Below are 44,481 nucleotides of genomic sequence, written 5' to 3'. Positions count from 1 at the left end.
CACGACATTGTTCTGGTTCATCTGCCCCAGTTCCGTGCCATCGACTTCCATGATGATCCATTCGATCGATACCCGATCAAGCGGGGTGGTGTTTTCTTCGGTAACCGGGCTAACATCAATCGTGGCGGACAGGATGACACTGTTGTCATCGATCTCGCGGTTATCGACCGTGATGCCGCGTGCCTGCAACAAGGCACCCGCTGATCTGGCAAGGGCGGTGTTGCCATCCCCCGGCGCACCGGCAAAATCAATCAGCGCCACCTTCATCACCGGGGCCGCCCGCAAGGCCGACCGATCGCCGGTAATCATAAAGGCGATATCGTCTGCGGGCTCGGCCACCAACCCTTCATAGGTTTTTGCCAACGGATCATCCGCCTTGCCTTCAAGCTCGCGGACTTTCTCAACCAGTTCCTTGGGAATGGCGAGGTTGTTTTCCTCAGGCCCGGTGGGTTGATCGGCAAACCATTGATCAGCGGCCAGCTCCCCGGCTGAATGGGTGGTATCAATCGCAAGCCCGTCCGGGCGCATCAGAACCCACGTAATATCAAGCGCGGCACCGTTATCGGTCAGACTGGCCTGCACATTGGGGCGCAGGATGTAATCCCCACCGGTATCGGTTTCGCTATAGGCCGGAATATCACGCATGCGCAGCGCCCGTGCCATGGCGCGCGCCAGATGGGCCGATGCCCCTTCGGGCAAATCTTCGGTCGTCTCGACCCGGACTGTCCCGGTATCGCGCAGTTCCAGCAAGCCCGGATCACCGGCGCGACCAGCGCCCTCAAACGGGCGCGGCAAATCGCCACAAGCCGCAAGCAACCCGCTCACGGCAAAAAGCAAAACAACAGAACGCAGGAAAGACTTCATCGGGGCAAATTTCGTCGTCACATCATCACACAACCAACCATGGTCGCGATGATCATAAAGAAGAACAGCATGATCAAATGCGGCATGATGTTACGCCTCTGTCAACATGATCGCCGAAAGCTGCCGCCCGTAATCAGGCTCCTTGCGCAGCGTCGTTCGACGATAACTGTAAAAAAGCTCTTCGTCGGCCAGCGTATCGCGCGCCACCAACTCGACCGATGCAATCCCGGTCGCAATCGTCCGGCGGCGGACATATTCCGGCAAATCAAACATGAAATGCCCATCGCGCACCGACGCATCAAACAGATCTTCTGCACCTTCCGGTCCGGCAAGAATGGTGTCGCGGAATGTCCCGTCGACCTCATAGGATTTGCGCGCAATGCAGGGACCAACAGCAGCGTGAATGTTGTCGCGCGTGGCGCCAAGCATTTCCATCGCATCGACCGTGCTTTGCGAAATACCGCCATGCGATCCGCGCCAGCCGGAATGGCAGGCCCCGATCACCCCGGCCATCGGGTCATGAAACAGAACCGGTGTACAATCGGCGGTCAAAATGCCCAGCATGATGTTCGGACGGTCTGTCACCATCGCATCAGCCTTGGGCGCCTTATCACGCGAAAGCGGCTTATCGAGCACTGCCACATCAGTGCCGTGCACCTGATAAACCGTGCTCAGGCGATCAGCCTTGGTCTCAAACGCGGATGCGGCGCGTGCGCGGTTCTCGGCGACGCGCTCCTTGTCATCATCCGATCCGAAACCGACATTCAGCCCGTCATGAATGCCGTCACTGACCCCGCCCTTGCGGCTGAGGAACCCATGGCGCAATCCATCCTTGTCCGACAGGTTCCCGGCTTCAAACCAGGTCAGCCCGTTGGCGCTGCGTTCAATCCCGTTGGTTACCGGGGTGATCGGATCTGTCATGCTGGCCTGCTCCGTTCCCAAAACCGTTCCGGTCGCGATCAATTCAGGGCCTGTTGATCATCAGGATGCCGTCGTGGCGGGATCGTATTTTCCCACCTGCAAGAAGTGGATGGCGCAGCGTGGCAGGTCCCACGAAAGCCAGCCGCGACGCCGCAGGTGGGAAAATACGCCCCGTCCCAGAGGGATTGCTGCCTAAGGGCGCGAAACCGTGTCCTGCGTCCTTGAATATGCCTAGCATGTCCTGCGTCCTCACTCCTAATTTCGCGCCCTTAGGCGGCAACCACGGCGATATCCTGATGATCAACAGGCCCTAACCCGCCACGCCACTGACGCAAGGCGGCGGGGTCGTATCACGACCATAGCCGATCAGAACTTTAAAAAGCGTTCCCATCTGATCTGCATCGACCAACCGCGACAGCGCCTGATCAATTGCGGTTTGCTGATCATCATCGGCATTGGTTTTCAAAAGCTCAGCCCGTTGATCAATGCCAAGCATGCGCAAAAACGTCCCTTGCGTCAGAACCGCACCGGTGCGCGCCCCGGCTTCGTTCATCGCCCGTCCAATGGCGGCAAAATCGACATGCGCGGTCAGATCGGCATTGCCCGGATCGCTCAGAACCGGGTGATAGTCATGGCCCTTCACAGCCTGGAACGTATCGCCAAATGCACTACCGGGATGACCATAATCAATAAACAGTGCCCCGCCGCCCGTTTCGTTCAGGCGCCTTGCGATCTGATCGGCAATGGCAATGGCGGGTGCGCAACTTTCAAAAATATCACCTTTTTTCGCCGCCCCCCGCATGGTCGCCGGGATCAGCGCATCGGTAATCGGTGTTTCCGCCCCACGAACAAACCCAAGCTCGCCGGTTTTGGCATCGACGCCCACCAGCCGTTCGGCCCAGCCTTTTTCGCCGCGTTCAAACTGGCGGATCGGCAGGGCGTCAAAGAACTCATTGCCAATGACGATTGCCGGAACATTGGCGCGCGTCGGAATGTCATCAAATGCTTCATGCCAGGTTGCGGGAATGCCATAGGCCATGATGGCCGTTTGCTGATGGGTGCGCAAAACCGGACTGGTTTCAACAAACCGCACAGTCAGCGCATCGCCAAAGCCCGGCACATTGCGCACAGCCCGCAGCGCATCAGACATCAATGTCCCGCGCCCCGGTCCCAATTCGATCAGATCGATTTTCGGCGGGCATCCCATCTGTTGCCAGGTCACTGCGGCCCAAAGCCCGATCAGTTCGCCAAACATCTGGCTGACTTCCGGTGCCGTGATGAAATCACCCGCACGCCCAAACGGGTCCTGCTTGCGGTAATAACCATGCTCTGGATGGGCCAGTGCCTCGGTCATGAAATCGGCAATGGTGATCGGGCCGGATACATTGATCCTGCGCTTGATATGGGCCAAAAGCGGGCTGTCGGTCTCGGAACTCATATTTACTTTACGCGTTTTCGGCTTCTTTGGGATGGACCCGTGTTTCAATCGGCTTGGATTTCAGCGCATAGACAATGCAACCAACGCCCACCAGCACCATCGGGATCGACAGGATCTGACCCATGGTGATGCCACCCGCAAGATAACCCAGCTGGGCATCGGGCTGGCGGAAGAGTTCGACAATGATGCGTGAAATGCCATAGCCCGCAACGAACGTGCCGCCAAGAATGCCCGGACGGTGGCGGACAAACGCATTGCGCGACAGGATGAACAGCACAACAAACAGGATCAGACCTTCAAGCAGCGCTTCATAAAGCTGGCTTGGATGACGTGGTTCCGGCCCGCCATTGGGGAACACCATGCCCCACGCGACGTCTGTGGTGCGGCCATACAGCTCACCATTGATGAAATTGGCAATCCGGCCAAAGAACAAACCGATCGGGGTTGCGACCGCGGCGGCATCGAGAACGGCAAGGATGGAAATCCCGCGCTTTCTGGCAAACAGAATGATCGCCAGGATCACGCCCATGAACCCGCCATGGAACGCCATGCCGCCCTGCCAGACCTTCAGGATATTGGCCGGGTTATCGAGGTAATAATCCAGATTGTAAAACAGGATATAGCCCAACCGCCCGCCAAGGATCACACCCAGTGTCGCCCAGAACAGCAAGTCATCAACATCGCGTTTGCTCATGATGTTGGGCGTTTTGGTGCAGTAATAGACCACATATTTCCAGCCCAGAAGCAGACCGGCAATATAGGCCAGCGCATACCAGCGAATGGCAATCGGGCCGATGGAAATCGCAATCGGGTCTATCGCCGGAAAGGCAAGGCTCAGCATCTGGAAAACTCCGGATCAGCAAATGGGTGTTGAAGTCATCAGTCAGGACGTGGGCCGTGCTGAAGTCGCAAAGGAGTTGGGCAGCATCATGGCAAGCCGCCCGATCCTGTGCGGATCGCACTCAGCGGAACGCATCCTCGCTTGCAAGATAATCCTGCACATAGGACCGCACCCCTTCTTCAAGCGATGTCATTTCCTTGCCGTACCCCGCCTTGCGCAGCTTGGTCATATTGGCTTCGGTGAAATACTGGTACTTGTCGCGGATCGCTTCCGGGGTCGGCACGAATTTGATATCGGGCTCCTTGCCCATGGCGGCAAACACCGCCAATGCCAGATCCTTGAAGCTGCGCGCCTTACCGGTCCCGATATTGAACAGGTCACTGACATCGGGATTGTCATAAAGCCACATGATGATATCGACGACATCGCCAACCCAGACAAAATCGCGCAGCTGACCGCCATCTTCGTAATCGGGATGGTGTGACTTGAACAGTGTCGCGGTCTCACCTGCTGAAAGCTTGTCAAACAGCTGGGAGACCACCGACCGCATACCGCCCTTGTGATATTCGTTCGGGCCATAGACGTTAAAGAACTTCAGTCCGGCGAACTGTTTGGGACGGAACCCGTTCTGATCCAGGATGCGGCGGAACCGGCGGTCGGTCGCATGCTTTGACCAGCCATAGGCATTGAGCGGTGCCAGCTTTGCCAGATCAGCCTCATCAAAGCTGTCATCAAAGCCCTGCGTACCATCACCGTATGTCGCGGCCGAGGATGCATAAATCAGGCGGGCCGAATGGTGCGAACACCAGTCCCACAGCCAGGTCGTCAGTTTCAGGTTGTTGGTGACGATCTTGTCGGCATCGGTTTCTGTGGTCGCGGAAATCGCGCCCATATGGAAAATCGCCTCGACATCGCCGGCATGCTTTTCAAGGAAAGCTGGCAGTTCATCAGGATGGACAATATCTCGCAGGTTCCGTTTGGCGATGTTTTTCCATTTGATGCCATCCCGCAAACGATCGACGACAACGATGTCGGTCTCGCCACGCTCTTCAAGGGCGGCAACAATATTGGAACCGATAAACCCGGCACCACCGGTGACGATAAGCATTGCTTTCTCCTGCCGAGGCCGTCCAGCCCGCATTCAGCAAAGACGACAGATCATGTTTGACGACACTTTATAAGACCGCCCCTGATCTGGAGCAAGAAAAGCCATGCAAAATAACGCTATCGTCACGTCCGCTTCATGACGTGCGGCTTGCCCTGACGCGATGATGCGCCATATTATGCCCAACAACAGATTCAAAAAGCCGGAGACCACCATGCAGATCAACAACCGCATTCTCGATGACCTGACCCGTGTTACCAATTCCGCATTGGGCACCATGACCGGTGTCAAAGGCGAAGTCGATGCCATGGTCCGCCAGCAGTTTGAAAAGATCCTGCTCAACATGGATCTGGTCACCCGCGAAGAATATGACGTCGTCCATGATGTCGCGATCCGTGCGGCCGAACGCATCGATGCGCTCGAAGCCAAGATCGCCGATCTCGAAAAGCGCCTTGATGCAACCGAGCCTGCCAAAAAGCCGGCTGCCAAACGCAGCACTGCCAAGGCCGCCCCGAAAACTGCGGCCAAAACGGCGACAAAAAAAGACGCCTGATCGGGCAAATCATCCCCACATATGAAATAAGGCCGTGGGTGGAAAACGCACCTCGGCCCTTATTTGCCGTCACAAGCTGGCGCGCCAAACGGTCAATTTGAATTGGCCCCGGGCCGTGATCAGAATATTCATTGCAGTCCTGCGCGCAGCAGCGGTTGAAACAAAGCGTTCACCGGCATATAGTGCGCGCCCTTTCGCATATGCTTGAACAGGCTGGGTATAGATGAACGACCAAATGGAAGATATCGGCGACATCGGCGACGAAAATCCGTTGCTGCTGGTCGAGGATATTGCCCGCACCAACCAGTGGCATCTCGAACGCCGCAGCTCGGACGAGATCGTGGTCGAAATCCCCGCACACTGGTGCACCTATCTGGTCTATTTCACCTGGCGTGACGATGCCGAGGCGCTGCATATCGCCTGTTGCTTTGATCTGTTCGTGCCCGAACCGCTGCGCCCACGTATTTATGAGCTGGTTGCCAAATGCAATGAACAGCTCTGGATCGGGCATTTCGGCCTGTGGCTTGAAGAAAACATGCCGCTGTTTCGCCATACCCTGCTGTTTGGTGGTGACGTGCCACCGATGGTCGAACAGTTCGAAGAGCTGATTGAAATCGCGCTTTCGGAATGCGAGCGCTTCTTCCCGGCATTTAACTTCGTGCTGGGTCAGGGCAAATCCCCGGACGAAGCCCTGGTGCACGCCATGCTCGAACCTGCCGGGCAGGCCTGATCCCAAACCCGGTCTATTTGCGTTACAAGGACGGCATATCGCCGTCCTTTGTCGTTTCCGGCGTCATTTCTGGCGTTTTTTTTCGCCGCGGGGCGCGCTTTTGTAAAAACAAAACAATCGCCGCAAACCGGCTTTTGCGCGCGGCCTTCACAACAGAAAATCCCGAAGCACCCGCATATCCCAGCCAAAGCATCCAGATCACAGGGGGCGCGCGCCAAACCGCTGTTTGAGACACACGCCTCTTGCCCTTCGCCCTGACTTGACCCACCTTGAGAAGATCGCTACGGCATTGCTTCACATGTGTTGATCGCCCCACGATTAACCAAACGATCAACCAAACCCGATGGATAAAGCGGAGCTGAATTTATGAATACGCGTCTTTTGCTGGTTGGCTGTGGCAAAATGGGCAGCGCCATGCTCGAAGGTTGGCTGGCCCGCGGGCTGGTGGCTTCCAACGTCTATATTGTTGAACAGACCGAGGCCGCCGAAAAGCTTGAAGCAAGCTATGGCATCAATGGCGTCACCGATGTTGCCGATGTGCCGTCCGACTTCGTCCCGCAGGTCGTGCTGTTTGCCGTCAAGCCACAGGTCCTGCCCGATGTGATTGACGCCTACAAACCGATGGTCCGTGCCGAAACCGTATTCCTGTCGGTTGCCGCGGGCAAAACCATCGATTTCTTCACCAGCCATCTTGGCGACACCGCACGCGTCGTGCGTTCGATGCCCAATACGCCAGCAGCCGTATCGCGCGGCATGACGGTGATGTGCCCGACCGAAAATGTCAGCATCGCCCAGCGCGAAATGTGCCAGACCCTGCTTGAGGCTGTCGGCATGGTATCCTGGGTTGAAGATGAAGGCCTGATGGATGCCGTCACCGGGCTTTCGGGCAGTGGGCCTGCCTATATCTTCCATCTGGTCGAGGCCATGGCACAGGCAGGCGAAGCCGCTGGCCTTCCTGCCGATCAGGCGATGACATTGGCCCGCCAGACCGTGGTGGGAGCCGGCTTCCTGCTTGATGCCAGCGAAGAAACCGCCGCCACCCTGCGCAAGAATGTCACAAGCCCCGGCGGCACCACCGCCGCCGCCCTTGATGTTCTGATGGATCAAAAAACCGGCCTGCCCGAACTGATGACCCGTGCGGTCGGTGCTGCACGTGACCGGTCCAAAGAACTCGCGGGCTAAGCACCCACCAACATCAAAACCAAGGAGGACGTCATGCCATCCAAAAAGGATATCCCCAATCTTCTGATTGATGCGGCCCTGAAGCTCGCCGCAGAACGCGATTGGCATGACGTCACCCTGATCGATATCGCAAGCGAAGCCGATATCTCGGTTGCCGAGTGCTACGATCATTGCAGCAGCAAGGGCGATATCCTGCGCCGCTTTGTCAAGCGGGTTGACCGCGAAGTCCTTGCAGATCTCGATTCCGACGATTTCAATGAACCCGGCCATGACCGCCTGATTGCGGTGATCATGGCACGGTTTGACATCCTCTCGGACTATCGCCCTGCTCTGCGTTCGATCATTACATCGGGCGGTGACCTTGGCCCGACTGACGGCCTGCGCGCGATCAAAACCCATTTCGGTGCCATGCGCTGGATGCTTGAGGCCGCCGGATTTCAGACCGCAGGCCTGCATGGCAGCATGCGTGTGGCCGGGCTGACGGCGGTTTATGCCAAGACCTTCAAACAGTGGCTTGATGATGACAGCACCGATTTCGGCCCGACCATGGCCTATCTCGATCGGGAACTGTCCAAGGCCGCCGGATGGGACCGCAGGGTTGAAAAGGGTCTTGGTAAGGCATCATCGATTTGTGATAAAATCGGCAAACGCGCCCGGGGTTTTTCGTTCAAAAAATCTGCAAGCCCGACTGAGGCTGGCGATCAAAACACCCCGACCGATGAGGGTGCCCATAAGGGGGCACCATCAGGGGGCACATCAGGCGCCAACAGCTAATTCCCTGATTTGAAACCCGAAAATCAGATGCACACCCAAGGTTATATTTCAGACACAAAACATTAACCCAAAAGTTATTGTGCAGTGCAAAAAATTCCTTGACGACAGGCAATCATTCCGGCATATTGCAGTTGAATTTGTGCGGCGCACAATAGCGCCTCATTCCATATCTGTTGCAAATTAATGGAGTGCAAACCATGACCGCCGCAAAAAAGGCAACCAATCCGTTCTTTGACCTCGACTTCACCAAATACACTGCGGACTTCAAAATTCCGGGTGTTGATGTGAACGAAATGATGGCGTTCCAGCGTAAAAACGTGGAAGCCCTCACCAAAGCTAACAAGGTGGCCTTCGACGGTTTCCAGGCTGTCGCTCAGCGCCAGAGTGAAATCTTCAAAACGCTGCTGGATAAAGTTCAGACCCAGGGCAAAGATTTCACTGCTACTTCTGCTGACGACCCGATGGCTTCGGCTGCAAAACAGACCGAAGCAGCAAAAGCTGCTTACGAAGAAGCTCTTGCAAACGCCAAGGAACTGTCTGGTCTGGTAACCAAGTCCCAGGAAGAGGCTCTGACCCTTCTGCAGACTCGCTTTACCGAATCCCTTGACGAATTCAAAGCTGCTATCGAAAAGACCGCAGCTTCGAAGTAACAGCTTTGGCTGTTAAATTCCCGTAATCTACTTGATGGCAGGGCCTTATGGTCCTGCCATTTTTCTTTTGCCCGCCTGTATCATCCCCCTGTCCCATCCCCGCCCTTTTTGCTCAAACTCCGAAATTCACCCGGCATTGCTGGTTTGGGCTTATCACCGTGATCTGATCTTACTAAGCTGCGCTCATAAACAAGGAGACAGTCATGAGTGACGAAATCAGTTTTGATGATTTTCTGAAAGTCGATATCCGTGTCGGGACCGTCATTGACGCCCAGGAATTTCCCGAAGCCCGCCGCCCTGCGCTCAAGCTCTGGGTGGATTTCGGCGACGAGATCGGCACCAAGAAAACATCCGCCCAGATCACCAAGCATTACACGCCTGAAAAACTGATCGGCCGTCAGGTGGCCGGCGTGGTCAATTTCCCCAAAAAACAGGTCGGCCCCTTCATGTCGGAATTCCTCTGCCTTGGTTTCCCCGATGCAGATGACGACAAGGGCATTGTCCTGATCCGCCCGGATCAGGATGTCCCGAACGGATCACGCCTGTTCTGATTGCGACCTGACCAAAAAGGAAAAGGCGGATATCGTCGTTGCGACATCCGCCCCATCCCCGCTCGTGTCACGCTCCCGGCAGGGTTAGCGTGCCAAAACAACCGACGCTTCGCGCGCCTGACCAACGACCATCGCCACCTCTTCGGAGACATTGACCATCTCTGAAAATGATCCGTGCGATGCTTCCAGCGCGGCCTGAACGCCATGCATCTCGCTTCTGACCTGACTGGTGACGTCGCCCTGTTCACCAATGGCCAGCGACACCACGGCAACGCGGCTCAGCATCGCCTTGAGGTCGGAACGAAGCGCGGTTGAAATACGTGCCGTCTCGCTGATGCATTTTTCCAAAACATTGATCTGCTCGATGATGGCGGGATCGTCGCGTGCGCAGTCGCGCAATACATCAACCGCGTCTTCCAGCGACACAATCGCGCCATCGCCCTCAATTGCATGGTCATAGGCACGATCGGCTACTGTACGAAGTTCGCTCAGGCGCTGTGCGGTCTCATCAACACTGCTGACAAGCCGGCCGGCAACCATCGCACTCACTTCCAGATGCGCCTGCGCCTGACGGAATGACTGGGATACATCACCATAGCTATGATCAAACTTGCCAAGGATCTGATCTGCCTCATCAAAGCCGGTCTCAAGGGTTGATTTCAGATCAACCAGCGAGGCAACTTGATCGGTAATATCAGTGGCAAATTTGACAATCTTGCACACACTGCCCTCGGCCCCGTAAATCGGGCTATAGCTGGCCTCAAACCAGACCTCGCGACCATTCTTGCCAATACGCTTGAACTGGCGCGCAGTGGTTTTACCCTTGGCAAGCGACCGCCAGAATGCCCGGTAGTCGATGCTTTGCGCATAGTCGGGCTCAACAAACATGCTGTGATGTTTGCCGACTACCTCTGAGCGGTTATAGCCCATCGCGACAAGGAAATTGTAATTGGCGGACAGGATGTTGCCCGCAACATCGAACTCGACCACGGCATGGCTGTGCTCAATCGCATCAACCTTCCCCTGCAGATCGGCGAAACTGTCATGACGCTCCGTGACATCGACACCAATCCGAATAATCCGGACCACAGTCCCCTTGGCATCCCGGATCGGTCCAACCGTCTCTTCAACCCATTTGCGTTCGCCCGATTTGGTCACCCAGGGCAGGACAACCCGTTTGTTTTTCCCGGCACGCAGATCCGCCCAGCACAGGCCATATTCCGGTGCCTCGGCGATATCGTTTGAGATGAACGTCGCGTGATACTGCCCAAGAACTTCGTCTTCGTCATAGCCGGTCAGTGCGAGGAAGTTGTCATTGACCCGGATGATCTTTCCATCAAGATCGAATTCTGCGACTGCAAAGGACGCATCAACAACATCAAACATGTCCGAAAACATGTCGGCAGTTTCAACACGAATGGCCATCATTGAATTCATGGGTAACTCCGGAACTTCGGGATCAGACGACAGAAGACAGGGCTTGTTTGTTTCGCCGAGTATCTTCACTCCGCCGCCAACCGGACATCCCCATTTGGGGAGTATTATACACATTGGTATAGTTTTTATATACACATTTTGTATAAAAAGGGGCGCGACAATCGAATGCCGCGCCCCTTTTTTACTGTCCGCATGACTACGGACTTATTTCTCGACGAACGCCTTTTCGATCACAAAGTGACCCGGTTCGTTCATATTGCCTTCCTTGCCGCCCCAGTCGAGGAGCATCTGGCGGGTATCGGCAATCATCTCCGGGTTGCCGCACAGCATGAAACGATCATTTTCAAGCGTCGGTTTTTCCAGACCAAGATCTTCGTAAAGCTTGCCCGATTTCATCAGCTCGGTAATACGGCCCTGATGCTTGAACTCTTCGCGGGTGACGGTCGGGTAATACAGCAGCTTGTTCTGCACTTCCTCGCCAAAGAATTCGTTATGGGGCAGTTCGCTGTGAATGAATTCCTGATAGGCCAGTTCACGCACTTCACGGCAACCATGAACAAGGATCACCTTGTCATAACGCTCATAGGTCTCGTAATCGCGGATCACGCTCATGAATGGCGCAAGGCCGGTACCGGTCGACAGCAGCCACAGGTTCTTGCCCGGCAGAAGGTTGTCATGGATCAGGGTCCCGGTCGGCTTGCGCCCGACCAGGATCTTGTCACCCACCTTGATATGCTGCAAACGCGAGGTCAGCGGACCGTTCGGCACCTTGATCGAGAAGAATTCAAGTTCTTCGTCATAGTTTGCACTGACCATCGAATAGGCGCGCAGAAGCGGCTTGCCTTCAACTTCGAGACCGATCATCGCAAACTGACCATTGATGAATCGGAAGCCCGGATCACGGGTGGTTTTGAACGTGAAGAGGGTGTCGGTCCAATGATGGACATAAGTGACGGTTTCTTCGTTTAAATTGCTGGCCATAACGCTACATCAATCCGTTTCGTCTGTCTGTGTGTGGAACCGTGGCGGGAAACACGGAGTATATATCCCGGCACGCATTCCATGCCAAGTTGTCGCGATTTAACATCAATCAAGCGTATATCGCAAGGAAACAATCAAAATTTATTGTCATTTGGTGTGAATTACATAATTTTATGCATATTTAGTGTAAAATAAGCCCAAAGGCAGGAAACCGGGCAGCAGCGGCATCACAGCACCATCCAGCGCCCCGCCTGCCGGTTTGATAAGCCCACAGACCGGTTGGTGCAATGATACATCGCAATGAATATGTGCGGATTGCAGCCCCGGGTACCGGCACCTTAGACATCCTTATTCCCGCACGGATTTCACCTTGCCGCTCAGATTCGCCCCCCATAAGATGGCCGACCAATCATAAAACAAGAACCATCAGGAAGCGCCATGTCGTCCCCCAAATCCCTGACCACCGATTTCGTCCCCGTTCCCCTACCCGATTACCAGGAATATGACCTCGCCCAGATGCGCGCGCAGGCGCAAGGCTTCTATGACGACATCAAAACCCGCCATACCGTCCGCGATTTTTCGGACCGCCCCGTCCCGCGCGATATTATCGAAACCTGCATTCGCGCGGCGGGCACCGCCCCCAATGGCGCCAATCACCAACCCTGGCATTTCTCAGTGATTGGTGACCCGGCGATGAAACGCAAAATCCGCCTCGCGGCAGAGGAAGAAGAACGCGCCTTCTATGAAGGTCGCGCGGGCGAGGAATGGCTGGATGCCCTCAAACCGCTTGGCACCGATGACAGCAAACCGTTTCTCGAAACAGCACCTTGGCTGATCTGTATTTTCGGCGAACGCAAAAGCCGATCTGCCGACGGCAAGCTGCGCAAGAACTACTACGTACCGGAATCGGTTTCCATCGCCACGGGCTTCCTGATCGCTGCCCTGCATCATGCAGGCCTCGCCACCCTGACGCACACGCCTAACCCCATGAGCTTCCTCACCGACATTTGCGGCCGCCCCGATCACAACAAGCCCTATATCCTGCTGGTCACCGGCTACCCGGCCTCGGATGCCACCATCCCGGCCCACGCGACCGAGAAAAAGGACCTGTCAGAAATCGCGACATTTTTCTAGAGCACCTATTCGCGCACAACTTGCAGGCAGGTTATCGACGCCAGAAGCGTAGTCTATAAATACACCGCGCAAAAACTTGCCACTCCACAACTAGAAGCATTTGCAATACAATATACTGTCCTTCTGCTGGGCTCATCCCCGAAAGAGACTGAATCATGAATTTTTCGGCACAAAGAAGCGCCATGTCTTTGCACGGCCATGCAAACACATTCAGCAACATGCTGCAAGACAACCAGCGCATGCAGGCCTATCGCGCCGCACTTGAAAAACTTGTCACCCCCGAGACCATTGTCGCCGATGTCGGAACCGGAATGGGAGTACTCGCGCTTTTTGCCGCGCGTGCCGGAGCAAAGAAAGTCTATGCCGTTGAACGTGTTCCCGAAGCAGCAGAGTTGGCGCGACAAAACATTGCTGCCAATGGGTACAGAGATACAATCGAAGTTGTGCTCGGTGATGCCGAAACTATTCGCCTGCCGGAAAAAGTGGATATTCTCGTAACGGAGACAATGGGAACAACCGGTGTTGACGAGCAGATCCAGAATTTGGCAGGAGCTTTTGCACGCAACAATCTGAAGCTTGATGGCATCACCATCCCGCATACTGTGCGTGCGATGATTGCCCCGTCTGATTTCAGTCACTTGACACACGCCCTAAACTCCAGCGCAAGCATCGCTGACTTCGACTGGTCGGTTCTGGAAAACCTTCCGGGTGACAACAATATGGCCTTCCGAATGCCGGAAACTGATTTTGTTCCGCTGGGTTCCCCCGCAATATTGGACGAAGTCGCAGTTGGCATGACGGAAGTCCCGGCCGCAGATCCGCTCAAGATCAATCTGGTTATTGACCGCCCCGGAACACTGAGATCTTTTGTCCTGTGGTTTGAGGCCGATATGGTACCTTCGGTGGATCCTGATCTAAAAATTATCAACTACCCCGGACAAAGCAGGCCATCATGGTCTTGCGGTATCTTTACTCTAGGGGATCCAACGCCAGTTGAGACCAAAGATAGTCTGACTGTCTCAGTTGACACCGGCCGTCGTCAACACAGTCTGAACTGGTCACTTCGCTGGATGAAGAATCAACCGTGACATATTGCTCAAAATGACACTTTAACCTTTATATAGGAGGTATTTCATCATGGGGCCCGATAGCTATACCGCGATGATGAGCTGCACTGCAGCAAATTTTGCACCCGTTGATACAGCATTTTGTTTCGGCCAAATTGTCCCCATTGTTGATTATCAGACTCTCTATTCCCTTATTGGCAACAGATTCGGTGGCGATGGTCGTAGCTCCTTCGGATTACCGGACATGCGGGGCAGAACGGCAGTGGGCACAGGTCAGGGACCAGGTTTGACAAATGTCATACTTGGAGGATTGCGTGGCGCGGAAACTTCCACCGTGCCTTTACCAAATCATTATCACGAGGCTGAATTCACTCCATCAGGCTCAACAGGAACATACCCGGTCACAGGAACTATAACCAGCAAAACAGGCAAGGTCACGAGCGATGCAAACCTCAATATTGCAACCAGCACCGTGTCCGGTACCGCATCAATTAACGGCACGGCTCCCGTAACAGGAATAACTCCCGTGACCCTGAATGGAAACTCTTATGTCAATAATAATAACGGCGCGTTAGCTTCCCCCCAGAACAATGGAGCTCTGGCACAACCAAATATTGCAGGAAATCCGGTAAACATGTTTGATACCGCACCGTCATCTGGTGAAGTCGCAGCAGGTCATGTCTCGGTTTCCGGCAACGTTCCTTCTACGGGTAAAACAGTGGATGGCAGCGCATTTAATGTCGACACAAGTGGCTTGTCAGTATCGCTCACCGGATATGCAGTAACATCCGGTATCAACGTCGCTGTTCCCGACCCGGATTTTAACCTCAATGTCGATATATCTTCTGCGGCAGGAGGTACCGTTTCAGTTTCTTATGCTGGAACCTCAGACGCGACCATAAACAAATTGCCGCCCCAACTCGGTCTCAATTGGATAATCATGACCGATGGTCTTTATCCACCACGGCCTTAGAGCAATTTCCGTTTAGATTGAAACGTTTTGCCGGAGGCATTCTTCTGTCCTGCAAGGAAAGGATCACCGAGCGTAGCGCTGCTACGGTCAAGATACTTGACGCTGCGGGGCAGAGGTTATCCCGGCCAATAGGGTTTGCTTTTGACGGCGTTTCGCAGCGTTACACCGTTTGGCCCGCCCCGTCACATCATTCTGCACGCTGTTGTTCCTTGCAAAACGACACACCAAAAGCACACAGAATACAGCAGATTAAACGCAAAACGCTCTAGAATTCCAATCTGGCATGCAGCGACAGGACCGAATATTTGACATCGCTCTCACTGGCCAAGCTACGCTTTAGATCAATAGAAAACGTTGCACCTGCATCGACATAATCAATGCCGGTTGCGATGGTCTGATTTTCCTCAACATAATTACTTCGAACATACGGAGACAGCGAAGCTTCTCCGTTGCCGAAAATACTGTTGATACTAATGCCATAGGAAATCAAGCCACCAACAGAATACTCGCTGTAATCGTCGCGTCCCAATTGTGTTTGCCCCTCAAGACTGCCTGCAAACCCACTGTTCGCATTCCCGAACCGAACACCACCACCAACGTCAAAGGCGTTGCTATCGTCGTTTGTTTTATCACGAAGATCATAGACAAAATCGACGCGGGTGAAAGGCTGTATCACTGTCCCGTTTTGGTCGAACAAGTAACTCGCTTCAAAGCCCGGCTTGACCTGAAGACCTGTGCTAGTTGATCTGGCTACAAACGTACCGTCACTTTCCGTATAAGCATTCGTCGTCTTCCGGGAACCAAGAAAGCTTGTATTCGCATTAAGATCCAACGGAATCTCCTCATTGGGGCGGAACCGATAGCTGGCCGTTGTCGCCGCATACCACATATTCGTATCGGTACTTGAGGTCACATTGGCATCTCGCTCGCGATCCTGGTTCCCGAAACTATACCCGCCAAGAACCGATATTTTGAGGTTCTGGCTAACATTGAAAACAGCATACGGCGTCGCTGAAAAGTTCTTTTCGTCATAGGTGCCGGAATTAAACGTTGTGGTCAGATCGGTTTCGGAATAGCCAAATGAGACCCCCATATAGGCGTTCGGCATAACGGCGTAATCAAAACCAAGATTGTACCCCCAAACGTCACCATCATAGCGCAAATCACCGGCATCGTTGTTGCGGTCATTCTCGACAGACGTAAAGGACCCGTATCCCCATACGGTAAGCGGCCGCTCCGCTGGCAGGTCACTTCTGGTTCGAAGAACATCAGACGCATCCGGGCCATTTTCATCACCCGCTATCCCATAAGACATGCCAGAGGTATCAAAGGATGCCCGCATCAAAAGGTCACGGATCGACGCAGCCCTCTGCGCGTTAGCCCCCGTACTGTCTCCAAGACCGGCAAAATTCGAGAAGTTGCTTGGTTGATCATTGACAGGATTGCCTCCTCCGCCCGGGATACTGCGACCAGCCCCCGAAGGAGAATTTCGGCTGATCCCGGCCGGGCTCCCGATGTTCGCAATGCGCACGCCAATATTTGTGGAAACAACATCCAGTTGCGCCTGCCCCACATCTTTGTCAACAGCCTGCTGCGCATTTGTCGTGCTCGAAGATGATGAATCATCTGAACTCCCGGTGCAGCTAAAGGTATAGGACGGGTTCCAATTGAGCGGATCGGGACGGCTCGCAGAATTGATCGTATTCAGGACGATGTTCGTTGAACCCGTGTTATTTATTGTAAAGACAAGAGACCCGGAATTGTTGTTTAGAATACTCTTGGTTTGTCCATCGACGGTGACTTCAACATCCAGAGTGATTGATGCCGACATGGCCACCGTAAGCTGCTCACCAGCCTCAAAATTGAACGGTCCAATCGTGTCAGTATTCGTCCCGATATTACTGGTAAAGTTGCTGGCAGCGATATTGCCACAGCCTGCCGACAGGGCATGAGCGGGCAGAACATACATACATCCCGCAATCACAGGAACGCACAGAACGCTTTTTATAAAGTAAGTTTGTTCTTTACTAATCACCTGACCGCCTCCCCAGCAGAACATAATCACCCCTAGATTGCACTCTCTGCCATAACACTACCTAAGAGAAATTAACATATGCAATTTCTCTAAAGAGCAAAAAAATACAACGATAACAATCTACTGGCATTCTCAGCGCATCAAGGGCCCACATTTGACCTTCCCCCCTTTTCTGCTTATGTCGTGGAGTTAAGACACCGGGAAGGCTGACTATTCAACTTCTTCGTCAGAACGAAAACGACAAAAGCTCTGCCAGTCGCAGAGCTTTTGTCGTTTGATGTTCGGATCTTAATGACCGATGGGCAGCACCAGACGCACCCGCAGACCACCACCCGGCGCATCTTCAAGATGGACCTCGCCACCATGACCACGTGCGGAATCCCGGGCAATCGTCATGCCAAGGCCAACGCCGCCGGTCGCCTGATTGCGGGACTCTTCTAGACGGTAAAACGGCTTGAAGACCTCTTCGCGTTTGTCAGCTGGTATGCCTGGACCATCATCATCAAAGACAATCTCGTAATCCTGTCTGCGGCGTCCGGCACGCACCGACAGATTGTTGGCATAGCGCCCGGCATTGGACATGATGTTGGCCACGCAGCGTTTCATCGATTGCGGGCGGAGCTCCATCTCAAGGCTGTCTTCAATATGAAGGTCAATCTGCTGACCATCGCGCAAGGCTTCACCGACCTGATCGGTCAGAAGCTTGCCAATATCCGTCAGAACCGCCTTTTCACCCTCTTCCCCGCGCGCAAATGCCAGATAGGCATCCACCATGCGCTCCATATCGATGACATCCTGTTTCAGGGCATCAACACCGGGCGAGCTTTGCTGCATGGCCAATTCAAGCTTCATGCGGGTCAGCGGTGTCCGCAAGTCATGCGACACCCCGGCAAGCAGGGCGGTGCGCTGTGACAGATGGCGCCCGATACGATCGCGCATCGACATGAAGGATGACGCCGCCATACGGACTTCGGCCGCTCCTTCGGGTTTGAAGTCATCTACGTCGACCCCGCGCCCGAACTGATCGGCGGCCTTGGCCAGACGCCGGATCGGGCGGACCTGGTTGCGCATGAAGATCACCGCGACCCCGTACAGGATCAGAGCAGAACCGGCGATCCACATGAAGAAGATATAGGTCGTCGAGTTGTACAGACGTTTGCGCGGGGCAATGATGGACAAGACCCCTTCTTTCGTCTGGACACGAATCTCCAGCTGACGGTCATCAAGATCCAGGTCGAAGAAGAATGGCCGCTGCAGGCGTTCATCAAGCGCATGAAACAACTCTTCAGACACAAGACCGATTGGCGGCTTGCTAATCTGGCGTTGCAGAATCGCTTCGGGCTCATACACGATATCAAGCTGCATGCGCGCGCGGGCCGAATTCTGGATCCACTCGTAATGTTCCGGATCCGGATATTGCCCCAGATAGTCGATCACGAAAACAACATCCCCGGCCAGTCCACGGCTCAGCTGTCGGGCCACCGTATCCCAGTGGCGTTCAAAGAAGATCAGGACGGTGACGATCTGCAACAGCAGCATCGGCGTCATCAGGATCAGAAGCGACCGGCCCAAAAGCCCCGTCGGCATCAGTGATTTGATCCGTCCGTTCTGTTCGCTACCCACGCTGCTTATCCCTGTCCGTTTTCATGGTCGCTTTTCTGGCGCTCTTAAGTCTGTATACAGGACATAGCCCTGACCACGCACTGTCTGCAAGTATCTTGGCTGTTTGGGATCTTCTTCGAATTTGCGACGCAGGCGCGTGACCTGGACATCGATGCTGCGCGAGGCGCTCGGATCAATGGCATTGCCACTGATCATCCCGTGAAGCTGCTCGCGCGATGTTGTCTGCCCGCGCCGCTCGACCAGCGCGCTCAGCAACGCCTGCTCGGCCGTGGTAAGATAGATATGCTCTTCCCCACGTTGCAGTATCATGCGTGTCAGATCAAAGCGAAACGCCCCAAAGGACGCGACGCTATCAGCCTCCTGCGCCAATCCTGTATCTTCGACCGCCGGCGACTCACCATAGCGGCGCAAGATCGCCTCGATCCTGAGTACGAGTTCGCGCGGCTCGAACGGCTTGGCCAGGTAATCATCAACCCCGGCTTCAAGCCCTGCGATGCGATCTTCGGTTTCGGACAGTGCGGTCAGCAACAGGATCGGGACCTTTGATCCGCTTTCGCGCATGCTGCGCGCGAGATCGACACCCTTTTCCCCGGGCATCAGAACATCCAGCACGATCAGATCAAACTGCAAGCCCGCCAGGCTGGCGCGTGCTTCGCTGGCATCACGTGCCGCAGACGCGCTAAAGCCGTTCTCGCCCAAATAGCGGGTAAGAAGGTCACGCAAACGGTCATCATCATCGACCACAAGAACATGTGGCTGATCAGCACCGGTCATGGGGTTTTCCTGAACACCGAAATCAATCTGAAGCAATACCGAACAACTTGGCGCGAAAGTCTTTCAAAAGCGTAAGCATGACCACGTCAAAATTGTGGCCGCCATCCTCATCTTCGCGCTTATCCCGCACGGCGGCGCAGGCCACCGGGGCCGTCATCCTCAAACCGTTTGCGGTCCTTTTCTTCCATCATGCCCATCATGACCTTGCGGAACCCTTCGACCGATTCTGCCCCTGCCTCGCGATAGGCTGCGGCAATCAGAGCGCGCTGCTGTTCGGTCAGCTCGCGTTCAAGCGCCTCGCCCTTTTCGGTCAGGGTCAGCAAACGCTGGCGGCGGTCCTGCAAACCGGTCTTTTGTTCGATGAAACCTTCGCGCACCAATTGGCCGAGCACGCGTGACAGCGACTGCTTGGTGATTTTGAGAATCGCCAACAGGTCACTCACCGTAATACCGGGGTTACGACTGACGAAATAAATGACCCGATGGTGGGCGCGACCGAAATTATATTGCGCAAGCATCTGGTCCGCGACTTCGGTGAAATCACGGTAGGCATAGAACAGCAATTCAATGCCTTGTCTAAGTTCTTCTTCCCGCAGAAAAAGCGGGTTGACCTTGCGTGTAGAGATATCTGCCATGCTTATCCGTTATGTCAGTTTTATTGACACATTAATCTATGAATGTTACCTCGACCAGACAAATAAGGACATAAAGTTACGTCCAGGAACGTTCTTGAAATGGAATTTGGCAAATGACGACTCCGACCTTTGATAACCGCGATGGTTATATCTGGTATAATGGCGAACTTAAACCATGGCGTGAAAGCACTTTGCATGTGCTCAGCCATGCTGTCCATTACGGGAGCGCGGTATTTGAAGGTGAACGGTCTTATAACGGCAAGGTTTTCAAGCTGGCCGAACATGGCGAACGCCTGATCGAATCCGGCGAAATCCTGGACATGGAAATCCCCTATAGCGCCGCGGAACTCGATGACGCCGTCATCGAAACGCTGGCTGCCAACAACATCACCGAGGGCTATATTCGCCGCATTGCCTGGCGCGGCAGTGAGATGATGGGCGTTTCCGCCCAGACCACGCGCATCAATGTGGCGATTGCCTGCTGGGAATGGCCAAGCTATTTCGCACCGGAAGAACGCCTTAAGGGCATCCGTCTTGACCTGTCGAAATGGGCCCGCCCGGCACCGAACACCGCACCGACCAATGCCAAGGCATCAGGTCTTTACATGATCTGCACGCTTTCCAAGCACGAAGCAGAACGCAAAGGCTACGCCGATGCCCTGATGCTCGATTACCGCGGTCAGGTGGCCGAAGCCACCGGTGCCAACGTCTTCTTCATCAAGGATGGTCAGATCCATACCCCGACACCGGATTGCTTCCTGGATGGCATCACGCGCCGTACCGTGATCGCATTGGCCAAAGCACGCGGGTACGAGGTGATTGAACGTGCGATCATGCCTGAAGAAATGGCAGATTTCGAAGAATGCTTCCTGACCGGGACCGCGGCCGAAGTCACCCCGGTGGCGGAAATCGGCCCGTACAGCTTCACCCCGGGTCAGGTCTGCAAGACCATGATGGAAGATTACATGGCGCTGGTGCGCGGCGAAAATACCGCCGTTGCCGCTGAGTGATTTTTTTGAATAATCGGATCGATTATTCACATTTTTTGAAAACACCCCGAGCCATGCGCACAGGGGTGTTTTTCATTGATCGAATCCCAGCTTGCAAAAATTTTATCTCGCCCTGGATGAAATCCAAGAACTGCGATCACATGTAGGCAAAAGCATCCCGAAAACAACCATCACCGGATCCCACAATGCGCCCCCACACCGGCTCAGCACACCTACAGGCCAGGGCACCCATCCTTTTTGCCGTTACCATCGTGCTTTTTCTGCTGGCAATGCTGGCCAGCGGACCGCTTCGTGCAGCCGAACCACTCGAAATCAGGCTGCCCGTGCGCGAGAGCGAGTTTGAAGATGTGCAGGCCTGTCAGCTTAATCCGGATCCGGAATGCCGGTCCTGCCTTGCCGATCACCCGAGCAGCGCGTCGCTTGTCATCTATTCCATCCTGCAGGAAGCCCTGACATCCGGCGGGCTTGAGGCCCGTGTCAAACCCGTGCTGTCGCCCAATTCCGAACGTGGCCGCAAGATGGTCAGCAATGGCCTGGCCGATGTCAAATCGGACTGGGAATTCAATATCGACGCCGACCCGGATTTACTGAAGTCAGCCCCAATCCTGCGCAAGGGCAAGTTTGAGAAAGGCGTTTATGTCAGCGCTGACGCATATGCGCTAAGCAGTGACACGCCCATTTCCGATGTGCATGACATGCGGGCTGTGTCCATTCGCACCTGGCGGCTGGATTGGGAGGCGCTTGAAAACCTCGCGCCCCAAAGCCTCGCCAATGCCCCGACGACCTTGCAAATCTATAGTCTGATTAATGCCGGGCGGGCTGACTTCACCTTGCTGGAATTCTCATTCAAGCCCGATCTGGCGCGCCGATATGAGGACATCACCCTGTATCCAATGCCTGGCGTTAAAGTGATCCTGCCGGGCAGCCAGCATTTCATGGTCTCAAGCCGCCTGCCTGGTGCCCGGAACCTGATTAAGGCCCTGGATCACGGATTGAATGCCCTGCACAAAAGCGGTTTTGTTCGCCAATGTCTGGTCAATAGCGGCATCATCAATGAAAAGGTGGCCGACTGGAAAGTCCTTAATCCGCTGGACACCCACAGCGGTGAAACTTCGGCAGCGCAATCGCAGTGACGGCCCTCTGCCCGGCACTTTTGATCGGTCACGGGGGACAGCTCCGACAAATAGTATGAGGATTACTTTCGCCATTGAGTACGTGGTAAAACACCATTTCCACGACGCTTTCGAGGATATCCCGACCAAACGGGGCATCGGCAATATTGCAGTTGTCCGCGCGTTGATGAAAACCGGCGCGGCAATCATCACACAAATCATGTGCGGCGTTTTCCATAAAAAACGGACCGCCCGTGATACCGGACGGTCCGCATCGCATTCTGGTGAGAATGCTCAAGCCATTGCGGGGCTATTTTGCCTCGCCCGGTGCTTCGACTGTCGGACCAGGATGAACAGCACCCCAAGGGTAAATTCACGCACCGTGCGACCGCGAGAAATGCGGGAAAAAAGATGCCGACAAACGGTGACCATAACACCCACCAGGCCCAATAGAAGATCGTCCAGCCAGCCTGCCAGTTGCTGTCGTTGTAGGCTTCGCTCCAGAAGCTGATCACGACCAGATTGCTGATATAGTTGCCGACATTCTCAACAAAGCTGTCGAGCACGAAAAGCGTCGGGCCGGACTGCGAGGCGGTGTTGATTAGGCACTTTTGTCGTCTCGTAATCTGGTGACGTGGTGTCGCAATGGTTTCGTAATTGAGTTGAGGCAGCGCCGGCCAGCCGTCCCACATGGCTGGCCGACGCTGCTTCTTACTCCCCTCGCGGGAAGCGCTGTTTGTCTTCGACCTCATTCAGATCCATGTGATTGCGCATATAGCGTTCGGACGCCTTTTGCAGCGGTTGGTAATCCCACGGGAAGTAGGAACCGTTGCGCAGCGCCTCGTAAACGATCCAGCGGCGCGCCTGACTTTCGCGAATTGCCGAATCAAAGGCGTCCATGTCCCAACGCGCTGCACGCTGCTTGCGGAATGCTTTAAGCTGATCGGCATGGGCCGGATCGGTTGCAAGGTTGGTCAGTTCCTTGGGATCGGCTTCCAGATCGAAAAGCTGTTCGGGATCAAGCGTGCAATAGGTGTATTTCCATTTGCCTTCACGGATACAGACCAGCGGGGCATAGGACCCCTCGGCGGCATATTCCATCAGAACCGGTTCCGTACGTGGCTTGCCTTCAAGCATTCCACAAAGCGACATGCCATCGGTCCAGGGCTGCACTTCATCCATGGAAATCCCGGCAAGATCGGCCACCGTCGGGGTGACATCCAGGCTTGAAACCGGATCGGTATAAAGGCCCGGTGCAATGCCCGGTCCTGCCATCATCAGCGGCACACGGGCCGAGCCTTCAAAGAAGCTCATTTTGAACCACAAACCACGTTCGCCCAGCATGTCGCCATGATCAGAGACAAAGACGATGATGGTGTTATCAAGCTGGCGGGTGTTTTCGAGCACCTCCATGATCTGACCGACCTTGTCGTCGATATAGGAGATGTTGGCGAAATAGGCCTGACGCGAACGACGTACGTCTTCCTTTTGAATATCAAAGGCGGTGTAGTCGCTGGCATGCATCAGACGCTGAGAATGCGGGTCCTGATCGTCGAACTCAAACGGGGCCACATCCGGTTCAAGTTCCGGGCAATCTTCGTACAGATCCCAGAATTTCTTGCGCGCGACATAGGGGTCATGCGGGTGCGTGAAGCTAACCGTCAGGCACCATGGGCGTTCATCATGACCGCGCGACAGATCATAAAGCTTATGCGTCGCGTTGTAGGCGACCTCGTCATCATATTCCATCTGGTTGGAAATTTCGGCGACACCGGCACCGGTGACAGAGCCAAGGTTATGATACCACCAGTCAATGCGTTCGCCCGGCTTGCGATAATCCGGGGTCCAGCCAAAGTCCGCCGGATAGATATCGGTGGTCAGGCGTTCTTCAAACCCGTGAAGCTGATCGGGGCCGACGAAATGCATCTTGCCCGACAGGCAGGTGTAATATCCCGCGCGGCGCAAGTGGTGTGCATAGGTCGGAATGTCGGAAGAAAATTCGGCCGCGTTGTCATAGACCCGGGTGCGGTTGGGCAGCTGACCGGCCATGAAGGACGCCCGTCCCGGCGCACAGAGCGGCGAGCCCGTATAGCAGTTGCGGAAACGCGCGGAACGCTCCGCGAGCTTGCGCAAATGCGGCGTATGCAGGAAATCCGCAGGACCATCCGGGAACAGGGTTCCGTTCAACTGGTCGGCCATCAGGATCAGAATATTCGGGGACGTCATTAGTCATGCACTCCTTATCGGGGTGCCGTAATCCAACCATCATCGAGATGACAGTATTGACGAGAAAAGCACCCCTTGGTCGTTTGATACGGGCTAACGCAAGCTGGAAACCCTGCCCCTTTTCGGGTGCGTTTTATTGGGTCTTTTTGTTATTCCGCTTGACGTCGACCGTCTGGCCCACATTAAATCCATAAATCGATACTCAAAGAAACCCGCTGTTTTTTAATCACTTCCATAAAGAATTTTTATAATGCAAAGACCGCTCGACATTGGATGGCTGAGGATTTTCGAAGCAGTTGGACGGCTGGGCAGTCTGACGCGCGCAGCCAGTGAACTGGGTCTAAGCCAGCCTGCCGTGACCTATCAGATCAAGCGGGTCGAGGATCAGTTGGGCGTCTCGCTGCTGCACCGATCGCAAGGCGGCAGTCGATTGACCGATGCCGGTGAAATCCTGTTTGAAGCCGTGCAAAGCAGTGTCGAGCATATCGACAAGGCAGTGCGTGATACCCGACGGTCGTCGCAGGACCATGCGGTGCGGATCTTTACCGATTTCGGGTTTGCGGCATTCTGGTTGATGCCGCGCGTAACCGATTTCCGCCGCCTGCATCCCGAGGCCGAAGTCCATATCATTGCATCGCAAGGCCTTGATGATGAACTTGGCCGCGAAACCGATGCCGCCATGTTGTTCGGGGCGGCAGAAGACTTCCCCGAAACGGCAAAGCTTTTAATCCCGGAAAGGGTGGTTCCGGTCTGCACGCCGGGATTTCTTGAGCGATACGGCCCGTTTGATGATCCGGCCCAGTTTGCCAGAGCACCCCTTTTGCATCTGGAAGTCAGTGGCAAATCACGCTGGCTGACCTGGGCAAGCTGGCTTGCCGATCACGGGATTGACCGCAAACCGGCGCAAGGGGATCTGGGGCTTAATACCTATGGCTTTGTCATTCAGGCCGCCCTCGCCGAACAGGGCGTCGCACTGGGGTGGCGGGGATTGATTGAGCATCACATCGAGCAAGGGTCGCTTGTCACGGTTGGCGCGGAAGTCAGCCGCCCGGATCGCGGATACTGGGTGGTGCCCAGCCGGTCGGTCAGCGATACGACAACCACGTTGCTCGACTGGTTGACCAACGAGACCTGATCGCTCGCAAATTCCTGCATTCTTTGCTGTAACAGCAGCACCCAGTCCCCTAGAGTGAGGCTTCGCGCACACCACATTCGACAGGGGATTTTTCATGACAGAGCATGGCTATAACAGCGGGCGTTTGAACCTGCCATTCGTTGGCATTTCGACCTTTTCCAAAAGCCCCTATGTCGAGAACTGGGATGCGATTGATGCCGATGTCGCCATCCTTGGTGCGCCGTTTGATTTCGGCACCCAGTGGCGATCCGGTGCGCGGTTTGGCCCGCGCGGCATTCGCGAGGCATCGACCCTTTTTGCCTTTGGCCATGCCGGTGCCTATGACCATGAAGATGACGTGACCTATCTTGAAGGGGTCCGGATGGTCGATATTGGCGATGCCGATATCATCCATACTGACACCATCAACAGCCACGCCAATATCGAGTTTGGTGTGCGCAAGATTTTGGCCGCCGGTGCCCTGCCCGTTGTTCTGGGCGGGGATCATTCGATCAACATCCCCTGCATCAATGCCTTTTCCGAACAGGAACCGGTGCATGTCGTGCAGTTTGATGCCCATCTGGATTTCGTCGATGAACGCCACGGCGTGCGCAATGGTCATGGCAACCCGATGCGCCGTGCGATTGAAAAGCCGTGGGTATCAGGCATGACCCAGCTTGGCATTCGCAATGTGTCCTCCACCGCCAAGGAGGGCTACGACTATGCCCGTGAACAGGGATCAGACATCCTGTCTGTCCGCCAAGTGCGCAAGCTTGGTGTCGAAGGTGTTCTGGAACGTATTCCGGCCGGTAAGCGATATTACCTGACGATTGATATTGATGGGTTTGATCCGTCCATCGCGCCGGGTACAGGCACGCCCAGCCATGGCGGCTTCCTGTATTATGACGTGCTGGAAATCATCGCTGGCCTTGCCAAGCGGGGCGATATCGTTGGCATTGATCTGGTCGAAGTTGCCCCCGATTACGATCACACCGGAACGACTGCCATTCTGGCAGCCCAGATTTTGCTGAATACCATCGGGCGGATTTTCGCTGCGCGGGGCAAATAACGGCCGGCATCGCTGGAAAAACATCCGTTTGATGAAACAGACCACGCAATAGCAACAAACCCACATATGTGTTAATGTGGGTTTGCACATTTGTTGGGAGATTGCCCTATGAGCCGCTTGACGATCGACATCACCGACCAGCAGCATCAAAGCCTGAAGGCGACGGCGGCCTTGCAGGGCAAGACCATCAAGCAATACGCGCTTGAACGCTTGTTCCCGGACGATGCCAATGCGGACAAGGCATGGATGGAGCTGAAAACCCTACTCGAAAATCGTATCCAGAATGGGGTTGCGGGGAACGTTTCGTCCAAAAATATCGCTGAAATCCTTGAGGAAGAACTGAGCGAGAAGCCCGCGTGACGGGTTATATCCTTAGCGCAGAGGCAGAAGCCGATCTGCGCGGGATCATTCGCTATACCAACAAGGAGTGGGGCCCAGCCCAAGTGCGGCGCTATGTCGACAGGGTCTGAACCCAATTGAATGTTTAAAATGGCATCAGAAGAATCAAGAAATGCTAGGAAATCGATGTAGCGCGGGGTGCTTCCCGCGCAAGGGGATTGACGAAGCAGATCGCAGATTCTTCTGATGTCCTTTGGATCGGAGGCATTCGCACGGGCTATTGCGTCGTTTCACCTTGAAAGGCAGCAAGCCTTTCTGCGGCAAAGCTCCTGATATCCGCACGAATGCCTCGCGACCATTTCAAGCATTCAATTGGGTTCAGACCCTAGGCTGGAGAAGGGCATTGATGATCTTGTCGCCGGGCGTGGTTCATTCCATGACATGAGCGAACTTTTTCCAAATCTTCGGATGGTGCGCTGCGCGCAACATTACGTCTTCTGTCTGCCACGCGACAATGCGCCCGCATTGATCGTCGCGATTTTCCATGAGCGTATGGACCTTATGACGCGATTGGCTGACAGAATTCGATAGCGCAGATCGGGCAAGCGGTGCGAGGTTCCCACCTGCGCGGGAATGACGGAAGTTCCCCTCGCCCGTTTTCGTCGCGTCATGCCCGCGAAGGCGGGCATCCATTCAGAACCATAAGGCCCTAAGGCCAGTTCGCCTCGGGCGGGAGCGACATCAGGATGGCTTCGGTGTTGCCGCCGGTCATCAGGCCAAAGCGCGTGCCGCGATCATGGAGCAGGTTGAACTCGACATAGCGCCCGCGCTTGATGAGCTGGGCGCGGCGTTCTTCATCGGTCCAGGGCTTGTTGTAGTGGCGTTTGACCAGTTCCGGATAGATATCGCGAAACGCACGCCCGACATCCTGGGTAAAGGCGAAATCCGCATCCCAATCGGCGTCGAGATAATCATAGAAAATCCCGCCAACGCCGCGCGGTTCATTGCGGTGCGGCAGCCAGAAATATTCATCGCACCATTTTTTAAAGCGGTCGTAATAGTCATCGCCATGGGCATCGCAGGCGGACTTAAGCGCCGCGTGGAAATCAGCGGTATCTTGATCCTTGGGGAAGACCGGGGTCAGATCGGCGCCACCGCCAAACCATGCCTTGGTGGTCACGATGTGGCGGGTGTTCATGTGAACGGCCGGCACATGGGGCGAGCAGGGATGAGCGACCAGTGAAATGCCCGCAGCCCAGAAGTTCGGGTTTTCATCGGCACCGGGGATTTCCTTGCGGAATTTTTCGGAAAACGCGCCATGCACGACCGAGATATTGACCCCGACCTTTTCAAACACCCGGCCCTTCATGACCGACATTTCGCCGCCGCCTTCGTTTTCGCCGCGCTCCCAGACGGTGCGTTCAAAACGCCCCGGTGCGCGGTCGGAAAGCGGGCCTTGATAACTGTCTTCAAGCGCTTCGTAACTGGCGCAAATGTCATCACGCAACTGGCGGAACCAGTCCTGGGCGATTTGTTTGCGTTTGGCAATCACGGCATCCTCGACCTTGTGGTCGGTGCTCGTTTTCATTGCCTGTTTTGCAGCACTCTTTGCGTCCGTCATTGCGTCACTCGTTTGGTTTATTCAACAGGTCCTGCGCCGGGCTGGCTTGCAGGAAAGCCATTCGTCTGTCTGAGCGCTTCGCCCAGTGTCATTGCGGTTGCCATGGCGACATTCAGCGATCGCATCTGTGGCTGCATCGGAATGACGACGCGGGCATCAACATAGTCATGCACCTGATCTGGCACCCCTTTGCTTTCCGAGCCCAGCATCAGGATATCATCGGCGCGAAATTCAAAATCGCAATAGGGTTCGGCCCCCTTGGTCGTCAGCAACACCAGACGCCCCGGCAGAGTTCCGTCTTCGCGGGCCTCGACAAAGGCGCGCCAATCAGCATGGCGTATATAGCTGGCCTTGGTCAGATAATCCATCCCTGCACGTTTGAGCGCGCCCGAGGTCAGAAGAAACCCGCAGGGCTCAATAATATCGACCGGCAGGCCAAAGCAGGCGGCCATGCGCAGGATCGTACCGGTATTTTGCGGAATGTCGGGTTCGAATAAGCAGATTCTCATGCGCTCTTTGTAGAATCGTTTTCGATATTTTGTCTAACGGCTTTGTCCAAGATGGATAAATCTAATTACCCGTTAGCGTCGCTATTAGACTTTTTTGGAATATGAAAAACTAAAGCCGCAAGTCATTGGTCGGCAAAAGGGCCCGATACCCGCATTTACGCTATGTTTTACCGATTTGTGCAGCGCAAAACCTTCTGATCCAGTTGAATGCAAACAATTTGCAACTCCAAGTTCTCCTTAACAAACCGGTTTTTTGTTAGTATACGACCTCAAACAGGTCTAAAGGCTTCTGGGAACGGAATTGTTTGATTTTCATCAATGGAAAATCCGGCATGATGTCCTAAGTCTTGGTTTTGGCATTCCGCATTACCAAATTGGTCGTATGCCTGTTTTAGGCCGCATGCCTGTTTTGGGGGCAGAAAGAGGGATTAATTATGTCGCAAACGGTGCATTCCTCCGGCGAGCAGCCGGACGAGAACCGCAGGGATTTCCTGACCTTGGCGACCACAGCAGTCGGCGCCGTCGGCGTCGGGTGTGCGTTGTTGCCGTTCGTGGACAGCATGAACCCGTCCAAGGACGTTCTCGCACTTGCCTCGGTTGAGGTAAATTTGGCCAACATCCCGGTTGGCCAGGCAATTAAGGTGATGTGGCGAGGCAAACCTGTCTTCATCCGCCATCGTACCGAACGCGAAATCAATGAGGCCAACGAGGTCGCGTTGAATGAACTCGTCGATCCGCAGAGCGACGATGCACGCGTCGAAAAGAAAGAGTGGCTGATCGTCGTCGGCGTCTGCACCCATCTGGGTTGCATTCCGATGGGCACGGCCACAGGCGAAACCCGTGGTGATTACGATGGCTGGTACTGCCCATGCCATGGCTCGCACTATGATACGTCGGGCCGTATCCGCCGCGGCCCCGCACCGTTGAACCTTGTCGTTCCGGAATACGAATTCCTGACCGACACGTCGGTCCGGATCGGGTAAGGAGCAGGTTTATGAGCGCACCTCAGTGGAACAACAAAGTGGTCAAATGGGTTGACGACCGTCTTCCGGTCATCTCCATGCTGCACCACTCTGCATACGAATATCCGACACCGAAAAACCTGTCCTATATGTGGAACTTCGGTTCCCTGGCCGGTTTCGTTCTGGTGACGATGATTCTCTCCGGGATTTTCCTGGTGATGAACTACACCCCGCATACCAGCATGGCGTTCGAGTCTGTCGAACGCATCATGCGTGATGTGAACTATGGGTGGTTGATCCGTTATATCCATATGAACGGCGCATCGATGTTCTTCATCGTTGTGTTCATTCATATTTTCCGTGGCCTGTATTACGGGTCATACAAAGCACCGCGTGAAATGCTGTGGTGGATCGGTATCCTGATCCTTCTGGCGATGATGGCAACCGCGTTCATGGGCTATGTCCTGCCGTGGGGCCAGATGTCCTTCTGGGGTGCAACGGTTATTACCAACCTGTTTTCTGCCTTCCCGATCATTGGCGATCCGCTGGTGACCTGGCTGTGGGGTGGTTTCTCGGTTGATAACCCGACGCTGAACCGGTTCTTCTCGCTGCACTATCTGATGCCGTTCGTCATTCTGGGCCTTGTTGTCCTGCATGTCTGGGCGCTGCACAGCGTGCGCTCGAACAACCCGACGGGCGTTGAAATCAAAACACCGCAAGACAGCATTCCGTTCCATCCGTACTACACGATCAAGGATTTGTATGGTCTGGGCGTATTCCTGATCTTCTTCTCGGCGTTTGTGTTCTTTGCACCGGATTATCTTGGTCACCCGGATAACTACATTCCGGCGAACCCGCTGGTCACCCCGCCGCACATCGTGCCGGAATGGTACTTCCTGCCGTTCTACGCGATCCTGCGGTCGATCGACTTCACCATCTTTGGCATCCCGGCAAAACTGCTTGGCGTGCTGGCGATGTTTGCCTCGATCGTGATCCTGTTCGTTATTCCGTGGCTGGATACGTCGAAAGTTCGCAGCTCGAAATTCCGTCCGGTTTACAAATGGTTCTTCTGGCTGTTTGTGATCGACACCTTCATCCTCGGCTATTGCGGGGCGAAGGCACCGGATGACTACTTCCTGGGTATTCCGGGTCTGAAAGTCATCGTGATGGGTCAGCTTTCGACGCTGTACTATTTCGCACACTTCCTTGTGGTGATGCCATTGGTTGGAAAACTTGAACGCACCAAACCGCTTCCTGCAAGCATCAGCGAATCTGTTTTGAAGGAGGGTGCAAATGCGTAAGTTCGCACTGACCGCAATTGCTGCCGCCTTCGCGGTTACCGCATTCACTGGTGGTGCAGCCAAGGCTGCTGGCGGCGATCAGCCGGCACCTGCGGCACAGGATTGGAGCTGGCAGGGTCTGTTTGGCACCTATGACCGTGCCCAGCTGCAGCGTGGCTTCCAGGTCTACAAGAACGTTTGTGCCGGCTGTCACAGCCTGCGCTTCATTGCCTTCCGTAACCTTGAGGGCATTGGATTCAACGAAGACCAGATCAAGGCGATTGCTGCGGAGTATGACATCGAGGATGGCCCGAATGACGACGGCGACATGTTCGACCGTCCGGGCATCCCGGCGGATTACTTCCCGTCTCCGTTCCCGAACGAAAAGGCGGCTGCGGCATCGAATGGCGGCGCCATTCCGCCGGATCTTTCGTTGATGAACAAGGCACGTGTGGGTGGCCCGGACTATGTGTTCGGCCTTCTGACCGGCTATGAGGACGAAGCACCTGAGGGCTTCGACCTTGCTGACGGGAAGTATTACAACCACTACTTCCCGGGCCATCAGATCGCCATGGCTCCGCCGCTTTATGATGAAGCGGTCGAGTACACGGACGGTACCCCGATGACCCTTGAACAGCACGCACGTGACATTTCGGCGTTCCTGAACTGGACGGCACAGCCGGAACTTGAAGCCCGCAAGGCGCTGGGCATGAAAGTGATCCTGTTCCTGATCGTTCTGACCGCAATGCTCTATGCGGTGAAACGTAAAATCTGGCGCGACGTCGAACATTAAGTTCGGGTATCTTCGCGGTATATTTGAAACAACAGGCCACCGAAATTCGGTGGCCTGTTTGCTTTTGCCGATGTGTCGCGCATTTTCGCCAATTGACAGGATACTTGACTTGGACTTGTATGGCTGATCCATCGCCCCATGAACCACTTGAAGTGCGCCACCATGACACTTGATGAATTCGCCCTGTATTTCCTTGCTGTTCTGATCGCGACCTTGACACCGGGCCCGGCCATCATGCTGGGTATTACCAACACCATCCGCTTTGATATGCGTGCGTCCCTTCTTGGGGCACTGGGCTGTGTGACTGGCACCGGTCTGATGGGTCTACTATCCGCATTGGGGCTTGGCGCCCTGATCATGACATCAGGTCTTTTGTTCACGATCATCCATTATGTGGGTGCGGCCTATTTGATCTGGCTGGGCATCAAATTCTGGCGCGAAAGTCGCGTGGCTGGCACAACTCATACTGATCCAATAGCTGTTCCTTCCGGTCGACCAAGTGCACTTCGCCTTTACGCACAAGGTTTGATCGTATCGGCCAGCAACCCGAAGGCCATTGCCTTCTTCACAGCACTCTTCCCGCTTTTCATCGATCACACAAAACCGCTGGCAATGCAGTTTGCGATCATGGACGCCACCTTTGTCATCATGTCGTTTTCATCGATCATGGGATATGCGCTGTTTGCGGCGCGGTCGCGCCGGTTCCTGATCGGCAATGGCAAGAAATGGTTCCAGCGCATTTCAGGCACGATTTTTGTCAGTTTCGGGATTGGCCTTGCCGCATCTGCACGCTGAGCAATCGACGATTACCTATGACTTCGCCATTTTTCTCACAGCTTTCGGATTGGCTGTTCTGGGGATCATTGGCTTGATTGTCTCGTTTGTCCCGTTTATGGGTAACAAGGTGCTGATGATTGCCATCGGCCGGGCGGAGTGGCGGCACGGTTACGGGAATATGCACCAGACGACGTTTGCGCTGTGGCGTGCCGGAGCTGGCATAAAGCTGCTTGCCGGCCTCGACGATCGAAACCCCGGCAAAGGCCTTGAACAGGCGCGATCCGATATTTTCAAACATCTGCGACCAGCGCAGCAAAAGCCGGATATTGGTCGGCGGCATGAAAAGGGCGCGGCTGTGCTGGACCGGCAGGAACATGTTTTCGCGCATCAGGTTCTGAAGCTGCGAAACGCTATAGGGATGGCCATAGCCAAACGGCGTCTTTTCCGACCACGACCAGAGCGAGCTTCGGTTGGGCGTCACCACGACAATCCGGCCATTGGGTGTGAGCACCCGCCAGCATTCACGCATCAGGCGGCGCATGGAATCGGAATGTTCAACCAGATGGACCAGAAGAATGCGGTCCACCGAACTATCAGGCAGCGGCAACATGGTTTCTTCGGTCAATGCCACGCGGTTCTGTTCGTCCGCCGGCCAATGCACGCAGCCCTGGCGCGCGGGCATGAAGGCCATGACGCGCTCTGCCTCGCCAATGAAGGGACGCAGATAGGGCGTGGCATAACCAAAGCCTAGCACACGCATGCCCCGGACATCCGACCACATGACGCGCAAACGCCTGCGGATCAGACGACGGGCGGCCTGCCCGATGCTGCTGGCATAAAAACGGTGAAGATCAACGACATCCTGACGCATGAGATCAGCCTATCATTCCCGATCCGGCACGGGAATGTTTTTGCAATCCGCTTGGGGTGGTTTTGCGTGATTGTTTCAAGACACAACATCCTGATAGTCTTGGACCAAAGCTAATTCAGGTTCAGAGGTACGTTATGGCCGCCGGTGAAGTGATCGTCATTCCCTGTCTTTCAGACAATTACACCTATCTTGTGCGCTGCCACCGCAGTGAAGTCACCGCCATCATCGATCCGGGCGAAGCCGCCCCGGTGATTGCCGCCCTTGAGGAGCGTGACTGGAAACTGGATCTGGTGATCAACACCCATCACCACCATGACCATATCGGCGGCAATGCAGAATTGATCGAGGAATATGGTGCCAAATTGCTGGGCCCGACCGCCGAAACCGCGCGCATTCCCAACATGGATGAAACCTGTGCCGAGGGGGATCAGGTCCTGATTGGTGATCTGGAAGGGCGGGTGTTTGATGTGCCGGGCCACACGAGCGGCCATATCGCCTTTTACTTCCCGGCGATTACGGCGCTGTTCTCGGGTGACAGCCTGTTTGCGTTGGGTTGCGGGCGGTTGTTTGAAGGCACGCCGGAGCAAATGTGGACCTCGCTTTGCAAATTCCGCAACCTGCCCGCCAGCACGCAAGTCTATTGCGGCCATGAATATACCCAGGCCAATGCCCGCTTTGCCCAAACGATTGAGCCGAACAATCCGATTCTGACCGCACGGTGCCAGGATATTGACGGGCTTCGGGCGCGCAACCTGCCGACCATTCCATCACGTTTGGATGTCGAGCTTGCTACCAACCCGTTCCTGCGCGCGGATGATCCATCCGTTGCCGAGGCGCTTGGCATGACGGGCGAAAGCCCGGTTGCGATCTTTACCGAGATCCGCAAGCGCAAAGATAATTTCTAGGGAAAACTTGGCTTAGGCCATCTGTTTGAACAGCACATTCTGATCAAGCAAATAGCGCGAGAACAGTGGCAGGCTGGCCGCCCCGATGGCGCGGGCGGCACTGCCCACCCGTCCCTGTTCGATATGGGGACGGTCAATCCCCTGCAGGTCGAGTTCTGAAATGGCGGCACGCGTGGCGGCAACCACCCGGTCACAAACATCGGCCGGGAAGCCGCCATCGACAATCACTGCTTCGAAATCAATCACCGAACAGACCGAGGTGATTGCAATTGCCAGACTGCGCGCGGTATGGACAATCCAGATATCAAGCGTTTCGCCCAAGCCATGCCAGTAATCCGGATCACGCCACAGCATCGCGGGATCGCGCCCCTCGCGGGTCAGCATTTCTTCGAGCACGAAGATGGAGGCCTGATCAATCAGCTGGCTGGGATGGCCGCTGCGCGACGACACCGGCATGGAACCAAAGGCACCTGCATTACCGGTGCGCCCGGCATAGAGCGCCTGATTAAGCACCACGCCACCGCCGATAAACGATCCAATAAAGAAATAGGCGAAGTCGGAATAGTTCGGCCCCAAGCCAAAGACCAGCTCCGCCCCACAGGCCGCGGTCGCATCGTTTTGCTGAAAGACCGGGAAGGGTACGATGGCGCCGATGGTGTCGACGAGATCAACTTCGCGCCAGGCATTCATGTCTTCGACGGGTGCGCCGACCTCATCAACCCAGTTCCAAAGTTCAAACGGGGCGGCAATCCCGATCCCGGCAATGCGATCAAGCTGGTCGGCCGTGAGACCGGTTGTGATGTCATCAACCGATTCCCGAACGAAGCGTCGAATGCCATCAGGCGTCGGGTATTTATAGGCTTCGCGCTTGGTCGCGCGCACAGAGCCAACGAAATCCAGCAGGATCAATTCGGCACTGCGCCGACCGATCTTAAGGCCAAAGGAATAAACCCCGTCGGGGTTAAGCGCCATCGGGACTTTGGGCTTGCCGACTTTGCCGCGCACAGGTGTGCCGCGCATCAAAAGGCCATCCTTTTCAAGCGCACGCATGATGACAGAAACGGTTTGGGCAGACAGGCCGGAAAGCCTTGCGATTTCGGCCTTGGACAGACCGGCATTACGACGGACAAGCGACAGCACCAGCCGTTCATTGTAGGCGCGCACGCGAAGTTGGTTTGCGCCGCCGCCCGGATGCAGCGGACGTGTTGTGCGATCATCCGCCCCGGTATCATCCGGGTTGGCAGAGATGCTGTCTGACATTTGGTCCTCCCACTCGGGATCTTTAATGCCCGATTGGGGACAAGAGTGACAGGAATAATTAATAAATCAATCGGATTTATTAATTGACAGGTTCGCGCATTTGGTGTGTCGTATGCGCCATACAGGTTGAAGGCCCGTCACAAAAAGTGCGTCACGACCTGTTGGAAAACAACCAAATCAGGCCCAAATGGCCACATATTCAGGTTCAGTCCTGGGAGGAAACAAATGAAGAAAGCACTTCTTGGCGCCGCCCTTGGTGCGCTTGCACTGGGTATTGCTGCGGCTCCGAACGCGGCAAAAGCCGACGAAATCGGCGCCTGCCTGATCACCAAAACCGACATCAACCCGTTCTTTGTGAAAATGAAGGAAGGGGCATCGGCCAAGGCCGAAGAACTTGGCATCGATCTTTCGACCTATGCCGGCAAGATTGATGGCGACCATGAAACGCAGGTCCAAGCCATCGAATCGTGCATTGCATCGGGTGCCAAGGGCATCCTTCTGACAGCATCGGACACCAAGGCGATTGTTCCGGTCGTCAAAAAGGCGCGCGATGCCGGTTTGATCGTCATTGCACTTGATACGCCGCTTGAGCCGATTGATGCGGCCGATGCGACCTTTGCCACCGATAACTTCAAGGCCGGCGAGCTGATTGGTCAGTGGGCGGCAGCCAAGCTTGGCACAGATGCTGCCAACGCCAAAATCGCCCTGCTTGACCTTGCGCCGAGTGCACCGTCGGTCGACGTTCTGCGCGATCAGGGCTTCATGAAAGGATTTGGCATCGACATCAAGGACCCCAACAAGATCGGGGACGAGGATGACGACCGGATCGTTGGCCATGACGTGACGAACGGCAACGAAGAAGGCGGCCGTACCGCGATGGAAAACCTGATGCAGCGCGATCCGGACATCAATGTGGTTTACACCATCAACGAGCCGGCTGCGGCGGGTGCCTATGAGGCATTGAAATCGTTCGGCATGGAGGAAGGCGTTCTGATCGTGTCTGTTGATGGTGGTTGCCCGGGTGTGGCCAACGTCAAGGACGGCGTGATTGGTGCGACCTCGCAGCAATATCCGTTGCTGATGGCATCCAAGGGTATTGAGGCGATCAAGGCATGGGCTGATAGCGGTGAAAAGCCGCAAAACAGCGAAGGCCTTAACTTCTATAACACCGGTGTGAACCTTGTAACCGATCAGCCGGCCGATGGTGTACCGTCAATCGATGTTGCCGAGGGCATGGATCGTTGCTGGGGCTAATGCCGGCCTGATCCCGACCTGCTTCGAAGGAGGGCAGTTTTATCGCCTGCCCTCCTTGTCCCACTTTGCTTTACACTTGGTATGACACCCGCATGCAACCAACCGGCCATCAGAGCCGGACGGGTGTTGGTAGACGGATCAAAAAACCTGATCCTGTTTGCAACCAGGTCCGGAGGAAACGATGAGCGAGACCAAAACGTCGCGCCAGAAACAGGAATTCGAGCACGCGCTTGAGTCCAGCGACAGCAGCGTCGCGCAATTCGAACATAAACACCGCAGTCTTTTTGACAGCGTGCAGCACTTCCTGCACGGCAACCCGACCATGGTGCCGGTGATTGTTCTGATATTTTCCATCATCATTTTCGGCTTTGTCGCCGGCAGTAAATTCTTTTCCCCCTTTAACCTGTCGCTGATCATGCAGCAGGTGTCGATTATCGGCATTCTGGCTGCCGCCCAAAGCCTTGTGATCCTGACGGCGGGCATTGACCTTTCGGTCGGGGCAATCATGGTGCTGATGTCGGTCATTATGGGGCAGCTTGCCGTAACCATCGGCATTCCGGCCCCCATTGCAATCGTGATTGGCTGCATCGGCGGTATCTGTGCCGGGGCATTGAACGGGTTTCTTGTGACCCGGATCAAGCTACCGCCCTTTATCGTGACCCTTGGTACATGGAATATCTTCTTTGCGCTCAACCTGTGGCTTTCAGGTGCGCAATCGATCCGAAGCCAGACGTTGGATGAGATCGCCCCGCTTTTGAAATTCTTTGGTGAAAGCATCGCACTGGGTGGCGCCCGGATCACCTATGGCTCGATCCTGATGTTGGTGATCTTCGGGGTGCTTTGGTACATCCTCAATCACACCAGCTGGGGGCGGCATGTTTATGCCATTGGCGATGACAAGGAAGCCGCCGAACTTTCGGGCATTCGCACCAACCGCACGCTCATCATGGTTTATTGTCTGGCGGGTCTTGTGTGCGCGATCGGGGCGTGGGCATCGATCGGGCGTGTGGGATCTGTGTCGCCGCAAAGTTTTCAGGAAGCCAACCTGCAATCGATTACTGCCGTTGTCATCGGGGGCATCTCGCTGTTTGGCGGGCGCGGATCGATCATTGGTCCATTGATCGGGGCGTTGATTGTTGGCGTGTTTAACTCCGGTCTTCGTCTGGCGGGTGTGGATGTTCTCTGGCAGGTCTTTGCGATTGGTTGGCTGACCATTATCGCTGTCGCCATTGACCAATGGATCAGAAAGGTGTCGTCATGAGCAACGAAATCAAACCTGTTCTTAAGGCACGCGGCATCGTCAAACGCTATGGCCGTGTCACCGCGCTAAATTACGCCGATTTTGATCTTTATCCCGGCGAGGTTCTTGCCGTCATTGGCGATAACGGGGCCGGGAAATCATCGCTGATCAAGGCGCTTTCGGGGGCTGTCACGATTGATGAGGGCAGCATCGAGCTTGATGGCAAGCCGATCCATTTCACATCCCCGATGCATGCGCGTGAGGCCGGAATTGAAACGGTTTATCAGAACCTTGCCCTTTCCCCCGCCCTTTCGATTGCCGACAACATGTTCATGGGCCGCGAGCTTCGCAAAAAGGGCCTTCTGGGCAGGTATTTCGGCGCACTTGATCATAAGGAAATGCAGCGCCTGGCGCGTGAAAAACTTTCCGATCTTGGCCTGATGACCATTCAGAACATCAATCAGGCGGTTGAAACCCTTTCGGGCGGGCAGCGCCAGGGGGTGGCAGTTGCGCGTGCGGCGGCATTCGGATCACGCGTTGTCATCATGGACGAGCCGACCGCGGCCCTGGGTGTGAAGGAAAGCCGACGGGTGCTCGATCTGATTGCCGATGTGAAGGCGCGCGGCATGCCGATTGTCCTGATTTCGCACAATATGCCGCATGTGTTCGAGGTCGCGGACCGCATTCATGTTCATCGTCTGGGCAAACGTCTTTGCACGATCAAACCCGATGATTATAGCATGTCTGACGCGGTTGCCTTCATGACGGGCGCAAAGGAACCGCCGGCAGAAAGTGCTGCTTAACGCTTTGAGACGACACGCCCCGGATATGAGAACCACAGCTTCATGACACCTGATCTTGATCATCTGGCGGAAGCCATTCGCGCCACACACGCCGACGATGGCCGCATCCTCGTTGCCATTGTCGGTGCACCAGCCTCGGGCAAGTCAACCTTGTCCGACCGGCTTTATCACCATCTGGGGGGTGATAAAGCCGGGGCTGCTGTGGTGCCGATGGATGGTTTTCACTTCGATAACGGCATCCTCGAAGACCGTGGACTGCTGGCCCGTAAGGGCGCGCCGGAGACATTCGATGTCGGCGGCCTAAAACGCACGCTTCTTGCGCTTCGCGACATGCCGAACGAAGACGTCTATGTCCCGCTTTTCGACCGCAGCCTCGAAATCTCACGCGGCTCGGCGCGCGCCATCACCCCGCGCCACAAAATCATCCTCGTCGAGGGCAACTACCTGCTGCTTGATCAGGCGCCGTGGAACCAGCTTCATAAGCTGTTTGATCTGTCGATCTATCTCGAAGTCCCCGAAGATACCCTTCGCGAACGCCTGATCGACCGCTGGCGCAGCCATGGCTTTGACGAAGACCGGGCGCGGAACAAGGCAGAAACAAACGATCTGCCCAATGCCATAACCGTCGCACGACTCAGTAAACTTGCCGATATCTCGGTTACAGGCGGCTGATAAATTCCCCATCAAGAAGAATATCCGCGAGCCAATCCGCAACAGCACGGACCGGCGGCAAGTGGCGTTTGTCCTGATGGGTCAAAAGCCAGACTTCGCGCCCGGTCGGGTGATACCCGTCAAGCTGGGTAAGTGTATCAATCCGCGCCCCCACACAGAGCGGCAGCAGCGCACAACAGGCATGCCCCTCCATCATCGACACCATGATCGATCCACGATTGGCATAACCGATCGTCTTGCGTTCCGGGAAATAATCCGACAGCCATTTCTGTTCGGGCTTGTCAGCAAAGAATTCATCAAGATCAATCCACGGCATTTTGGCGGGGTCCAAAGCATCCAAAGGCAGTCCATCCGGATTACAAAAGACGCCATATTCCAAAAGACCTAACCTCCGAATATGAAACGCGCCGGTTTCAGGACGGGCAAGGCGGATGGCAATATCGGTTTCACGCTGTGGCAAACTAAGATTGCGGTTGGCCCCGATCAGCTCCAACACGATCCCCGGATAGCGCTGATGCAAGGACGCCATATGCGGGGCAACACAGTCCTGCAAGATGGCATCAACCCCGGTCAGGCGGACGATGCCGCTGATTTGCTGTGTATCGTTTTTCGCCTGCGGGCTCTGCACCAATAGGCCGGATAGGGTTTCCTGCATGTGCAATGCGGTCTGCAACAAGGCCTGTGCGCGGGTGGTCGGGGTCACAGCACGGCCATCGCGATGAAGCACGCTATAGCCTACCCAGTCTTCAAGCCGGGCAATGCGGCGCGCCACGGTGGTATGATTGACACCAAGCTCACGCGCAGCCGCACTCATATTCCCCGCCTGACAGACCAGGGCAAAGGTCCGCAATCCTTCCCAATCAAGGGGCATGTCGCACTCCAATTCTCTGCGTAATTGCAGATAATAGTCGAAATAACGCCGATGGATAATGCAAATTCGCAGATCAATAATGGGGCATCAAAACGACAACCAGAGGATCCCGATATGACTGCACAAACCATCTTTGATATTGCTGGTGCTGTTCTTCCGACCGGAACGCCCAAGGACGCGGCGCTGATTGTGATTGATGCGCAGGAAGAATACCGCGATGGGAAATTGAAACTGTCCGAGCTTGCGGAAGCACTTGCCAATACACAGACGTTGCTTGCCCACTGGCGCGATCAGGGTGGTACCGCGATCCATGTTCAGCATCATGCGGAGGGTCTGTTTGATCCAAGCGGCCCCTATGCTGCGATCATGCCCGAAGTTGCCCCGCGTGATGGTGAGGCGGTTCTGACCAAATCCGTACCGAGCTCTTTTGGTGGCACTGAACTTGACGAGTTACTGAAAAAAGGCGGCTTTGGTCATGTCGTGTTAGTGGGCTTCATGACCCACCTTTGCGTATCGACCACTGCGCGTGTCGCTAATGAAAAAGGCTATCAGGTCTGCGTCGTATCAGACGCTACCGCAACGCGCGATTTGCCCAACACCCTGACTGGCGAAACCATCCTTGCAGCAGACCTGCATAATCATGAACTGGCAATGCTCGCCGATGCCTTCGCCAAGATCGTCACGACGAAAGGCGTCATTGCCGCCTAAGCACCACTTCCCGGACAGCGAAGGCCCAAAGTAAAACACCCCGCAAATTCTGCGGGGTGTTTTGGGTAACGCCAACAAGCGGCATCAGAACATATGCTGGCCGCCATTGATGGACAGGCAGGAGCCGGTGATGAAACCGGAATTCGGGCCGCAGAGATAGAGGATCGCCTGTGCGATTTCGTCTGCTTCGCCCAGACGGCCGACCGGGATTTTGGAAATAATGCCTTCAAGGACCTTTTCCGGGACAGCGGCCACCATGTCGGTATTGATGTAACCAGGTGCGATGGTGTTGACCGTAATCCCCTTGCGCGCGACTTCCTGGGCAAGAGCCTTCGTGAAGCCATGTACCCCCGCCTTGGCGGCGGAATAGTTGGTCTGGCCGAACTGGCCGGCCTGGCCGTTGATCGAGGAGATATTCACAACCCGGCCAAAGCCGCGCGCACGCATGCCTTCAAGGACCGGTTTGGTCATGTAAAACAGCGAGCTCAGATTGGTGTCGATCACCGCATTCCATTGCTCGGTCTCCATTTTGTGCATGAAGCCGTCGCGGGTGATGCCGGCATTGTTGATCAGAATATCGACCGGGCCGACTTCGGCTTCGACCTTGGCGATGCCTTCGGCGCACGCATCAGCATCCGCGACACTCCATTTATAGGTCGCGATGCCGGTCTCATCGGTGAAGGCCTTGGCGGCCTCGTCATTGCCGGCATAGTTCGCCACCACGGTGTAACCCGCATCCTTAAGCGACAGGCTGATTGCCTTGCCAATACCGCGTGTTCCACCGGTTACCAGTGCTGTTTTTGTCATGGTCGCCTCCCTAAACTCCGTTCATCAAACGTGTCGTTAAACATGTCATCGTCACGATTTCCGTAGTTTGCCCTTCTACGACTTGCGTAACTTTAATCCATAAAAAGCGTTATATATGTAATTTTATTACTCCTCCATCATCGATGTCTGTAAAACGGTTTAGTCTTTCGTCGCACCGCAGCAAATGCTGCATCAATGCAAACGGGGCATCCCCGTCAAGAGGACGCCCCGCGCTATTCAATTGTCGGCATAAGCCCGCTTAGCGTTCAACGCAAAGCGCAACCCCCATGCCGCCACCGATGCAGAGCGTCGCCAGACCTTTTTTCGCATCGCGTTTTTGCATTTCATGGAGCAACGTGGTGAAGACACGTGCGCCCGAAGCGCCAATCGGATGGCCGAGCGCAATCGCACCGCCATTGACGTTGACCTTGTCCGTATCCCAGCCCATGTCGCGGTTCACCGCAATGGCCTGGGCGGCAAACGCTTCGTTGGCCTCGATCAGATCAAGATCGGCCGCCGACCAGCCGGCCTTTTCAAGGGCCTTTTTCGAGGCCGGGATCGGGCCGGAGCCCATGATCGCCGGATCAACACCGGCAGTGGCCCAGCTTTTGATCGTCGCAAGCGGAGTCAGGCCACGTTTGGCGGCCTCGTCTGCTGACATCACAACAAGGGCGGCGGCGCCGTCATTTATGCCGGATGCATTGCCCGCGGTCACCGTGCCTTCCTTGTCAAAGGCCGGGCGCAGTTTGGCCATGCCTTCGACCGTCGCGCCGTGACGCGGATATTCATCAGCATCAAAGACGATGTCGCCTTTACGATGCGGAATGGTCACGGCCGCGATTTCATCATTGAAACGACCGGCCTTCTGGGCAGCTTCGGCCTTGTTCTGAGAGGCTGCAGCAAATGCGTCCTGCTCTTCGCGCGAAATGCCCCACTTGTTGGCAATGTTTTCTGCGGTGTTGCCCATGTGATAGCCGTTAAAGGCACACCACAGGCCATCCTTGATCATGCTGTCGATGAATTTGACATCGCCCATCTTGTGCCCGTTGCGCAGATGCGCGACATGGGTTGAAAGCGACATGTTTTCCTGACCACCAGCAACAACGATGTTGGCATCACCGGTCATGATCTGCTGGGCGGCGAGTGCGACCGTGCGCAGGCCCGAACCACAAACCTGGTTGATCAGAAACGCGGTGGCGCGGTCCGAAATGCCCGCACCAATGGCGGCCTGACGCGCCGGGTTCTGACCCTGCCCACCTGTCAGGACCTGACCAAGGATCACTTCATCTACGGCGTCGCCTTCGACGCCTGCGCGTTCGAGGGCAGCCTTGATGGCAACAGCACCCAGATCATGCGCCGGGGTATTGGCCAGCGTGCCACTGAATGCGCCGATTGGTGTCCGTGCGGCACCCACAATTACGACGTCGGTCATGAGATCCTCCGATTAATCCTGATTACGTTTCCAAAGATCGGGCAAAGGTCGTTACGGGCCTTGCTCAGATCCAGACTTGATCTTATCGCACCGCAGCAAATTTCCAAGCGCTGATGCTTACCACTTTCGGGTCAGTCAAAGACGCACAACCGATGGGCGAAACGCCACACCACGCAAGTGGACAAATGATACATAGAGTGTGTGCCTATGGCGGCAGAATCGCAAGCCCAAGTCGCAACTTTAAGGACTATGTCACGAATATTTTCGATTTATCAGCCATATGCACCCAAGGAGATGCCGCCACCTAAAAGGCCGGTCCCATTTCATCCTTGAGCGTTTCGGTGATGATATAGGTGCGATACCAGACGATATTGTCATCGGCATCAAACAGCGTTTCGCAAAGCGCGGTATATTCGGCCATGTCGCGCATCTGCAGGATCATGACACCGGTGACCTCGCCGGTGACGACATGGCATTGGCGCACGGCATCAAGGTCGCGGACCTTGCGAATGAAATCCTGACGGAACTGATTGCCGTGACGATGGAATTCAAGATTGATCACAGCGCCAAGCGGGCGA

At 55.3% G+C, this 44,481-nt stretch carries 46 protein-coding genes (1 of these 46 running past the window's edge); 25 read left to right on the top strand and 21 right to left on the bottom strand.

Annotation, left to right across the window (positions count from 1 at the left end; genetic code table 11):
- The 5 genes from ACXAIA_RS12400 to rfaD all read right to left on the bottom strand — a co-directional run.
- On the bottom strand, nucleotides 1-864 hold an 864-nt coding region (locus ACXAIA_RS12400; RefSeq protein ID WP_475349596.1), incomplete at its 3' end, for a hypothetical protein.
- Between the two features lie 90 nt (nucleotides 865-954).
- Nucleotides 955-1,785, bottom strand: coding sequence for a peptidoglycan editing factor PgeF (pgeF, locus tag ACXAIA_RS12395; protein ID WP_475349595.1), 831 nt, complete (start codon nucleotides 1,783-1,785; stop codon nucleotides 955-957).
- A gap of 310 nt (nucleotides 1,786-2,095) precedes the next feature.
- On the bottom strand, nucleotides 2,096-3,223 hold the full coding sequence (locus ACXAIA_RS12390; protein WP_475349594.1) for a class I SAM-dependent methyltransferase: 1,128 nt from the start codon (nucleotides 3,221-3,223) through the stop codon (nucleotides 2,096-2,098).
- 7 nt (nucleotides 3,224-3,230) lie between these two features.
- A complete protein-coding gene (gene lgt / locus ACXAIA_RS12385; RefSeq protein WP_475349593.1) occupies nucleotides 3,231-4,064 on the bottom strand; it encodes a prolipoprotein diacylglyceryl transferase in 834 nt (277 codons plus the stop codon).
- 121 nt (nucleotides 4,065-4,185) lie between these two features.
- On the bottom strand, nucleotides 4,186-5,172 hold the full coding sequence (rfaD, locus tag ACXAIA_RS12380) for an ADP-glyceromanno-heptose 6-epimerase (protein ID WP_475349592.1): 987 nt from the start codon (nucleotides 5,170-5,172) through the stop codon (nucleotides 4,186-4,188).
- Between the two features lie 211 nt (nucleotides 5,173-5,383).
- Between rfaD and ACXAIA_RS12375 the strand changes: the two genes are divergently transcribed.
- From ACXAIA_RS12375 to ACXAIA_RS12350, 6 genes are all read left to right on the top strand, one after another.
- Nucleotides 5,384-5,722: an accessory factor UbiK family protein gene (locus tag ACXAIA_RS12375; protein WP_475349591.1), complete on the top strand. Its 339-nt coding sequence runs from the start codon at nucleotides 5,384-5,386 to the stop codon at nucleotides 5,720-5,722.
- A gap of 223 nt (nucleotides 5,723-5,945) precedes the next feature.
- On the top strand, nucleotides 5,946-6,452 hold the full coding sequence (locus tag ACXAIA_RS12370; RefSeq protein ID WP_475347075.1) for a type III secretion system chaperone family protein: 507 nt from the start codon (nucleotides 5,946-5,948) through the stop codon (nucleotides 6,450-6,452).
- 366 nt (nucleotides 6,453-6,818) lie between these two features.
- The gene (gene proC / locus ACXAIA_RS12365) at nucleotides 6,819-7,634 is read left to right on the top strand and encodes a pyrroline-5-carboxylate reductase (protein WP_475349590.1); all 816 of its coding nucleotides are present in this window, start codon (nucleotides 6,819-6,821) and stop codon (nucleotides 7,632-7,634) included.
- A gap of 33 nt (nucleotides 7,635-7,667) precedes the next feature.
- The gene (locus ACXAIA_RS12360; protein WP_475349589.1) at nucleotides 7,668-8,408 is read left to right on the top strand and encodes a TetR family transcriptional regulator; all 741 of its coding nucleotides are present in this window, start codon (nucleotides 7,668-7,670) and stop codon (nucleotides 8,406-8,408) included.
- Nucleotides 8,409-8,605: 197 nt separating this feature from the next.
- Nucleotides 8,606-9,058, top strand: coding sequence for a phasin family protein (locus ACXAIA_RS12355; protein WP_475347072.1), 453 nt, complete (start codon nucleotides 8,606-8,608; stop codon nucleotides 9,056-9,058).
- Nucleotides 9,059-9,261: 203 nt separating this feature from the next.
- Nucleotides 9,262-9,609 carry a tRNA-binding protein gene (locus ACXAIA_RS12350; RefSeq protein ID WP_475349588.1) on the top strand — a complete coding sequence of 116 codons (348 nt, stop codon included), beginning with the start codon at nucleotides 9,262-9,264 and terminating at the stop codon, nucleotides 9,607-9,609.
- A gap of 84 nt (nucleotides 9,610-9,693) precedes the next feature.
- Here the strand turns inward: ACXAIA_RS12350 and ACXAIA_RS12345 are convergent, their stop codons facing one another.
- Both ACXAIA_RS12345 and ACXAIA_RS12340 read right to left on the bottom strand, forming a co-directional pair.
- Nucleotides 9,694-11,046: a PAS domain-containing protein gene (locus tag ACXAIA_RS12345; RefSeq protein WP_475349587.1), complete on the bottom strand. Its 1,353-nt coding sequence runs from the start codon at nucleotides 11,044-11,046 to the stop codon at nucleotides 9,694-9,696.
- 204 nt (nucleotides 11,047-11,250) lie between these two features.
- Nucleotides 11,251-12,027, bottom strand: coding sequence for a ferredoxin--NADP reductase (locus tag ACXAIA_RS12340; protein WP_475349586.1), 777 nt, complete (start codon nucleotides 12,025-12,027; stop codon nucleotides 11,251-11,253).
- A 438-nt stretch (nucleotides 12,028-12,465) separates the two neighbouring features.
- On the opposite strand from ACXAIA_RS12340, the gene ACXAIA_RS12335 reads away from it, so the two are divergent.
- The 3 genes from ACXAIA_RS12335 to ACXAIA_RS12325 all read left to right on the top strand — a co-directional run bounded on the left by ACXAIA_RS12335 (nucleotide 12,466) and on the right by ACXAIA_RS12325 (nucleotide 15,201).
- Nucleotides 12,466-13,161, top strand: a complete 696-nt coding sequence (locus tag ACXAIA_RS12335; protein ID WP_475349585.1) for a nitroreductase family protein — start codon at nucleotides 12,466-12,468, stop codon at nucleotides 13,159-13,161.
- A gap of 155 nt (nucleotides 13,162-13,316) precedes the next feature.
- The gene (locus ACXAIA_RS12330; protein ID WP_475347066.1) at nucleotides 13,317-14,249 is read left to right on the top strand and encodes a 50S ribosomal protein L11 methyltransferase; all 933 of its coding nucleotides are present in this window, start codon (nucleotides 13,317-13,319) and stop codon (nucleotides 14,247-14,249) included.
- Between the two features lie 49 nt (nucleotides 14,250-14,298).
- The gene (locus tag ACXAIA_RS12325; protein ID WP_475347065.1) at nucleotides 14,299-15,201 is read left to right on the top strand and encodes a phage tail protein; all 903 of its coding nucleotides are present in this window, start codon (nucleotides 14,299-14,301) and stop codon (nucleotides 15,199-15,201) included.
- Nucleotides 15,202-15,466: 265 nt separating this feature from the next.
- On the opposite strand, the gene ACXAIA_RS12320 is transcribed toward ACXAIA_RS12325, so the two are convergent.
- The 4 genes from ACXAIA_RS12320 to ACXAIA_RS12305 form a co-directional block, all read right to left on the bottom strand.
- Nucleotides 15,467-17,236 carry an autotransporter domain-containing protein gene (locus ACXAIA_RS12320; protein ID WP_475349584.1) on the bottom strand — a complete coding sequence of 590 codons (1,770 nt, stop codon included), beginning with the start codon at nucleotides 17,234-17,236 and terminating at the stop codon, nucleotides 15,467-15,469.
- A 288-nt stretch (nucleotides 17,237-17,524) separates the two neighbouring features.
- On the bottom strand, nucleotides 17,525-18,859 hold the full coding sequence (locus tag ACXAIA_RS12315; protein WP_475349583.1) for an ATP-binding protein: 1,335 nt from the start codon (nucleotides 18,857-18,859) through the stop codon (nucleotides 17,525-17,527).
- Nucleotides 18,860-18,880: 21 nt separating this feature from the next.
- On the bottom strand, nucleotides 18,881-19,633 hold the full coding sequence (locus ACXAIA_RS12310) for a response regulator (RefSeq protein ID WP_475349582.1): 753 nt from the start codon (nucleotides 19,631-19,633) through the stop codon (nucleotides 18,881-18,883).
- Nucleotides 19,634-19,752: 119 nt separating this feature from the next.
- Nucleotides 19,753-20,268, bottom strand: coding sequence for a MarR family winged helix-turn-helix transcriptional regulator (locus ACXAIA_RS12305; RefSeq protein ID WP_475347061.1), 516 nt, complete (start codon nucleotides 20,266-20,268; stop codon nucleotides 19,753-19,755).
- A 113-nt stretch (nucleotides 20,269-20,381) separates the two neighbouring features.
- Between ACXAIA_RS12305 and ACXAIA_RS12300 the strand changes: the two genes are divergently transcribed.
- The gene (locus tag ACXAIA_RS12300; protein ID WP_475349581.1) at nucleotides 20,382-21,278 is read left to right on the top strand and encodes a branched-chain amino acid aminotransferase; all 897 of its coding nucleotides are present in this window, start codon (nucleotides 20,382-20,384) and stop codon (nucleotides 21,276-21,278) included.
- A 251-nt stretch (nucleotides 21,279-21,529) separates the two neighbouring features.
- The gene (locus tag ACXAIA_RS12295) at nucleotides 21,530-22,411 is read left to right on the top strand and encodes a hypothetical protein (protein ID WP_475349580.1); all 882 of its coding nucleotides are present in this window, start codon (nucleotides 21,530-21,532) and stop codon (nucleotides 22,409-22,411) included.
- Between the two features lie 197 nt (nucleotides 22,412-22,608).
- Here the strand turns inward: ACXAIA_RS12295 and ACXAIA_RS12290 are convergent, their stop codons facing one another.
- Nucleotides 22,609-23,082 carry a BCCT family transporter gene (locus tag ACXAIA_RS12290; protein ID WP_475349579.1) on the bottom strand — a complete coding sequence of 158 codons (474 nt, stop codon included), beginning with the start codon at nucleotides 23,080-23,082 and terminating at the stop codon, nucleotides 22,609-22,611.
- Between the two features lie 19 nt (nucleotides 23,083-23,101).
- Complete coding sequence (betC, locus tag ACXAIA_RS12285; protein ID WP_475349578.1) at nucleotides 23,102-24,616, bottom strand: choline-sulfatase; 1,515 nt, start codon at nucleotides 24,614-24,616, stop codon at nucleotides 23,102-23,104.
- 250 nt (nucleotides 24,617-24,866) lie between these two features.
- Between betC and ACXAIA_RS12280 the strand changes: the two genes are divergently transcribed.
- From ACXAIA_RS12280 to ACXAIA_RS12265, 4 genes are all read left to right on the top strand, one after another.
- Nucleotides 24,867-25,751 (top strand): choline sulfate utilization transcriptional regulator, encoded by an 885-nt coding sequence (locus ACXAIA_RS12280; protein ID WP_475349577.1) that lies wholly within the window; start codon nucleotides 24,867-24,869, stop codon nucleotides 25,749-25,751.
- Between the two features lie 94 nt (nucleotides 25,752-25,845).
- The gene (gene speB, locus ACXAIA_RS12275) at nucleotides 25,846-26,799 is read left to right on the top strand and encodes an agmatinase (protein ID WP_475349576.1); all 954 of its coding nucleotides are present in this window, start codon (nucleotides 25,846-25,848) and stop codon (nucleotides 26,797-26,799) included.
- A gap of 108 nt (nucleotides 26,800-26,907) precedes the next feature.
- The gene (locus ACXAIA_RS12270) at nucleotides 26,908-27,159 is read left to right on the top strand and encodes an antitoxin (protein WP_475349575.1); all 252 of its coding nucleotides are present in this window, start codon (nucleotides 26,908-26,910) and stop codon (nucleotides 27,157-27,159) included.
- Nucleotides 27,156-27,269, top strand: coding sequence for a type II toxin-antitoxin system RelE/ParE family toxin (locus ACXAIA_RS12265; protein WP_475349574.1), 114 nt, complete (start codon nucleotides 27,156-27,158; stop codon nucleotides 27,267-27,269). Before ACXAIA_RS12270 ends, ACXAIA_RS12265 begins: the two co-directional genes overlap by 4 nt.
- A gap of 578 nt (nucleotides 27,270-27,847) precedes the next feature.
- Here the strand turns inward: ACXAIA_RS12265 and hemF are convergent.
- Together hemF and ACXAIA_RS12255 are read right to left on the bottom strand one after the other, a co-directional pair.
- Nucleotides 27,848-28,726 carry an oxygen-dependent coproporphyrinogen oxidase gene (gene hemF, locus ACXAIA_RS12260; protein WP_475349598.1) on the bottom strand — a complete coding sequence of 293 codons (879 nt, stop codon included), beginning with the start codon at nucleotides 28,724-28,726 and terminating at the stop codon, nucleotides 27,848-27,850.
- Between the two features lie 50 nt (nucleotides 28,727-28,776).
- Complete coding sequence (locus tag ACXAIA_RS12255) at nucleotides 28,777-29,268, bottom strand: tRNA (cytidine(34)-2'-O)-methyltransferase (protein ID WP_475347051.1); 492 nt, start codon at nucleotides 29,266-29,268, stop codon at nucleotides 28,777-28,779.
- Nucleotides 29,269-29,702: 434 nt separating this feature from the next.
- Here ACXAIA_RS12255 and petA point away from each other — a divergent pair, with 434 nt between their 5' ends.
- The 4 genes from petA (at nucleotide 29,703) to ACXAIA_RS12235 (ending at nucleotide 33,098) form a co-directional block, all read left to right on the top strand.
- The gene (petA, locus tag ACXAIA_RS12250; RefSeq protein ID WP_044827804.1) at nucleotides 29,703-30,251 is read left to right on the top strand and encodes a ubiquinol-cytochrome c reductase iron-sulfur subunit; all 549 of its coding nucleotides are present in this window, start codon (nucleotides 29,703-29,705) and stop codon (nucleotides 30,249-30,251) included.
- Between the two features lie 11 nt (nucleotides 30,252-30,262).
- Nucleotides 30,263-31,531: a cytochrome b gene (locus ACXAIA_RS12245; protein ID WP_044827803.1), complete on the top strand. Its 1,269-nt coding sequence runs from the start codon at nucleotides 30,263-30,265 to the stop codon at nucleotides 31,529-31,531.
- Nucleotides 31,524-32,303, top strand: a complete 780-nt coding sequence (locus ACXAIA_RS12240) for a cytochrome c1 (RefSeq protein ID WP_475349573.1) — start codon at nucleotides 31,524-31,526, stop codon at nucleotides 32,301-32,303. The genes ACXAIA_RS12245 and ACXAIA_RS12240 overlap by 8 nt, the downstream gene beginning before the upstream one ends.
- 138 nt (nucleotides 32,304-32,441) lie before the next feature.
- Nucleotides 32,442-33,098: a LysE family translocator gene (locus ACXAIA_RS12235; protein WP_475347048.1), complete on the top strand. Its 657-nt coding sequence runs from the start codon at nucleotides 32,442-32,444 to the stop codon at nucleotides 33,096-33,098.
- On the opposite strand, the gene ACXAIA_RS12230 is transcribed toward ACXAIA_RS12235, so the two are convergent.
- Complete coding sequence (locus ACXAIA_RS12230; protein WP_475347047.1) at nucleotides 33,061-33,951, bottom strand: methyltransferase domain-containing protein; 891 nt, start codon at nucleotides 33,949-33,951, stop codon at nucleotides 33,061-33,063. The two genes, ACXAIA_RS12235 and ACXAIA_RS12230, sit on opposite strands and share 38 nt — an antisense overlap.
- Nucleotides 33,952-34,085: 134 nt before the next feature.
- Here ACXAIA_RS12230 and gloB point away from each other — a divergent pair, with 134 nt between their 5' ends.
- A complete protein-coding gene (gene gloB, locus ACXAIA_RS12225; protein ID WP_475349572.1) occupies nucleotides 34,086-34,856 on the top strand; it encodes a hydroxyacylglutathione hydrolase in 771 nt (256 codons plus the stop codon).
- Between the two features lie 12 nt (nucleotides 34,857-34,868).
- On the opposite strand, the gene ACXAIA_RS12220 is transcribed toward gloB, so the two are convergent.
- Nucleotides 34,869-36,116 (bottom strand): ROK family transcriptional regulator, encoded by a 1,248-nt coding sequence (locus ACXAIA_RS12220; protein WP_475349571.1) that lies wholly within the window; start codon nucleotides 36,114-36,116, stop codon nucleotides 34,869-34,871.
- A 225-nt stretch (nucleotides 36,117-36,341) separates the two neighbouring features.
- Here ACXAIA_RS12220 and ACXAIA_RS12215 point away from each other — a divergent pair, with 225 nt between their 5' ends.
- From ACXAIA_RS12215 to ACXAIA_RS12200, 4 genes are all read left to right on the top strand, one after another.
- Nucleotides 36,342-37,370: a substrate-binding domain-containing protein gene (locus ACXAIA_RS12215; RefSeq protein WP_475349570.1), complete on the top strand. Its 1,029-nt coding sequence runs from the start codon at nucleotides 36,342-36,344 to the stop codon at nucleotides 37,368-37,370.
- Nucleotides 37,371-37,551: 181 nt separating this feature from the next.
- Nucleotides 37,552-38,631: an ABC transporter permease gene (locus ACXAIA_RS12210; protein WP_475349569.1), complete on the top strand. Its 1,080-nt coding sequence runs from the start codon at nucleotides 37,552-37,554 to the stop codon at nucleotides 38,629-38,631.
- Nucleotides 38,628-39,413: an ATP-binding cassette domain-containing protein gene (locus ACXAIA_RS12205; RefSeq protein ID WP_475349568.1), complete on the top strand. Its 786-nt coding sequence runs from the start codon at nucleotides 38,628-38,630 to the stop codon at nucleotides 39,411-39,413. Before ACXAIA_RS12210 ends, ACXAIA_RS12205 begins: the two co-directional genes overlap by 4 nt.
- A gap of 42 nt (nucleotides 39,414-39,455) precedes the next feature.
- Nucleotides 39,456-40,085, top strand: a complete 630-nt coding sequence (locus tag ACXAIA_RS12200; RefSeq protein WP_475349567.1) for a nucleoside triphosphate hydrolase — start codon at nucleotides 39,456-39,458, stop codon at nucleotides 40,083-40,085.
- Here ACXAIA_RS12200 and ACXAIA_RS12195 read toward each other — a convergent pair.
- Entirely contained in the window at nucleotides 40,072-40,956 is an 885-nt protein-coding gene (locus ACXAIA_RS12195) for a LysR family transcriptional regulator (RefSeq protein ID WP_475349566.1), read from the bottom strand. The genes ACXAIA_RS12200 and ACXAIA_RS12195 overlap by 14 nt on opposite strands.
- 114 nt (nucleotides 40,957-41,070) lie before the next feature.
- On the opposite strand from ACXAIA_RS12195, the gene ACXAIA_RS12190 reads away from it, so the two are divergent.
- Nucleotides 41,071-41,664, top strand: coding sequence for a cysteine hydrolase family protein (locus tag ACXAIA_RS12190; RefSeq protein WP_475349565.1), 594 nt, complete (start codon nucleotides 41,071-41,073; stop codon nucleotides 41,662-41,664).
- Between the two features lie 84 nt (nucleotides 41,665-41,748).
- Here the strand turns inward: ACXAIA_RS12190 and phbB are convergent, their stop codons facing one another.
- The 3 genes from phbB to ACXAIA_RS12175 form a co-directional block, all read right to left on the bottom strand.
- Nucleotides 41,749-42,471 carry an acetoacetyl-CoA reductase gene (phbB, locus tag ACXAIA_RS12185; protein ID WP_475347040.1) on the bottom strand — a complete coding sequence of 241 codons (723 nt, stop codon included), beginning with the start codon at nucleotides 42,469-42,471 and terminating at the stop codon, nucleotides 41,749-41,751.
- Nucleotides 42,472-42,730: 259 nt separating this feature from the next.
- Complete coding sequence (locus tag ACXAIA_RS12180) at nucleotides 42,731-43,903, bottom strand: acetyl-CoA C-acetyltransferase (RefSeq protein ID WP_475349564.1); 1,173 nt, start codon at nucleotides 43,901-43,903, stop codon at nucleotides 42,731-42,733.
- Between the two features lie 304 nt (nucleotides 43,904-44,207).
- Nucleotides 44,208-44,481, bottom strand: partial view of an Lrp/AsnC family transcriptional regulator gene (locus ACXAIA_RS12175; RefSeq protein WP_475349563.1) — the end only. It continues 284 nt past the right edge of the window; the window shows 274 of its 558 coding nt (coding positions 285-558); its start codon lies beyond the right edge, outside the window; it ends in the stop codon at nucleotides 44,208-44,210.

This window comes from Thalassospira sp. ABL2_045 (genome assembly GCF_056161285.1).
Note: the sequence above shows the minus strand (reverse complement) of the source record. Positions and strands in the feature narration are given on the sequence as shown.

Excerpts from the sequence above, each read along its gene's own strand:
- pgeF (WP_475349595.1), bottom strand. The coding sequence starts at position 1,785 with ATGACAGATCCGATCACCCCGGTAACCAACGGGATTGAACGCAGCGCC.
- ACXAIA_RS12390 (WP_475349594.1), bottom strand. The coding sequence starts at position 3,223 with ATGAGTTCCGAGACCGACAGCCCGCTTTTGGCCCATATCAAGCGCAGG.
- lgt (WP_475349593.1), bottom strand. The coding sequence starts at position 4,064 with ATGCTGAGCCTTGCCTTTCCGGCGATAGACCCGATTGCGATTTCCATC.
- rfaD (WP_475349592.1), bottom strand. The coding sequence starts at position 5,172 with ATGCTTATCGTCACCGGTGGTGCCGGGTTTATCGGTTCCAATATTGTT.
- ACXAIA_RS12375 (WP_475349591.1), top strand. The coding sequence starts at position 5,384 with ATGCAGATCAACAACCGCATTCTCGATGACCTGACCCGTGTTACCAAT.
- ACXAIA_RS12370 (WP_475347075.1), top strand. The coding sequence starts at position 5,946 with ATGAACGACCAAATGGAAGATATCGGCGACATCGGCGACGAAAATCCG.
- proC (WP_475349590.1), top strand. The coding sequence starts at position 6,819 with ATGAATACGCGTCTTTTGCTGGTTGGCTGTGGCAAAATGGGCAGCGCC.
- ACXAIA_RS12360 (WP_475349589.1), top strand. The coding sequence starts at position 7,668 with ATGCCATCCAAAAAGGATATCCCCAATCTTCTGATTGATGCGGCCCTG.
- ACXAIA_RS12355 (WP_475347072.1), top strand. The coding sequence starts at position 8,606 with ATGACCGCCGCAAAAAAGGCAACCAATCCGTTCTTTGACCTCGACTTC.
- ACXAIA_RS12350 (WP_475349588.1), top strand. The coding sequence starts at position 9,262 with ATGAGTGACGAAATCAGTTTTGATGATTTTCTGAAAGTCGATATCCGT.
- ACXAIA_RS12345 (WP_475349587.1), bottom strand. The coding sequence starts at position 11,046 with ATGAATTCAATGATGGCCATTCGTGTTGAAACTGCCGACATGTTTTCG.
- ACXAIA_RS12340 (WP_475349586.1), bottom strand. The coding sequence starts at position 12,027 with ATGGCCAGCAATTTAAACGAAGAAACCGTCACTTATGTCCATCATTGG.
- ACXAIA_RS12335 (WP_475349585.1), top strand. The coding sequence starts at position 12,466 with ATGTCGTCCCCCAAATCCCTGACCACCGATTTCGTCCCCGTTCCCCTA.
- ACXAIA_RS12330 (WP_475347066.1), top strand. The coding sequence starts at position 13,317 with ATGAATTTTTCGGCACAAAGAAGCGCCATGTCTTTGCACGGCCATGCA.
- ACXAIA_RS12325 (WP_475347065.1), top strand. The coding sequence starts at position 14,299 with ATGGGGCCCGATAGCTATACCGCGATGATGAGCTGCACTGCAGCAAAT.
- ACXAIA_RS12310 (WP_475349582.1), bottom strand. The coding sequence starts at position 19,633 with ATGACCGGTGCTGATCAGCCACATGTTCTTGTGGTCGATGATGATGAC.
- ACXAIA_RS12305 (WP_475347061.1), bottom strand. The coding sequence starts at position 20,268 with ATGGCAGATATCTCTACACGCAAGGTCAACCCGCTTTTTCTGCGGGAA.
- ACXAIA_RS12300 (WP_475349581.1), top strand. The coding sequence starts at position 20,382 with ATGACGACTCCGACCTTTGATAACCGCGATGGTTATATCTGGTATAAT.
- ACXAIA_RS12290 (WP_475349579.1), bottom strand. The coding sequence starts at position 23,082 with ATGTGGGACGGCTGGCCGGCGCTGCCTCAACTCAATTACGAAACCATT.
- betC (WP_475349578.1), bottom strand. The coding sequence starts at position 24,616 with ATGACGTCCCCGAATATTCTGATCCTGATGGCCGACCAGTTGAACGGA.
- ACXAIA_RS12280 (WP_475349577.1), top strand. The coding sequence starts at position 24,867 with ATGCAAAGACCGCTCGACATTGGATGGCTGAGGATTTTCGAAGCAGTT.
- speB (WP_475349576.1), top strand. The coding sequence starts at position 25,846 with ATGACAGAGCATGGCTATAACAGCGGGCGTTTGAACCTGCCATTCGTT.
- ACXAIA_RS12270 (WP_475349575.1), top strand. The coding sequence starts at position 26,908 with ATGAGCCGCTTGACGATCGACATCACCGACCAGCAGCATCAAAGCCTG.
- hemF (WP_475349598.1), bottom strand. The coding sequence starts at position 28,726 with ATGAAAACGAGCACCGACCACAAGGTCGAGGATGCCGTGATTGCCAAA.
- ACXAIA_RS12255 (WP_475347051.1), bottom strand. The coding sequence starts at position 29,268 with ATGAGAATCTGCTTATTCGAACCCGACATTCCGCAAAATACCGGTACG.
- petA (WP_044827804.1), top strand. The coding sequence starts at position 29,703 with ATGTCGCAAACGGTGCATTCCTCCGGCGAGCAGCCGGACGAGAACCGC.
- ACXAIA_RS12245 (WP_044827803.1), top strand. The coding sequence starts at position 30,263 with ATGAGCGCACCTCAGTGGAACAACAAAGTGGTCAAATGGGTTGACGAC.
- ACXAIA_RS12240 (WP_475349573.1), top strand. The coding sequence starts at position 31,524 with ATGCGTAAGTTCGCACTGACCGCAATTGCTGCCGCCTTCGCGGTTACC.
- ACXAIA_RS12235 (WP_475347048.1), top strand. The coding sequence starts at position 32,442 with ATGAACCACTTGAAGTGCGCCACCATGACACTTGATGAATTCGCCCTG.
- ACXAIA_RS12230 (WP_475347047.1), bottom strand. The coding sequence starts at position 33,951 with ATGCGTCAGGATGTCGTTGATCTTCACCGTTTTTATGCCAGCAGCATC.
- gloB (WP_475349572.1), top strand. The coding sequence starts at position 34,086 with ATGGCCGCCGGTGAAGTGATCGTCATTCCCTGTCTTTCAGACAATTAC.
- ACXAIA_RS12220 (WP_475349571.1), bottom strand. The coding sequence starts at position 36,116 with ATGTCAGACAGCATCTCTGCCAACCCGGATGATACCGGGGCGGATGAT.
- ACXAIA_RS12215 (WP_475349570.1), top strand. The coding sequence starts at position 36,342 with ATGAAGAAAGCACTTCTTGGCGCCGCCCTTGGTGCGCTTGCACTGGGT.
- ACXAIA_RS12210 (WP_475349569.1), top strand. The coding sequence starts at position 37,552 with ATGAGCGAGACCAAAACGTCGCGCCAGAAACAGGAATTCGAGCACGCG.
- ACXAIA_RS12205 (WP_475349568.1), top strand. The coding sequence starts at position 38,628 with ATGAGCAACGAAATCAAACCTGTTCTTAAGGCACGCGGCATCGTCAAA.
- ACXAIA_RS12200 (WP_475349567.1), top strand. The coding sequence starts at position 39,456 with ATGACACCTGATCTTGATCATCTGGCGGAAGCCATTCGCGCCACACAC.
- ACXAIA_RS12195 (WP_475349566.1), bottom strand. The coding sequence starts at position 40,956 with ATGCCCCTTGATTGGGAAGGATTGCGGACCTTTGCCCTGGTCTGTCAG.
- ACXAIA_RS12190 (WP_475349565.1), top strand. The coding sequence starts at position 41,071 with ATGACTGCACAAACCATCTTTGATATTGCTGGTGCTGTTCTTCCGACC.
- phbB (WP_475347040.1), bottom strand. The coding sequence starts at position 42,471 with ATGACAAAAACAGCACTGGTAACCGGTGGAACACGCGGTATTGGCAAG.
- ACXAIA_RS12180 (WP_475349564.1), bottom strand. The coding sequence starts at position 43,903 with ATGACCGACGTCGTAATTGTGGGTGCCGCACGGACACCAATCGGCGCA.